Below are 57,671 nucleotides of genomic sequence, written 5' to 3' on the forward strand. Positions count from 1 at the left end.
AAATTCTGATGCTATTTTATCGACAATTATTTGTGCATCTTTGTATGAAGATACATCACTTTTAAACGAAATGACTTTTACCTCGCTGTTGCTTAATTCTTTTTTAATTTCCTCAGCACATTCATCACAACTGTTATAAATAAAAGCAATGTGTGAAAAATTAGAAGTATTTTCAGCAGCAAATTCTTTTACTATTGCTCTGCCTATCCCTCTGCTGCCGCCTGTTACTATTACTTTTTGTTTTTTTTCAATCACTAATTTGATTCTCTAATTGAATTCTGAATTAGTCAAGAATAATTTTGTTAATTATATAGTTAAAAATATACAACTCATGGTATTATTTTTCCACTTGTTTATTTTATTAAGAACTAACAACGAAAACTAAAAACAGAGTATTAATTGTTTAGTCAAAATATTTAAAATTTATAAAAGATTACTGATTTACTTTAAAATTAGTTTTTTCTCCTTCTTGCAGTAATTTCAATCTTGTCATATACTCATTTTTATATTCAACAAGCTCCTCATAGTCTTTTTCGCCAAAGAAATATATTAATTCATCCTTGCAACATTCAAAAACTGTAGACAATTGATTTTCTGCTCTGCTGCAATAATGCATTCTGGCAATATGTTCGTCGTCAACAGTTAATACACCATCACAAATTACAAGTGGGAATAAAATACAATACAAAGGTTTATATTTCCATTTAAACTCACCATCTTTCATTGCGATTTTTTGAAGAGTGCAAAAACCTTCTTTATCTAAAAATACACATTTGCCATTGTGAACTTGAGTGCCTACTGCAACACCGGATTCAAAATCTGCATCTTCTTCTGGTTGCTCAAACCACAGATTAACGTCTTTTGTCTGAGAATCATCCATTTCTTTAATAATTCTATCCTTATGTTGAATTATTTTCTCGTATTCTTTTTTGTCTGTGTAGACACCATAATAGCAGCACTCACCAGAGCAAATACAAACATTGCATGCTCTTACAAATTTAAAGGTAAAAATAATTGGATCTATCCAAATTCCTTTAATTTTTTTTTCGTATTTATCTTTCATTATAAATACCTTTCAACGTCAGCGTATTTATCAATGCCGCTGATTTTTACATCTGGATTAATTCGCTTAACTAAACCTTGTAAAACTTTTCCAGGTCCTATTTCTACAAACTCGTCTATTCCATCATTTATCATATTTTTTATTGTATCCTCCCAAAGCACTGGCGAAGTTAGCTGCTCGGCTAACAATTCTTTTATATTATCCTTAGAAGTAACAGGTGTGGCTGTTACATTAGAATAAACTGGGATTTTTGCATTATAAAAAGGTGTTTGTTCAAGTTTAGCTTTTAATTTTATTTTTGCTGGTTCCATTAGTGGGGAATGAAATGCCCCGCTAACTACTAATTCTCTAACTAACTTAGCTCCAGCTTCCTTGCATAAATCCATAGCAAAGTGAACGCCATCAACTGAGCCAGAAATTACAACTTGTGAAGGCGAATTGAAATTAGCGCATTGTACAATTCCTTTTACGGAAGCCTTGTTGCATATTTCTATTAAAATCTCATTAGAAAGTCCAACAACAGCTGCCATTGTACCTGGCTGTTCAATTCCACATTGCTGCATAGCCTTACCTCGATAATAGACCAGCTTAACTGCTTCATAAAATTGAATTGCATCAGCTGCGACTAAAGCCGAGTATTCACCTAACGAATGCCCAGCAACAGCATGGGGTTCAAGTGTTCGTATTAGACTTGCGAGTACAATGCTGTGAACAAAAATTGCTGGTTGAGTAATTTCTGTTTGTTTCAACTGCTCTTCTGGTCCATTAAACATAAAATGAGATAAAGAAACACCTATTGCTTCTTCTGCAGTTTTAATCATTTCTTGGGCTTCAACTGAGTTGTCATAAATATCTTTAGCCATGCCAACGTATTGTGAGCCTTGTCCCGGAAACAAAAAAGCTCTTTTACCCATCAGTCAATGCTCCAAGTTAAGTAAATAGAACCCCAAGTATAACCAGCACCGAAAGCTGCTAATATTAAATTATCACCTTTTTTAACTTTTCCATTGCGATAGTATTCAGTGAGACACAATGGAATTGTAGCAGCAGTTGTATTTCCATATTTATCAATATTTATCATAACTTTATCGCGTGAAATTCCCATTCTTTCTGCTGTTGCATCGATTATCCTTAAATTAGCTTGATGTGGCACTAAATAAGCCACATCTTCAGGTTTTAATCCATTTTTCTTCATTATTTCGTAAGAAACATCTGCCATTCCTTTTACAGCGGCTTTGAAGACTGTTTTTCCTTCTTGATAAATGTAATGCCATCTTTTTTCAACTGTTTCTTTTGTAGCAGGATACAAACTACCTCCTGCTTTCATGTGAAGAACATCCTTTCCGCTTCCATCGCAAAAAAGTAATGAATCTTTAATTCCGTATCTCAAATCGCTTGTAGGTTCAAGCAAAACGGCTGAAGCTGCATCACCAAAAAGAATACAGTTATTACGGTCTGTATAATCAGTAATAGAGCTCATTTTATCTGAACCAACAACAATTACTTTTTTATAAGCACCACTCTGAATTAAAGCAGCACCAGTTTGAAGTGCAAATAAAAACCCAGAACAAGCAGCAGATAAATCGAAACCCCAAGCATTTTTTGCACCTATTTTTTCTTGAACTAAGCATGCAGTAGCTGGAAAAAACATATCAGGTGTTACTGTAGCAACAATTATTACGTCAATTTCTTCCGGTTTAATATTGGTAGTACTCAACAAATCTTTAATTGCAAAAGCTGCCATGTCACTTGATGCACCATTTTCAATTATTCTTCTCTCTTTTATTCCTGTACGACTTACTATCCATTCATCTGTTGTATCCACAATCGATTCAAAATATTTATTATCTAATATTTTGTCTGGTACATACATTCCAACCGCAGTAATAGTAGCATTTATTTTCTTATTTTCCGCTTGCATAATTTTTTAATGCGTCCTCCATTTTCTGAATAAGATTTTTTTCGTACATCTCTTTAGCTCTAAAAACCATATTTTTAATTGCTAAGGGTGAACTTGAGCCGTGACCAATAATGCTAATTCCGTTTACCCCCAAAAGAGGTACCCCGCCATAAGTTTGATAATCTATATCAGCAAGAGCTGACTTAAAAACATTTTTTACTACCAAAGCTTTTAATTTATTAACTAAATTGGCATTTGCATATTTTCGTATTTTAGTTTTTAAGAATCCAATAAAACTTTCACCAAATTTCAATAGTATATTACCTACAAAACCATCGCAAACAACAATATCAGTTTTACCTTTTAATATATCTCTGCCTTCAACATTTCCAACGAAATTTAAGTTAGATTTTTTAAGAAGTGAGTAAGCAGTCAAACTTACCTCATTTCCTTTCGATTCTTCTTCCCCCACATTTAGTAAACCCACCGAAGGATTTTTTACTCCGTAAATTTCCTTAGAAAAAATGGTGCCCATAACAGCATATTCAAACAAATGTGTTGCTTTACTATCAACACTTGCACCAGCATCGAAGACGAGGCAAACTTTGCCAGTCTCTGTTGGAAAAGATGCACCTATAGTTGGTCTGCCAACTCCTGGAATTCTACCAATAATTAAAGTTGACACTGCAAGCATTGCCCCGGTATTACCTGCACTCACAAAAGCATCCGCTTTACCATCTCTGACGAGTTTAGCACCTACTACCAAAGATGAATTTGGTTTAGATTTAATAGCGTTTATTGGAGATTCATTCATTTCAACTACATCATCGGCATGTACAATCATATTTTCACTTAAGACAATATTGAGCTGTTGCGCAGTTTGAAGTACCTTACTTTTATTACCGACTAACAACAATTCAAAATCAGCAGATTCTTTCAGGGCATCCAACGAGCCCAACAGTTCATTTTGAGGGGCAAAATCACCCCCCATTGCATCAACAGCAACCACACATTTTTTCTTATTAAAAGAATTTACCATTTAAGACTTGTTTATGATTCAGGTACAAACATTGATCTGCCAGCATAATAGCCGCAGTTTGGGCATGCTCTATGACTTAATTTAAGTTCACCACAGTTGGAACACCTACTAAGCGAAGGTACTTGAGCTTTGTAATGGGTTCTTCTTTTATCTCTTCTTGATTTAGACATTTTTCGTTTCGGATTTGGCATTTTATATCCTTTCTTTAGTTTTAATAAATTTTTATGTGTAAAAGATTTATGTAGTTTTAAGCAAATTTTTTAATGGTAGCCAAACTTCATTTTCTATCTGTTGCTCACATTTACATTGCATCTCATTCAAGTTAGCACCACACTTACTACATAAACCCTTGCAATCTTCTTTGCATAGTATTTTCATTGGTACCGAAAGTTTTGTATACTCAACAACATCGTCGGTTAAATCAATTTTATCACTATCTGGCAAAAGAAACTTAATGTTTTCATCATCAGAAATTCTCTTCGATTTTGAAAACAAATATGAAAGAAAATAATGGCTGTGTAATTCTTTATTAAATTCACTATTACATCTATCACAAATGAGCTTAGCATAAGCTGTAACATTACAATCCAAAATAATCTGATGTGATGATTTATCCATCCGGCATTGCAACACCACATTACCAAGAAAAGCAGAACCCAATTTTAATTTTTCTGCTGGTTCGACAAACTCAAGTTCATGAATACCATCAGAAAAATTGGTATATTTTATTATCATCTATGCAATTAATTTAAAATTAATGGCAAAATATAAATATAGAGTGGTTTATAAGCAAGAAAGTTACATTCTGGTGCTTTATAATACAGTTGTTATAAAATAGCTGATAAGTAATAAGTAATTAAGTTCACCTAAAATATTTTTTCGATTATGTCCATCATTGCATCTTTGTTAGCAGCTGCCCTTCCAATGTTGATTTATCTTATTATAATTTGGAAAATGGACAAATACGAACGTGAACCACTAATAAACGTGATAGTTCATTTTTTGTGGGGTGCCTTCGGAGCAATTTTCTTTGCTGTAGCTGGTTCATCTTTTTTTAATTTTCTTTTTGCTACAAAAAACAATACGCCTCCCTTAATTGTTCAGTCAGTAATTTTTGCACCATTTACAGAAGAAATTGCCAAAGGTTCATTCCTTTTAAAAACTGTGACTGATAAAAAATTCGACAATCTAATCGATGGATTAGTTTACGGAGGAGCAATTGGTTTGGGATTTGGTATGACAGAAAATTTTATTTATTACTTATCGTATGGTACAACATTTTATGCATGGCTGCAATTGGTTATAATTCGTTCAGGCTTTTCGGCTGTTATGCACTGTATTTCGACTGCTGCATTAGGCGCATTTTTAGCAATAGCAAAATTTTCCGAAAACTCAATAAAATTTCTTTTGCCAATATTTGGGTTCCTAATTGCGATGGTCATTCATTCAATCTGGAATTTAAGCGTAAGCTTTGTAAACACATATATTTGGGGGACAATATTTATATTTCTTCTGATAATCTTCTTCATATCATTGTTTAAATTTTTCATTGTGAAAGAAAGAAAAATAATTTTGCGAGAATTGACCGAAGAAGCTAACATGAACTTAATACCTTTCAGCCACCTTTCTATTTTAAGCTCTAAATCGAGATTAAAAAAAGGATGGATTGATGAACGAATTAGAAAATTATATGTTAGGACTGCAATTAAACTAGCCTTTAGAAAAGCACAGTTTAAAATTTCAAATGGATATAAAAAGTTATATTACGAAAACGAAATAAAACAGTGTAGAAATTTGATTTCGGATTTACTATCAACAAATATTAAATGAGATGAAACCAATTGGAATATACGGCGGAACTTTCGACCCGATACACATTGGACATTTAATATGTGCACAGGTTGTGCTCGAAAAAAGAAATTTAGAAAAAATTTTTTTTGTACCGTGCAAAATTTCTCCTTTTAAACAGAATGAAAAACCAACTGAAGATAAACATCGCTTAGAGATGATTAAATTGTCTATTACTAACTCTCCTCATTTCGATTTCTCAGATTATGAAATAAATAATGAAAGGGTTTCTTACACAATTGATACTATTAAAGAGTTTAAAAAATATTACCAAAACATTGAACTTATTATTGGGTACGATAACTTAGTTTTATTTGACAAATGGAAAGAACCAGATAAAATTTTGGAACTTGCCAAGCTTATCGTAATGAAAAGAGTAAACGAAATACCCACTAAAGGGAAACACAAATACTTTGATAAAGCTATATTAGTAGATACACCAACAATTGAAATTTCCTCAACTGAGATACGCAATAGGATTAAAAGAAGACTTACAATCAATTATCTTGTACCAGAAGCAGTAAAGGAATATATTTATAATAATAAATTATACATATAAGAATTAATGATTGACCATAACCTAATAGAAAAAATTTATTTGCAAGATAAACTTGCTATTTCGCGAACAATCACAAAAATTGAACAGGCAAATTCAAATTCAATCGAAATTTTAAAAGAACTTCACAAAAAAATTGGAAATGCATATCGAATAGGCATAACAGGTCCGCCTGGTGCTGGCAAATCAACTTTAACTAACCAGCTTACTAAGTTTTATCGTAAAGAAGGCTATACAGTTGGAATAATTGCAGTTGACCCTACAAGTCCATTCACTGGTGGTGCACTCTTGGGCGATAGAATAAGAATGGGTGAAATTGGTAACGACCCTGGAGTATTTATCCGCAGTATGGCAAGTAGAGGCAGCTTAGGCGGTCTAAGTAACAAAACTCAAGATGCAGCTGATGTTTTAGATGCAGCAGGTTACGATTTTATTATTTTCGAAACTGTAGGTGTAGGCCAATCTGAACTTGACATTGTAAAAGTAGCTGACACAACAATTGTTGTGCTAGTTCCAGAATCAGGTGATTCTATTCAAGCTATGAAAGCCGGGTTAATGGAAATTGCAGATATATTTGTGCTCAATAAAGGTGATAGACCCGGTGCAGATTCAGCAATTACTTCACTTAAAACAATGATTGCATTAAAAGACCATAACTCAGAAAGCTGGCTGCCACCAATCATTAAAACTATAGCCCAAGAAAACCATGGCATAAATGATGTTATTGAGGGAATTAATAATCACAGAAAATTCCTTATTAATCATGATTTCTTAAATAAAAAACGCGAAGAAAACATAAAAATTCGAGTTAAAGAAATTGTTGAAGAGTTCATTAAGCAAGAAATTTGGAACACGCAAAGATTAAATGAACTTAATAATGAAATTAAAAAAGCAGTTATAGGAAAATCTTCCCCATACCAAATAGCAGAAAATTTAATTAACAATTACAAAAATTCAATAATGGATTAATCCTATGTCAGCAACATTAACATCAAATCAATTTATTTTAGAATTCGATGAGAACCAAATTGCAATCAGAAACACAATAAGAGATTTTGCCGAAAAGCAAATAAAACCACACGTATTAAAGTGGGATGAAGAACAAAAATTCCCTTTAGAAATTATGAAGCAATTAGGTGAATTAGGTTTTTTGGGAATTTTGGTCCCAGAAAAATATGGAGGCTCTGGTTTAGGTTATATTGAATATGCAATAATAGTTGAAGAAATAGCAAAAGTAGATCCGGCAATCGCTCTTTCAGTTGCTGCTCATAATGGTCTGTGCACAAATCATATTTTAGTTTATGCAAATGAGGAGCTCAAAGAAAAATATTTACCCGATTTAGCAACTGGCAAAAAAATTGGTGCTTGGGGATTAACTGAACCATCTTCAGGCAGTGATGCGGCAGGCATGATGACAACAGCTATTAAACACGAAGAACATTTTATCTTAAATGGCACTAAAAACTTTATTACACATGGAGCTTCTGCCGAAACTGCGGTTGTTATGGCAATTACTGATAAGACAAAAGGTAAAAATGGCATTTCTGCTTTTATCTTAGAAAAAGGTTTTTCTGGATTCGCATCTGGTAAAAAAGAAAATAAATTAGGGATGAGAGCAAGTGAAACTGCTCAGTTAATTTTTGAAAATTGCAGAGTTCCTCTTAAAAATCTTATAGGAAATGAGGGAGAGGGTTTTAAACAAGCAATGAAAATTCTTGAGGGCGGCAGAATTTCAATAGCAGCATTAAGTGTTGGATTAGCAGAAAGCTGTTTGGATGCTGCTACTAAATATGCAAAAGAAAGAAAACAGTTTGGTAAAACTCTCTCTGAATTTCAGGCGATTCAATTTAAGTTAGCAAATATGGCAACTGAATTAGAAGCAGCGAAAATACTTACTTACAAAGCTGCAAAAATGAAAGATGAAGGGAAAGATATTTCTACTTCTGCATCAATGGCAAAATTATATGCAAGCGAAATTGCTGAAAAAGCTGCTAGTCAGGCTGTTCAAATTTTTGGCGGATATGGCTATATAAAAGAATATCCAGTTGAAAAATTTTACCGCGATGTTAAACTCTTGACCATTGGGGAAGGAACATCAGAAGTACAAAGAATAATAATTGCAAAAAATTTATTAAAGGATTAATTAGGAGATTCTAATGATTCTTGAGATAATCGAAAATTCATTTTACCAAAATGCAGCTGAATTTGTAAGAGAACTAAAATTAGAAAATCTCTTCAAAATCTCTTTTAACAAATCTATAGAAGAGTGGAATGATAAAATATTCATTAGTGATTATGAGATAATTACAACATTATTAAAGCTAATACCAGGTAATTATGTTGTAGATTATGATGATAATCTTGATGGTTTTAATATCTTTAGAGTAAAAATATAAATTCCAAGGTAAATTCTATGCCCTTCTCTATAACTCATATAAAGCTAATTTTTAGTGACATAAATTAAAGGTAATCGACATGGAATTATTCGAATCCAACCTTAAGTGGTTGAGTCATTGGTCAAAAAACAATCCATACCAATATCATCGTTGCAGTAAAAAGTATTTAAAAAATATCTTGTCGATGCGTTCCAAATTTTAAAACCTAATTCAAAATATCTGAATAATATGAAAAAAATTGGCAACCCAATTCAACAGAATGAAACTTACCTTAGACGTGAAGATTATCAAAAAAATCTTTACAGAAAAATTTTAGGCATAAAAGAAAAAGTCCAGCTTGGTGGTGGTAAAGAGGCCATACAAAAACAGCATGAAAAAGGAAAGCTAACGGCTCGCGAAAGAATAGAAAAATTAATTGACCCTGGCTCAAAATTTTATGAGTTGAATTCCTTGGCAGCTTATGGAATGTACGAAGAATATGGTGGTGCACCATCGTCGGGTACAATTTTCGGAATTGGTAAAATACACAATCGTGATTGTGTTATTGTTGCAAACGATGCAACGGTAAAAGCGGGTGCATGGTTTCCAATTACTGCTAAAAAAAATCTGCGTGCACAGGAAATTGCTATGGACAATCGATTGCCCGTTATTTATTTGGTCGATAGCGCCGGAGTATTTTTACCATTACAAGAGGATATTTTCCCGGATAAAGAGCATTTTGGAAGAATTTTTCGTAATAATGCTATTATGTCATCGATGGGGATTCCACAAATTTCTGCGATAATGGGTCCATGCGTAGCTGGCGGCGCTTATTTACCAATTATGAGTGATGAAGCGTTAATTGTTGAAGGCGAGGGTTCAGTATTTTTAGCAGGTTCACATCTTGTAAAAGCTGCAATTGGTGAAGAAATTGATAACGAAACTCTTGGTGGTGCAAGAGTACAATCCAATATTTCAGGTGTTACAGACTATATTGTAAAAGACGATGAAGAATGTCTTTTACAAATTAGAAGCTTAGTTAGTAAATTCGGTGAAATGCCCAAAGCTAATTTTAATCGAGTAGAACCAGTCCAACCTCGTTTTAATCCTCAAGAAATCTATGGTATTCTGCCAGAAGATACTATTAAACCTTATGACACTTATGAATTATTAGCAAGAATAGTTGATAATTCGGAAATTGATGAATACAAAGCCGGTTATGGAAAAACCATAATTACTGCCTACGCACGTATTGATGGTTGGGCTGTTGGCATTGTTGCCAACCAGAGAAATATTGTTAGAACTGAAACTCTTAAAGGCACTGGAGAGATGCAAATTGGTGGCGTTATCTATTCCGACAGTGCAGATAAAGCGACAAGATTTATTTTGAATTGCAATCAAAAGAAAATCCCATTGGTTTTTTTTCAAGATGTTACTGGTTTTATGGTTGGCAGCAAAGCTGAACACGGGGGAATAATTAAAGACGGCGCTAAAATGGTGAATGCTGTTGCAAACTCTGTAGTACCTAAAATTACAATTATAGTTGGTAATAGTTTTGGTGCTGGTAATTATGCAATGTGTGGCAAAGCTTACGACCCACGTTTTATTTTTGCTTATCCGAATGCAAAAATCGCCGTTATGGGCGGTTCACAGGCAAGCAGTGTTTTATTAGATATTAAAATGAAACAAATGCAAAAAGAAGGTAAAGCCTTTTCAGATGAACAAAAACAGAAATTGCTTAATGAAATTATTCAATCTTATGAAGAAAAAAGTAATATGCTTTACGCTGCAGCTCACTTGTGGATAGATGAAATAATCTCTCCTGCTGAAACAAGAGAATACATTTCTATGGCAATAAATGCAGCTAACAACAATAGCTATATCCCTAAGTTTAATGTAGGTGTAATTCAAACTTGACCTCAAAAAAATTATTTACTCTCTTTTTATATATCTATATTTTTGGATTATATTTTGCAAATACAGAACTGAATGCCAAACCTACTTTTTTATCCGGCCTCGTTTATATATCAAAATACATAGCATCTAAAGACTTCATAAAATTAAAACAAAGTAATAGCGATATTGAACTAGTCGACTCAATTTATATAACTGCTGTTAGATATTATGAAAGCGATATTTCAGAAGCTCTTTTGTGCTTAACATTTGCTTTATTACCCTTTAATAAAATGTCAATCATTCTACCTATTGTAAATATAAAAATCACCTTTCCCCTCCTTTCTGCAGCAGAAAAAATATTTAGTGAGAAATTAAAGTATCAGCCTAAAAACATTTTTTTTGATTCGCCGACTGATGACTTAGGTGACAAAGATAAGCTCTCGCATTTTTTTGGGAATGCATTTCTTTCATATAATGTTAGGTTCTTCAATTTATCTAAATTTATGGGTATTTTTGTGGAGCTTTTCGAAGCAACATTAAAAATACAAGGCAGTATTGACCACAGAGACATTTTAACTAATTATTTGGGAGAACTATTTGGAAAGGCATTAAAAGAAAACTCAAAACTGCTGCCTTCTGAAGTTCTTAAAATATATTCATTACTATTCTTACGAGCTAATTTATGAAATCAATCTTATTGATAGACGACGAAAGAGAAATTTGCGAAAGCATTAAAATGATTCTTGAATACGAAAATTATCATGTGGATTATACTACTGACTCAAACGAAGGGATAAAAAAACTTAACGAAAACTCATACGATGCACTTCTTCTTGATATTCAAATGCCGAATACAAATGGCTTTGAAATTTTAGATTGGATACAACAAAATGAAATTGACATTAAAACAATTATTATTTCTGCTCACAGCAGTATTGAAAATGCCGTTAAAGCCACAAAATTAGGTGCATTCGACTTTTTAGAAAAACCAATTGACAGAGATAAACTTTTAATTTCGGTAAGAAACGCAATAAGTCAAAATCAGCTACAAAAAGAAAATAAGAAACTCAAAAAGGATTTGGGTTTAAGCGATACTTTTATTGGTAAAAGTCAAGCTGTACTTAAAATATTAGAAACTGTTTCTACTGTTGCCAAAACTGATTCAAGAGTTTTAATTACCGGAGAAAATGGCACTGGAAAAGAAATAATTGCCAGAGAAATCCACAGGCAAAGTAACCGAAGTCACAAAGAATTAGTCGAAGTTAACTGTGCAGCAATTCCCAACGACTTGATTGAATCAGAATTATTTGGACATGAAAAAGGTGCTTTTACAGGGGCTATTCGACAGCGAATAGGTAAATTTGAGCAGGCAGATGGAAGTACATTATTTTTAGACGAAATTGGCGATATGAGTCTTAATGCTCAAGCAAAAGTATTAAGAGCAATAGAAGAAGGTAAAATTGAAAGATTAGGCGGCAGTTCAAAAATCTCCGTTGATGTAAGAATTATTGCAGCAACTAATCAAGATCTTCGGCAGGCTATTAAAGAAGGAAAATTTCGGGAAGATTTGTTTCACAGAATAAATGTAATTCCTATTTTTATACCTCCTTTACGGGAACGCAAAGATGATATTCCGTTATTAGTTGAATATTTTACAAAGCAAATTTGTGAAAAATATAATTTCCCTTTAAAAGAATTTACCGACAATGCAATTAACAGCTTAAAAAATATGCAATGGACAGGCAATGTTAGAGAGTTAAAAAACTTAATAGAGCGAATTATAATTATGATCCCTAAAAATGTTATTTCTGAAAAAGATGTTTACGATTTAATACCAAAGTCATCAAATGATTTCGATGATTTATTCAATATTTCAAATTCATTTCAGGAGTTTAAAGAGAAAGCAGAAAAGATGTTTATATTAAAGCAGTTAGAGGCTAATAATTGGAATATAAGTAAAACTGCAGAAGCTTTAGAAATTCAAAGAAGTCATTTATATGGTAAAATGAAAAAATATAATATAATAAAGGAATAATTATGGGAAAGACAATTTTTTCTAAAATTATTAATCGCGAAATTCCAGCTGATATTGTCTATGAGACAGAGTCAATTCTTGCTTTTAGAGATATCAATCCCCAAGCCCCAGTACACATTCTAATTATTCCTAAGATTGAAATACCATCAGTAAAGGAGCTGTCGGGCAAGGAGCATTCAAAGTTATTAGGTGATATGATTGACGCTGCAAATGAAATAGCAAGGAAAGAAAATATATCACAAAGCGGCTTTAGACTGGTTTTTAATTGTGGAGCAGATGCGGGTCAGGAAGTTTACCATTTGCATTTACATTTGCTTGGCGGAAGAAAGATGAATTGGCCTCCAGGCTAATGCTTAAATGCCTTATCAGATATATCTTTACGATAGTACATCCCATCAAAGTATATTGTTTGAATAACTTCATAACATCTTTTTTTACAGTAAGTTAAGTCATTATTTTTCGACTTAACTATAACATTTAATACTCTGCCGCCATTTGTAATAATTTCACCGTTAGATTCTTTTGTGCCAGCATGAAAAATAATTACATCATTATCAAAATCTTGATCTAAGCCATAAATCTTATAACCCTTTTCATAATGTTCTGGGTAGCCTTTCGATGCCAAAACAACGCCAACACATGCTCCATTGCTAAACTTAACTGAATCTTTGTCAATTTTCCCAGTTGAACTGGAATATAATAACTTAAGAAAATCGCCCTCAATTAAAGGAAGAACAACTTGAGTTTCAGGGTCACCAAAGCGAGAATTAAATTCCACTACTTTTGGACCATCACTTGTTAACATTAGTCCACAATAAAGACAACCCGAAAACTTAGAACCAACTTTTTGCATTGCAAATAAAGTTGGCTCAATAATGCTTCTTTTAATTTGCTCTAAAACGGCATTTGAGACAAATGGTGTTGGAGAATATGCACCCATTCCACCAGTATTTTTACCTGCATCCCCCTCACCTATTTTCTTATGGTCTTGTGCAGTTGGAAGCAGTACATAATCTACTCCGTCAGTAATAGCAAAAACTGAAACTTCTTCACCCTCCATAAATTCTTCAATAATAATTTTTTCGCCAGCTTTGCCAAATAAAGATTTATCAAAGTAGTTTGAAATTTCTTTTTTAGCCTCATTAAAAGAATTAACTATAACCACACCTTTTCCAGCTGCTAAACCATCGGCTTTTATTACAACTGGATATTTTGTGCTTTTCAAGTATTCAACTGCTTGGCTATAATTATCTTTTTGAAAAACGTTAAATGCAGCAGTTGGGATAGAATTTTCAATCATTAGTTGCTTGGCAAAAGATTTTTCGCCTTCTAAGCGAGCAGCATTTTTTGAAGGGCCAAAGGCAACAATACCATTTTTCTTCAATTCATCTATTATACCGTTGACCAAGGGTTGTTCGGGTCCAACTACTACAAAATCTATTGAGTTAGTCTTACAAAAATTTATTACAGAAGAAAAATTGTTTATGTCAATTTGAATATTATGTCCTAATTTTTTTGTACCAGGATTTCCTGGCAAAATAAAAAGCTCAGATAAAGAGGGACTTTCAGAAATTTTTAACGCTAATGCATGTTCTCTACCGCCTGAACCTAAAACAGCTACCTTCAATTCTCCTCCTTTAAATAGAATTGAAATTGTTTTGTTAATTCTTCTGTTAGTTTTTTGCGATTGTGCTTTTCAATAAAATCCTCATTAGGCAATGGTAATTTATTTGATTTATAAAGACTGTATATATCCAAGATTTTGTTTTTGATATCATCAACATCATCTGGCGCAGTAATAAAAGCAGCGCCGTATTCTTTTAATGCTGATTTAGCAGCTCCATCAGGCACACAAGCTAATATTGGTTTGCGCGCTCCAAAATATTCAAATAGCTTTCCTGTTGAAATTGTGTCTGCATTTTTCATATTACCAATCATCATCCATAATATATCAGTAGACTTAATTTTTTTAACAGCTTCTACATGCTCTAAATAACCATAATCAAAAATATATTCAGTTAAACCTAAGTCTGATATTAATTTTTTGTTTTCATTTCTTAGGTAGCCAATAAATTCCAATTGTATATCAGCTGCTATTTCGGGGTTTTCAATTGATAATTTTTTAAACGCTCTTAAAAAATAGACAGGAGTTATTTTCTCATAAAATATGCCTGAATATGTAAGCTTCATTTTGCTGTTGTTCTTTGGCAAAGCTTCAACTTTCTCAAAATCCTCTGGGTCATAGCCATGCGGTATAATAACAATATCATCAAAAGATAAGAATTTATAATTCATTAGTAACTTTTCTTTTATCTTCCTATTGACAGCTATAATTTTATCAGCGTGCTTAAGGGAAAAATATTCAAGTTGTTTATGTTTCCATTTGTGATATGGAGTAGGATAAAATGCGAAATGATTCTCGTACCATAAATCCCTATAATCTACAAATAGCGGGATATTAAATTCGTCTTTCAATTTTGCAGCATAATAAAATGATGAAAATGGCGGAATAGTTACATACAAAATATCAAATTTTTCAGACGAAAGTTTTTTCCTAACTAACTCATATGCTTTTTTCGACCATGATTTTTTATTGTCTGGAATAAAAAAGGCTTTGCTAATCGATGATAAAATTTTACGTAGAAATTCCTTTGGCATATTAACAGTTTGATATTTTAATCCCAAGAGCGAATTAACATCGAAAGCTTCCGTCCTAATTATTTCTATATTCGAATTTTCTATTTCTTTTAGAAGTGACATATCATGTGCAAAGTAAGCAGTATTACCTGCGGTTACCACTACAGGCTGCCAATTAAAATAAGGCATATACTTAACAAATTTTAATGTTCGTTGTACACCACTTAATCCCATTGGCGGGAAATAATAAGCTAATACTAGAACTCTAAACATAGTTATTAAATTTTTTTATAAGATTGATAATTTGGTGCTTCTTCAGTAATTATCACATCATGTGGGTGACTTTCGCGCAAGCCAGCATTTGTTATTTTTACAAATTTAGCTTTTGTCTTTAATTCATTGATATTTTTTACGCCGCAATAACCCATAGCGGCTCTTAGTCCACCGACAAATTGATAAATAGTTTCAGAAAGTGGTCCTTTGTATGGTACTCTGCCCTCTACGCCTTCAGGTACTAATTTTTTTATATCCTCTTCCATATCTTGAAAATACCTATCACTACTGCCGTGCTTCATTGCACCTAACGAACCCATACCTCTATATATTTTAAAGCTCCTTCCCTCGTAAAGAACTTTTTCTCCTGGTGTTTCTTCAACTCCTGCAAGCATGCCCCCCATCATAACTGTATCAGCACCCGCTGCAATAGCTTTTGGTACATCACCGGTCTGTTTAATTCCACCGTCAGCAATAATTGGTATCCCTTTGCCTTTCAAAGCGTTTGCTACATTTATAACAGCAGTAATCTGAGGCACACCAACACCAGCAATCACCCTGGTAGTACATATCGAACCAGCTCCAATTCCTACCTTTACAGCATCTACTCCAATCTTGATAAGTTCCAAAGCTGCTTCTCCTGTAACTATATTTCCAGCAATTAACTGAAGGTACTTATATTTTTTCCTTATTTGACTAATCGTTTTCAGCACACCTTGTGAATGACCATGCGCAGTATCAACTACAATAACATCAACATTAGAACTGACCAAAGCTTCTACTCTTTCCATAGTATCTTTTGATACTCCAACTGCAGCACCAACTCTTAATCTTCCTAAATCATCTTTACTTGCATTTGGAAATTTCTTTTTCTTAGAAATATCCTTGTATGTTATAAGTCCTTTTATTATTCCTTTTTTATCAACAACGGGTAATTTTTCTATTCTGAACTTATGGAGAATTTTCTCTGCATCTTCAAGAGTTGTGCCTAATGGGGCTGTAATTAGGTTTTCTTTTGTCATTAATTTTGATACAGGCAATTTTCTATTAGGCTCGAAACGCAAATCTCTATTAGTTAGAATTCCTATAAGCTTGCCTTGAGAATCAACAATAGGAATACCTGAAATTCTATACTTAGACATTAAGTTTTCAGCTTCTTCGACAGTTTTATCGGGGGTTAGTGTAATAGGATTGTGAATCATTCCGCTTTCAGATCTTTTAACTTTATCTACTTCTTCAGCTTGACGTGCAATAGACATATTTTTATGAATAATACCAATACCACCTTGAGCTGCCATAGCAATTGCCATTTCAGATTCTGTAACAGTGTCCATAGCAGCCGATAAGAAAGGAATATTTAATTTAATTTCAGGTGTTAAGTAAGAGGAAACATCTACCTCACGAGGAAGCACTGCAGATTTTGCTGGGAGCAAAAGAATATCATCAAATGTTAAGCCCTCAAATTCAATTTTATCTTTTCTCATAATAGCCTCTAATGATTACAAAAAAGACCACATTAAGTGGTCTCTAAATTTTCAATCAAAAGCTGAATAGCCAGTAATATCTTCACCAATTATTAAGGTGTGCATTTCATGAGTACCTTCATAAGTTTTAACTGATTCAAGATTAGCAGAATGACGCATAACAGGATATTCATCTAAAATTCCATTAGCACCTAAAATCTCTCTAGACATTCTGGCAATTTCAAGTGCTTTTTCACAATTATTTCTTTTTGCCATTGAAATTTGTGTATGTTTTACCGTTCCTTTGTCTTTCAATCGGCCCAATTGTACATTCAGCAGTTGAGCCTTTGTTATCTCTGTGAGCATATAGACCAGCTTTTCTTGAGTAATTTGATAAGCTGCAATTGGCTTACTAAACTGAATTCTTGATTTTGCATAATTTAATGCAGTATCGTAGCACGCCATCATAGAACCTACAACTCCCCATGCAATTCCGTATCTTGCTTGGTTCAAGCACATTAAAGGTGATTTAAGCCCATCACTTTTTGGCAAAATATTTTTTTCTGGCACAAAAACATCTTGGAATATTAATTCAGAAGTTACCGATGCCCTTAAAGAATGTTTACCTTTCATTTCGGGTGCTGTAAATCCTTCAGCACCTTTTTCAACTAAGAAGCCTCTAATTACCCCATCAAGTTTAGCCCAGACAACAGCTACATCGGCAATACTACCATTTGTAATCCACATTTTAGCACCGTTCAGCAAATATCCCCCTTCTACTTTTTCAGCACGAGTTATCATTCCTGCTGGGTTAGAACCATAATCCGGCTCAGTTAAACCAAAGCAGCCAATTTTTTCTCCTTTAGCAAGCTTAGGCAGCCAATAATCTTTTTGATTCTCATCACCGAAAGTATATATTGGATACATAACCAGTGCGCTTTGCACAGAGACAAAACTTCTAATTCCGCTATCACCCCGCTCAAGTTCTTGCATTACTAAGCCGTAAGCTACATTATTCATTTCGGCACAACCGTATTTGCTTGGCAAATTACTCCCAAAAAGACCTAATTCAGCCATTTTGGGTATTAAATGCATTGGAAATGTGCCCTCACGGTAATGTTTTTCAATGACAGGCAGAACTTCTAATTCAACAAATTCACGTACAGTATTTCTAACAAGAATTTCTTCTTGACTGAACAGTGAATCGATTTCTATATAATCTACACCCTTAAACATTGACATAAAAAATAATATTTACTTATGAAATATAAATAAACTATCGCAGTTCACTCAATCGTCTTCAATATTTATATCTAATTGTCTCAAAGCGCTTTTTATTATTTCGTATTCAAAACCCTTATTTTGAAGATAAGAGAAAACTTTCTGTCGAATTTTATTTTTGTCTGAATAAATTTTTATTAAGTAGTTAATTCTTTTTTGAGCTAATATAACAGCATTATTAATCAGTAAGTCAGTATCTCGATTTTCATCAATCAATTTATCTATTACTTTTCCTTCAATTCCTCGTTTTAATAAATCGGCTTTTAATTTATTTATGCCAATCTTTTTTTTAACAATATTTTGTTTATAATAATTTTCAGCAAATAAAGTGTCGTTTATATAGCCCTTTTCCAAAAATTCATTAATAACGTTTTCAACCAATTGATGATTAAATTTTTTTTGAATGAGTTTTCTTTTAAGTTCGTAGGATGAATGCTCTCTTCGTGATAACAGTTTGAAGATATAATCTTTTATTTTAAGTCTTTCTGAGTCAATTTTAAGTTCTTCTAAATCAGAATCTGATAACACATCATTTTTTCTAAGACCTTTTTTAACAGCAGATTGATAAGCTACAGTTATAGTTTCAGAGTTATCAAAGGTGATAATAACATTATTTCCCTTCTTTTGTATTGATTGAATTATCATTTACTTTTTTGTTTCTTTGTCTCTAATTCTTTCTCTTGTTGAGTTCCCTCTTGAGCTTCTTTTGGAATCATACCTAAGGAAATTTTTACCTCATTTTCTAATTTTGTCATTAGTTCGTTATCTTCCATTAATTTTTGCCTAAATTGTTCTCTCCCTTGATAACGTTCATCGTTGTAAGTAAACCAAGCACCACTTTTCTTTATAATGTTCAATTCAGAAGCGAGGTCAATCAAATCACCTGCTTTACTTATTCCTTCGTTATAAAGAATATCAAATTCAACTTCTTTAAACGGTGGTGCGACCTTACTTTTAACGACTTTAACTTTGGTTCTATTGCCCACAACATTTTGTCCATCTTTAATGGCAGCAATTCTGCGAATGTCTAATCTTACACTTGCATAGAATTTTAATGCATTACCGCCGGTTGTAGTTTCAGGGTTGCCAAACATAATTCCAATTTTGCTTCTGAGTTGATTTGTGAAAATCACACATGTTTTTGATTTACTAATAGCGCCGGTAATTTTTCGTAGAGCTTGAGACATTAATCTTGCTTGCATGGCCATCTGCGGGTCTCCCATATCGCCTTCTATTTCGGCGCGTGGCACGAGTGCAGCAACAGAATCAACTACAATTACATCTAATGCATTACTTCGAATTAAAGTATCAACAATTTCTAATGCTTGTTCTCCAAAATCGGGTTGAGAAAGCAAAAGATTATTAGTATCAACATGCAAACGTTTAGCATAATTAACATCTAGTGCATGTTCAGCATCGATAAATGCAGCAAGTCCACCTTTCTTTTGAGCTTCAGCAATAATATGAAGGCATAGTGTAGTTTTACCAGAAGATTCAGGTCCAAATATTTCTACAATTCTGCCTCGCGGTACCCCGCCAATACCCAAAGCATAATCAAGGGAAATTGAGCCAGTCGAAATTGATTCCAGCTCATTTATAACGCCATCGCCCAATTTCATTATTGTGCCTTTACCGTAGGTTTTCTCGATATTAGAAATCGTGTCTTCGAGTATTTTCATTTTAGCATCTTTATCGTTTGCCATCTGTTCCTCCGTTGTTTAATGTAAGTTAAAGTTTTTTATTTTGTGATATACCGAACCAGTAGATTTAAGCTCACTTTTAAATAAAATTATATTTGAGACGGTAAAAGTTATTTTAGGAAATATATGATTACTAAACTTATAAATTTTTTGAATATCCTCATTACCTCTAATTCTTAATAATGTAACATGTGGTTTAAACTCTCTGTTTTCTTTAGGAAATCCTAATTCATTACAACAATTGTCAATTTCATGTTGGATTATTTTTAACTGTTCTGAATCGTTTGTTTTCACCCAAAGAATTCTTGGCTGTCCAGCTTTCTTGAAAAATCCAAATTTTTCAAAAAAGAGATCAAACTTGGCTTTATCTTTAAGCACATTTGCAATTGTTTCAATCAGCTTTTTGTTTTTTTCTTCTTCTACATCACCTAAGAATTTCAATGTAATATGAAGTTTTTCTTTAGGTTCCCATTTAATTCTCGGATCGTTGTAGATGTTATCTCTTATTTCAATTAATTTATTTAAAGCATCTTCAGGAATTTCAGCTGCAATAAACAATCTATTCATCGTAAGGAATTCCTAACAAATTTCTTCTTAGCATGTCTAATGCAGCTTGAGCTGTCCTGTCTTTATTTAACAATCTATTATCGCCAAATCGGTACTCCCGCGCTGTACAGATTTTCTCATCACAAATGCCGATATAAACTAAGCCCACAGGTTTATTATCTGTGGCTCCAGTGGGTCCCATAATGCCTGTTACTGCAAGACCAATATCAGAGCCGCTAATTGCCCTTACGCCTTCTGCCATTTGTCTGCAAACTTCCATACTAACAGCGCCGTATTTTTGTATTACATCCTCGTTAACCTTTAGCAATTCTACTTTAGCGGCATTACTGTATGCAACTACACCTCTATCGAAATAATTACTACTACCGCTTATATTTGTAAGTCTATTAGAAATTAAGCCGCCCGTGCATGATTCTGCTACAGAAATTCTTAATCCCCTTTCAGTTAATAACTTAGCTACTACTGATTCAAGAGTATCATCTTCTTTACCGTAAATATATCGACCAATAATTGTTCTAATTTTCTGTTCAATTTCTGTTAGTTTGTTATGTGCTTTCTCAATTGATTCTTCTTTTACTGTTAGTCTTAATTTTACTCCAAATTGATTTGGCAAGAAAGCTAGTTTAGCACCTTCTAACAACTTATCCAAGTCACCTAACTTTTCAAATAAAAGTGATTCTGGTATACCTGTAGTAAGCAAATTCACTCTTTGAATAAACTGTTTCTGCGTACCTATTTTTTCTGTTAATTTTGGAATTACAAAACTTTCCATCATACCTTCCATTTCGTAAGGTACTCCCGGCATAGCTACAAAAATTTTTTCTTCTTTTTCAATCCAAATACCTGGTGCAGTTCCTCTTGAATTTCTAATTGCTGTAGCAATTTTAGGCACTAATGCTTGTTCTTGGTTTACTTTTGTTAATGGTCTACCGCGCGTTTCAAAAAATTTTTTAATATCGTTTAACACGTTTTGGTCTGTTACCAGCTCAGTTTTAAAAAAATTGACAACACATTTTCGTGTTACATCATCGTGTGTTGGTCCCAAACCACCAGTAACAATTACAATATTATTATTTTGGTATGCATCTTTAAATTCTTTCAATATTTCTTTTTCTTCGTCAGGAACAACACTTGTTTTTGTCACAGTAATATTTAGTTTAGTTAACTGTTCACCAATAAATGCTGCATTAGTGTTGAGAGTTTGACCAATAATTATTTCGTCACCAATAGTAATAATTTGTGCTTTCATATTATTCGATTAAATGAGTGAATTATAAAATAAATTTAATGTTATCTGAATTATAATGAAAGAATAAAAAGCTGCAACAACATCATCTAAAACCACACCCCATCCACCGCGTAATTTTTCAATTTTTCTTATTGGGAAGGGTTTAATAATATCCATTATACGCCATATCAAAAAAGCTGGTACAATTAAAAAAATGCTTTTAGGTAAAAAGAGAAAAGAAATCCAAGTACCAATGAGTTCGTCAAGTGTAAATTCCTTTGGGTCCTTGCCATAACTTTTCTCAAACTTTTCAGCCAGACCAATACCGAACACAATTAAAACAGAAATAAGGATAAGCAATAAAGTAGGGTTTTCGAAACCGGGTATTAAGTAAAAACAAAGCGCTATAAAGCTAGCAAATGTTCCTGTGGCCCATGGGAAATAGCCTGTAAAAAAAACTGAACCAATAATTTTTTCAATAAAATTAATTTTCAAGACTAAACAACCTTTTAATTAAATATCTGTTAGAATACAAATATGAAACGCCGCTAATCACTGTAATAATAGTTACAAAAAGCATCATGTAATATATAAATATAGCATTTGATAATCTTACCAAAATAAAACTGTAGTAATCGTTTACATAGTCAATAGTTTTAGCAGTATAAATTAACAACAAATAATAAAGAAAAGACATTTGGATAAAAGTTTTCCATTTTGCAAATCTACTTGTTGTAAAAGAAACGTTTTTATATTCAGCATAAGCACGTAATAAAGTAATGAATATATCTCTAACGATAATCAATATAACCATCCAAAATTCTAACACACCCACAAAAACAAACCCAAGAAAAGCAGTAGAAGTTAAAATTTTGTCAGCTAAAGGGTCTAAAAACTTTCCCCAGCTGGTAATGTAATTGAATTTTCTAGCCAACCAGCCATCATACCAGTCACTAATTGCTGCTATTAAAAAAACAATTAAGGAAATTTGCTTAAGCAATGGTTCTTCAGACAAGAATAAAAAAAGAAAAATGGGTGTAAGTATTATTCGTAACGTAGTTAATTGATTAGGAAGTATCATTGCTATGCTTCTGCTGCAATATTGTCAGAAATATTTTTTAGAAAATTGAATTCATAAATACCTGTATTGTGTCCATCTTTCCAAATTATATTCAAGGCGTAATTACCAACTATGTTGATGCTTGTTATTGTAAGTTGTTCGTTAGAGTATATGGGGATATAAGAAAGACTTTGGTTTTCTTTCTCACCAGTACAATTGGCGCAAGGACAATATTTTCTAAGATTAGCAAGTTTAATTTTGCTTTCAGTATTATCATCCCATTTAATATGTAAATATTTTTTTTCAATAACTTTTATTTGAACTGGTAACATTAGTTTAGTGTTATTCCTGTTAGAATTTTCAATGCTTCTAAATATTTTTTACTTGTATTTTCGATCACATAACCAGGCAATTTTGGTGCAGGCGGTTTTTTATTAAAGTTAATTGAGAGCAAGTAATTTCTTACATATTGTTTATCGAAACTATTTTGAGTTTTGCCAATTTCGTATTCATTCTTTGGCCAAAAACGCGATGAATCCGGTGTAAGCAATTCATCGATTAAAATTATAGAATCGTTATAAAAGCCAAATTCCATTTTGGTATCTGCGATAATAATTCCCTTTGAATCGGCATAGTCGGATGCTCTGTTGTATATTGCAATTGCCTTCTCTTTGATAAAGTTATAAACATCACTACCAATCAATGATTTTGCTTTTTGTTCGTCAATATTTTCATCGTGAACACCCAATTGTGCTTTAGTGGAAGGGGTAAAAATAGGTTCAGGCAGTTTCTCAGATTCCCTCAAGCCCTTTGGCAATTTTATTCCACAAATTGAGCCAGTTAATTTATAATCGTTCCAGCCAGAACCAGAAATATAGCCGCGTACAATACATTCCATTTCTATCAATTTGGATTTTTTTACAAGCATAGTCCTATCTTTAAGTATTGAGGAATATTTTTGACATTCCATCGGGAAATCTTCAACATTTGTTGAGATAACATGATTTGGGATTAAATCAGAGACATAATCAAACCAAAATTTTGAAATTTTAGTAAGCACCTTACCTTTGTAAGGAATTCCTTCGTTCATAATTACATCAAAAGCTGAAAGCCTGTCTGTAGATACCATTAAATAATTTTCCCCCAAGTCATAAATATCCCTCACTTTTCCTTTCTTATAGAGTTTTAAATCACTAAAATTTGTTTGAGTTATAACTTGTTCCATTAATTCTCCTAATTAAAACAAATTTGAAAAAAAGTATGTTCATTAAATTTGAAAAGAAATATAAATAGACATTAATTGCTATTCAACTTAATCTTTAGTTTAGACAGTCATAATATTAGTTGTTATGTTTAAAAATGTAATTTAGATTAATACAAAGGGATTAAAAAATGAGAAGACACAAATTAACTGGCTTATGTGGGGCGTTCTTGCTCTTATTTTCTACTATTTTACCACTATCGAAAATGAATGGGACAAACATTACTATACTGCCGTTATTTAACAATTTTGTAATAAACAATGTTTGGGAATGGATTAACATTTCAGCCTTTGCAATAACATATATTATCAGTGTAGTGGTTTGCATTTGGTTGATTATAGAAAAAAAATATGTTGGTATTTTTATATCGGCATCTGCAATAGCATTTGTATCATTAATAATTTTTATGGGGATTCTCATATCTAAGGTAAATGCCAGTCCAGATGCACTTAATAATTTTTCAATCAGCTGGGGATGGATTATAATACTTCTTGGAATCTTATTAGTATATTTTAGCGGTTTTAGAATGCTAAAACAAGTGAGGACTAACGGACAAAAGAAAGTATGAATATGAAAGCTTATTGCTAAACAATATTTACTCCAATCTTTTTGTATTTATCAAAAAATGGATCTTGGTTATCTTTTTCGGTTATAATAATATCTATTTCCTCTATGTCGCATACTTTAAATCTTTGGTGTGTATCAAGTTTTTCAGTTATAACAGGAGCAATTACTTTATCGGAAGATTTAATAATTTCTTTTTTAATTTGGACAATCTCCCAGTCATTATCTGTCAACCCATGTTCAATATCTAACGCATTCACGCCAACGAAACACAAATCAGCTTTAATTTTTCTAATTTGTTCTACAGCGTGAGCGCCCACAGAAATTAAAGATGACTTAGAAATTTTATCACCTATAAAAATTACATCTATTGATTCATGCCTAGTGTATTCTATTGCTACAGGTAAACTTACTGTTATAAATGTAGCATGCAATTCTTCGGGGATTATTTTAGCGAACTCAATTATTGTTGTTCCGCCAGTTGAAAGAACAACCATATCATTTTTCAAAAAGGAAATTGCTTTTCTTGCAATTTCCTGTTTGCCATCTAAAGAATAAACACTGTTAGAGTGAAGGGATAAATAAAAAGATTTAGACAATGCACCGCCATGCACCCTTATTATTTTCTTTTCTTTTTCTAGTTCTAAGAGGTCACGACGAATTGTATCTTCAGATACTTTTAATAATTCACATAGATCTGATGAGAGTACTTTATTGTGAAGATTAACTTCCCTTAGTATTACAGACTTTCTTTCTTCTTTAAGCATAGCAAAATTTCTTGTCCAAAATTACAAAAAAATGATTAACAAAGAAATTGAAACACCGTTCTTTCAAAAGAAATTAAGCCCAAATTTCCCATTAGGAAAATAAGGATCCATCACTTAGCGAATAGTGAGTTAAATAAGTTACATAAATAGTAATAATTTTGTGTAGCGTAAGAAGTATTGCCATTTACTTTCTTGCTTTGTGCAACTTAAGATAAATCGTGCTTTGTAAAAATTTAATTCTAATTCAAGTGCTTATAATTTTGTTATATATCCTATCAAGTAAAAATACTTACCACCCTTCTAATCCAGCATGGTCTGGACTTACAAACTGCAAACCATGCTGACCAGCACATGGATCATTTGATACTTCTTCAATAATAGCAAACTCGTTCCAAATAACAGGGCCTATTTTTGAACCATTTGAATTGTACCAAATGCCATTGGATAAGTAGGCATCAAGTGGAACAGCAACAATTTTTACAAAGTAGGTCCATTGACATTTCTTACCATCAACGATGTAAGTGCCAGACATGTGGTTAGTAAGCCATGCACCAGAACCACGATACGATGAGAATCCAAAATGTCTGTCTAACAGACCATCGCCATCACAATCAGTATTTGAAAGCCATGCATCATTCCATTTCATCTGCAAATTTACATCTTTATAATCCTGACACCATGCTGCATTTCTATAAGCATCACAGTACTTGCCGTTAAAAATGTGTGCTTGATAATTATAGCCCCACTTGTCATAACCTGTGGTAAGTACTGAACCATCAGATGCATGAAGAGTCCCAGATTGAATGGTTGTACAATTTGTACTGTTGAATTTGCTAAGCGACTTTTGAACTTCTGCGGGTTGGGTTACATCTGTTTGCTGGGTGTTACAACTAAATGTAACTAAAATAACTGCAGTTAAAAAAGGAGTTAAAAAAAATTTTTTCATATCATCCTCCATGTAATAAAAATAATTTTAAGAACATTTCCCCTTCTGGAAAGAGTAGACTTGGAATTAGAGTGAATAATTGACAATGTAATTGAAACTTTATTATAATATTGAAAGAAAATAATTAAATGGCAATAAAAATATTCGAAATTAATTTTTGTTAAATTCAGCCTTGCTTAAGGTACTTGAAAAATCACGGCAATTTCTGTAGAATCTTAACATCTAGTTTCTTTACGAACAGAAAATGTAGACTGCTGCCTTATAAAGTAGTTTAATTAAGATCTTCGGTCGATTGAATATAAATCAATGTTTAACTATATTTTTTTAGATACTTTCTTTCGGGTGATAAGTTTATTACCAAAAGGAGGGGTAAGTTATGCCTACTTATGAATTCAAATGCAACAAGTGCAATGAAAAATTTAGCTTAACATTATCGGTCGATGAGTACTTAAAAAGAAAAACATTCCAGTGTCCAAAATGTAAGGGTGAGGATGTTAAAAGAGTATTCTCAAGCTTTACGGCAGTAACATCAAAGAAAAGTTAAAGACATTTAATTTCGCAGCTCGCGCGCAGTTGCATTTTCTGATAAAACAAAAAGAGATTCTTGGTAATAATCCTTTATGGAGGTAAAAACTAAGGCCGATATTTGCTGTTGTTAAAAACCGCCTTATAAAAACTTTCTTTAATAAAAAAGGGATGCGAAATCATCCCTTTCATTGTGGGCAGAGACGGAATCGAACCGCCGACACAAGGATTTTCAGTCCTTTGCTCTACCGACTGAGCTATCTGCCCTTATAGTTTACAGATACTTGTTAATAATTTTGCGGCACTAAACTATAGAAAATGAGAATAATTTCAAAATAGTTTTTTGATGCTCAAGAGAAAACAAAATATTCCTTATTAAATATTTGCGAACCTCTTAAATAGATAAGGAATCCAACACTTAGATTTATTTTAATCTTTATTACTTCTTATAAAATATTCAGTCTGTCCATCAAGTAATGTAAGTTGAGCTTCAATATTCTTTAGTTCATATTTTTTCATGTTCAATCTATATTTTTCATCAATCCTTCCATTTTGTAATCTATCTAAAATCATGTTGTAATATTTTTCATCAATCTCTGCTGAAATAAATTGTCTTTTAAGAACTTTACAAATTTCTATTTCTGCACCGCTGCCTCCAAAAAGAATTAAAACTATATCCTTAGGCATTGTGCAAGATTTGATAAGCATCTCAGAAAGTTTTTGAGGAATCTGGCATGCATGAAATGTTTTTTCTTTACTCACATTTTTAACTAAGTCAAAATAAAACCAATCATAAGGCATTCTTCCCTTTGAACCATTTGCAATATTTTGTAATATCCGTTTATCTGTTGGATTTTTATAAGGGACAGCTACATTGTCTTTATAAAATTTATTATTCTTTGTCTTTCGGCAATGCAATATACTTCTGTGAGCAGTTGTAAAGCGTTTAGGAGTGTGGCCAACATTTGTGTTGTATACCCAAGCATAGTCAGAGACTTCGTAACATGCACTGTCTAAATATTTTACTCGTAAATATGCATTTTGTTTTGGATAATTTATTAAAAACATATTTCCAGTATCTTTTAATACTCTCAGCGATTCCTTGGCTAATTCAATATACCATTCAATATATTCATCAAAATTTTTTGTATAAGATTTATCGCCATATTTGATGCCAACATTATAGTCTGGATCCCCAAAAACCATATCAACACTTTTATCTGGCAATTCTTTGAGAAGCTGCATTATATCCATAAGAAAAACTTTATTCAAATATTTTTCAATTTTACTATTTTGATTACTCATTTAATCACCCCTCTTAATAAGATTATACTGAGCACATTTCAATAATTTGATAGATGCCATATTATCTTCATCTTCAAATGTATAATTATATAACCTAATTATTGAACTGCCCCGTTCTTTTTTTCTTAATATGTAACAACAATTAATCTGCTTAACTTCTAATTTATTCTCATTCTTTAATATAGTATAATGCTTAAATGGGTGGTAAAGTTGATATATAGCAAAATTTTTCGGGAACCCATTTTTACCTTCAATAACTGTTATAATCCCATTCAATTCCATTGTTAAATCGATTTCCATTTGTAAATTTTTTACAAATAATTTTTTATCTAAATGGTATGTTATAATTAATATCAAGAAGAAATGCCACCGCCGCCGCCTTTATTTGTCCTACCTTTTTTCCAACCTGTTTTACCTTCAATAGAAATACTATTAGGTGCATTTAATAATTTTCTCTCTAATTGACAAACCTCGTTAAATATGCAAAATCTATTCTCATTAAAAATAAATCTATCTTGTGGAATTAAGCTCTCTAATTTTTTCTTATCAAACGGTTTCCATGGCTGGCAATAACGTTTATTTTGGCGACAGGCAGTTTTACCAAGTCTATATATTAGATAATCAATAGAAGCAGGGGTAGGCGGCCTATGATTATTAGGGATTTTCCCCCATTCTTCCCAAACTTTTCTCCATGCTTCACGATTTAATCTATCAACCATCGTATATTGAAAACAGTAAACATCTAAATAACTTGCTAGTAAAGGTATACGAAACTGCATAATCCCTGTTCTTAAAGCTACTCTCATAGTATTTTTATCACTCATTACATCAAGCTTATCTATATTACTTTTGTAGTTCCATACACCTAAATCAGCCATATCCCTTAAAAACATATGTGCCTTTTTAGTTGAGAAGCCATACTTTTCTTCAGCTGTGAGTGCTTGAACAATTTCTATTACATTTCCATCATGTATTTCGTTTATATTATAAGCAGAAGAATTGTATTTGTCTATTAATAATTTTGCAGAGTTTTGCATCCAGGGCTTTCTTTTATCTCGCTGCGAATCAGCATTTAGAAAATTGAGAAGTTCATCAATCAGTAAATCATTTTCATAAACTTTTTGAGGATTAAAACAATCCGGGTGTCTTTTGAAAAATTCAAAAGGATTGCTTCTTGCATGAATATCAACGTTAAAATCTTGAATTGCTGTAAAAAATCGGACATTTGCAATTTCTTCTTTAGTTAAATCAAGGGTATCGAGTTGAACTTTAATTGTTGATTTCGAGTATATGTTTTCTAATATTTTAGCGACCTTTAAACACTCATCGTTAGGATTAATTTTAGGATTTAAAACCTTCTCATGATTTTCTTCCCAATATTTATGGAATTCTGAAATATATGGCGGTGGGAGTGTTGTTTTCTTTTGATAGAAATAAATATTTATTTCATTTAAAATATTCGCCGCTAATTGATATTCATCTTCACCATTCATTTTATCATAATCAAATTCAATATTAAAATGCTTTGCTAATTTTTCTAAAAATATTATAAAACTAGACATATTAAGTATCCTTTGTTTTTTCATAAACAATTAGATACTGGTGCTTAATTGTTAAATCATCTGATGTATTTTGAGTAGTATCATGTTCATTCTCTTTTACAACTATTATTATTTCTTTTAGCCACAATTTATCATCACATATTTTCTCAACTACTCTTTTTGCAAGGGGTTCAATATATCCATTAATTCTTGTATCATGCGTTTGTATAACTAAAAATCCACCTGGATTTAAGTTTGGCAACTCTCGGTTTATAATATTTTTTATTCCATCAAGATAATATTCTGCATCTAAAGAAGAATTAAAACTAATTGTAGGTGATTTTATAAACAATAAATGAACCTTATTAGATTTTTTTCTATTGTTCTTTACCTCATTATTATTTTCTGAAAAAAAAGTTATTACAGAATAATTTTTTTTATCTGAATACCTCTCAATTATATTCCGATCTAATAATTTTTCAAACTCATTATTTGGGAATATCCAGACAGTTGTAGTCTCAAGCTTATCTAATCTTCTTATTAATTTTATCTTCTCTTTTACAGGAAATATAGAGTTATAATTTGCTTGAGCTTCTTTTATAATAAGTGATTCTTCAATTTTAGGTTTTTCGAATATTGGAAGGTATTCATGTGCTAAGAGAAGGAAATTATACTTAATACTATTTTCATACCAAAAACCCGTAGTTTTACAATTATGTTGCCTCTTGATTACCAATTCTTTTAATAAAAATCCTGCTTTGAGAAATACATCAATTAGTTTAAATCCGAGAGGTATAACATGCTTTTTTGATCTTGTATCACCAATCAATATCGCACATTTTCTGCCAGGTTTTAGAACTCTATAACTCTCTTTCGCTACAATGAACATTTCTATTAGGAATTCTTCCATATTTAACAACGAGAGGTCGCCCTTTTTCGAATCAGTATAATGAATTATATTTGCATAAGGCGGGTGAGCACAAATTAAGTCTATTGAATCATTATCAATGAACGATAAATCTCTTGCATCTCCAATAATTAATTGTGGTTCATACCCCGACAAATTCGGGGCAATTTTATTTTCTTCATCGAATAGAGATTTCTGAGGTTCTATATCAAAATCTAAGTTCTTTTTTGCTAATTTAATTGCATTTTCATTAATGTCAATAGCAATACATCTTCTTCCTAATAATTTACTTTCTACTGCCGTAGTACCTGCACCGCAAAAATAATCCAGAACGACTTCGCCAGGTTTTGAATATTTGAGTATAACATTGCGTGGAATATAAGGAGACCAGTTCCCTCTGTATTCGCCACTGTGAGTAGCCCAATTACCTCTTTGCTTAAAACTCCATACAGTTGTTCTTTCTTCTTTGAAATCTTTCGGTTGATAACTCTTAATTTTTTTTTGAATATTTATTGCACTTATATTTAATCCATGAACTCTTGTAATTATCTTTTCAAGATATTTAAATGTAACCCCATATTTTCTGCCAATCTCAACATCTGGTGTGCCCATTAATTTTTCATTTAAGATTGCTTCTTCTAATTCTTTTCCCTTAAGAAAATTCCTTTTATTATCCATACCATCCTTCATGTAAAATTATTTAAATTTCTTCTCACATCACCAATGCCATAATAGCTTTTTGAACATGCAATCTATTTTCTGCTTCGTCAAATACAATTGAGTTTGGTGAATCAATTACTTCGTCAACTACTTCTTCTCCTCGATGAGCTGGCAGACAATGCATAAATAAATAATCTTCTTTTGCATGTTTAACTAATTCCAAGTTCACCTGAAATTTCTGAAATATCTTTTTTCTTTCTTCGGCTTCTTTTTCCTGACCCATACTCGCCCATACATCTGTATAAACAATATCTGCATACTTTACTGCTTCAAACGGGTCATTAATAATTTTAACTTTGCTCCCCATATATTTTGCAGTTTCAATAGCATATTCAACGATTTCTTTTTTTGGTTCATAGCCTTTTGGTGATGCAATTGTAATATCGATTCCAACTTTTGAACAGCCATTAAGCAAACTATGAGCTACATTATTTCCATCACCAAAGTAAGCTAACTTTAGCCCCTGTAATTTTCTTTTCTTTTCTAAAATAGTAAATATATCGGTCAATACCTGACATGGATGCAACAAATCTGTTAATCCATTAATTACAGGAATAGTAGCATATTTTGCCAAATCAACTACATCTTGATGAGAAAATGTTCTTATCATTATTCCATTTAAATATCTTGAAAGAACTTTAGCAGTATCGTGAATGTTTTCACTTTTGCCAAGCTGTAAATCGTTTTGATTAAAATACATTCCATGACCACCAAGTTGATAAATACCTGTCTCGAAAGAAATTCTTGTTCTTGTAGATGGCTTAGAAAAAATCATTCCAAGAGTTTTTCCTTTTAGGAGCTGATGTTCTTCTCCCATATAAAGTTTTTCTTTTAATGTTTTTGCAGCATCAAGTATTTCATAAATTTCTTCTAAGGAAAGATCTGCAATTGAAATTAAATCCTTCCCTTTCATGTTAACTGCCATTTTTTCTCCCTTATTTTTTAATTCACATATATTATAAGGACAAAAAATATTGTAACGTTTTTTATCCCTACCAAAAATAATATCAAAAATTATTGAAAAGTAATTCTAGTTCCACAATTTTCCAGTTGTATTTCCTTTTCGTTGGTTATCACTGCTTCATTTTTAGTAAACTCAACAAAATCTATAGCAGCCAATATTTTAGGTCCCATACTGCCATCAGGAAATTCGCCCAACTGATAATATTTCTTTACTTCATCGATAGAAACTCTATCCAATTTTTTTTGATTAGGTTTATTAAAATTAATATAGACTTTGGGGACGTCGGTAATTATATAAAAAATATCAGCTTTAATTTCCCTAGCTAATAATGAAGAAGCAAGATCTTTATCAACTACAGCTTCAATAGCTTCAAGGTAATTATTTTCGTGGCGGTAGACAGGAATTCCGCCACCGCCAGCTGCAATTACAATATTCCCCTTTTTAACCAAGTCAGCTATTATTTTTTTATTTAACATGTCAATTGGTTTAGGCGAGGCAACAACTTTTCTCCAGCCTCGCTTTCGCGGGTCTTCTTTAAATACCCAATTATTTGCTTTAGCAAGTAAATCAGCTTCTTCTTTTAAATAAAATCTTCCGATTGGCTTTGTAGGATTGTTAAAAGCCGGGTCATTAATATCGACAAGAACTTGAGTAATAATAGTAACTACATTTTTTTTCAACTTAGCTTTGCTTAACACGTTTCTCATTTGCCTTTCAATCATGTATCCTATTCCACCTTGTGAGTCAGCCACACAAATATCCAGCGGCATTTTTGGAATTCTATATTCCTTAAAGCCTGCTTCATTTCTTAAAAGTATATTTCCAACTTGAGGACCGTTACCATGAGTAATGACAATATTAAACCCGCGTTGAAGTAGAGGAACTAATTTTTCACAAGTATCATAAGTATTTTTTTCTTGTTGTTCGATTGTTCCAGCTTCATTTCCACGAAGTAAGGCATTGCCACCTAATGCAACAACTGCAATTTTGTTCATAAAATACCTTTAAATTTAAGAACAGTTTCTAAGGTAACATTACCAATTTCTTGCAGTTCATAAGTAACCCTTGTAGAAGGTTTATTAATCTTTAGAATTCTTCCCAAATCGATTGGTGTTCCAATTACCACCGAGTCACAATCAGTATTATTAATAGTCTCTTCTAAATCTTTTATTTGTTGTTCGCCATAACCCATCGCAGGCAGCAGCGTACCAATATTAGGATATTTTTTATATGTATCTGCTATTGATTTAACAGTGTATGGTCTTGGGTCTACAATTTCTTTAGCGCTAAGTTTTTTTGCAGCGACTGTACCAGCACCATATTTCATTTCGCCGTGTGTCAATGTTGGGCCATCTTCTACTACCAAAACTCTTTTCCCGGTAATTAATTCTGGTTGATTTACAAAAATTGGAGAAGCAGCTTCAATAATAAATGCAGTTGGATTAATTTTTTGCACATTATTTCTTACAGCTATAATATTATTATAATCTGCCGAATCAATCTTGTTAATAATAATTGCATCTGCCATTCTAACACAAGTATTACCTGGGTAGTAAGTTAGTTCATTTCCTGGACGATGTGGGTCTACTACTGTAAAAGTAACATCAGCATTATAGAACGAATAATCATTATTGCCGCCATCCCATAAAATTATATCAGCTTCCTTTTCAGCTTCTCTTAAAATTGCTTCATAATCTACACCTGCATAAATAACTCCTCCCCTTACTATGTGAGGTTCATACTCTTCTCTTTCTTCAATAGTGCAATTGTAGAAATCTAAATCTTTGTATTCGGCAAATCTTTGCACCTTCTGTTTAACCAAATCACCGTAAGGCATTGGGTGACGGATTGCAACAACTTTTTTACCGGCTTCTGAAAGAATTTTTACCAGCTTTCTTGATGTTTGTGACTTACCACTGCCTGTCCTTGCAGCTAAAACAGCAATAACAGGTTTAGAACTTTTGATCATTGTTTCTTTTGCACCCATTAATCTAAAAGAAGCTCCTGCAGAATTAACTATTGACGCTTTAGTCATTACATAATTGAAAGGAACATCTGAATATGCAAACACTACTTCGTCGACATTAAATTTTTTTATCAAATCTACAAGTTGGGTTTCTTCGTAAATTTTAATTCCGTTGGGATAAAGTTTACCTGCTAATTCTGCTGGATAAATTCTGCCATCAATGTTTGGTATTTGAGTCGCCGTAAAAGCTACTACATTGTAATCCTCATTATCTCTGAAATAAACATTAAAATTATGGAAGTCTCTACCGGCAGCACCCATAATAATTACGTTTTTACGTTTCATAAAGTTCTCCTATTTTTATTCGACTGTAACGCTTTTTGCTAAATTTCTTGGTTGGTCTACATTTAACCCTTTTTTAACTGCAATATGATAAGCTATTAATTGTAAGGGAATCACAGAGAGAATTGGTGTAAGCATGTCAACTGTTTTTGGAATTTTAATTACGTGGTCAACAAGTTTACCTATTTGATTATCATCTTCGCTTGCTACTGCAATAATTTTTCCTTTTCTTGCCTTAACCTCTTCAATATTACTTATGACTTTATCATATACGGCATCTTTTGTTGCTATAAAAACAACTGGCATATTATCATCAATTAAAGCAATTGGTCCGTGTTTCATCTCAGCAGCAGGATAACCCTCAGCATGTATGTAAGATATTTCTTTTAACTTAAGAGCACCTTCTAAGGCCACAGGGAAATTATATCCCCTTCCCAAATAAAGAAAATTAGTAGCGTTAAAATATTTGTCGGCTATTTTACCAATATCTTTATTTAGCTCTAATATTTTTTTGGCATACTCAGGTAGTTTTTGTATTTCATTAATTAAGCGTTTCCCGTCAATTATACTAAGTTGTTTTTTTCTGGCAATTAGCAAAGTAATTAGAGAAAGCACAACTAACTGAGAAGTAAAAGCTTTAGTAGAAGCAACCCCAATTTCGGGTCCTGCATGAATATAAACACCAGCATCACTTTCTCTTGCAATTGAACTTCCAACAACATTACATATTCCAAGACAAAGTGCACCTTTCCTTTTTGCCTCTCGCAAAGCTGCTAATGTATCTGCAGTCTCTCCGCTTTGAGAAATAAAAATTAAAGTATCGTTCGAATTAATTATTGGATGTCGATAACGAAACTCTGAGGCATATTCGACTTCTACTGGAATTCCAGTGTACTGTTCAAGCATATATTCACCTACCAATCCGGCATGCCATGAAGTGCCACAAGCAGAAATAATAATTCTTTCTGAATTAGCGATTCTATCTTCAAAACCATGCAGCCCGCCAAGTTTAGCAGTGCCTTCATCAATTAGTAACCTTCCTCTCATTGAATTAAAGATTGATTCTGGCTGCTCCATAATTTCTTTAAGCATATAATGAGCGTAACCGCCCTTGGAAATTTCATCAATGGCAATATCAACCTCGTGTATTTCCTTTATAATTTCTTTATCGCTGATATTCTTTGCTACAAATCGATTACTATAAACTTCAGCTATCTCATCATCTTCTAAATAAACTACTTGGGAAGTGTATGTAATTAAAGCATTAACATCAGAGGCTACAAAATTTTCTTTTTCGCCAATGCCTAAAACCAAAGGTGAACCTTTACGTGCGACTACAATTTTATCAGGTTCATTTTTATAAATTACAGCAATACCGTAAGTACCTTCTACTTCGTTTAATGCGTACCTGATTGCTGTACTTAAATTATTTTTCCTTTTTAAGTATCTGTCGATTAAATTAACAAGTACCTCTGTGTCAGTTTCACTTATAAACTTGTAACCTTCTTTTTCTAATATTTTTTTTAGTGTAGAATAATTTTCAATAATACCGTTATGAATTAGAAACAAATTTTTCTCTTTGTTAAAATGCGGATGAGCATTAATCATACTAGGTTCGCCATGAGTTGCCCACCGAGTATGCCCAATACCCAAATTTGCTATTAGATTTTTATTTGAAATCATCTTTTCGAGCTCGTCCACCTTCCCTTTTGTTTTAATAACCTCAGAACTATCATTGTAGATTAAGGCAATCCCAGCTGAATCATATCCTCTATATTCTAACCTCTTTAATCCTTCAATTAAAATCGGTACGCAATTTTTTGGCCCTATATAGCCAACAATACCACACATAGTAGCTCCAATTAAATTTTGTAATTAATTTAATTAATATACTAAACTTAGTGATCTGGGCAATGACGCAATAAAAGTGGATTTAATTTTTGAAAGTAGAACTTATTTTCAGCGGTGAGGCTTTTCATAATAAGTAAGTTCTTTATACAAGTGGGATATTATTTTTATCACTAATTTGATAATTTTTAGTTGAATTATCAATTAGAACTCTGCCTTAATTCATTCTATTTTTTTATTATAAAAACTTGTCGTTATCGGACAAACAATAATTATTATGGCAATTTAGTTTTTACGCTGTCTATATCCTGATTTAGTATGAAAGCAAATAATTATTGTAAAAAAACTTATGTTAAAGTTGTTATAATTTTTGTTTTCTACTAATTTTGTACGCAACTAAAATTAAATGTAATCTATTTTGAATTTTGAAGCCAAGCTTTAGTATTTTATTTGAATAACCACCATAAGCGGATAAGTTGGATAGAGCATCTGAAAAATTTGTTTATTTAGTAATAAATTGAAAGTCAAAGTTCTTACACAATACATTTATATGCCCTTAGTTCAATCCGCCTTTGGCGGACTAGGTTTTACATATTTTGTTTGGTTGTAATTATTATTTTTGCTTACATGAAAATATTTGCGCCCGTAGCTCAATTGGATAGAGCATCTGACTACGGATCAGAAGGTTGAGGGTTCGAATCCTTCCGGGCGTACTAAATCTAAATTTCTTACACCTTCCTTTCTACAGCACTACTAATTTAATTTGCTTTTGTACTAGCAGAGTTATCCTACGACTGACTTGCTCACAATATAAATTAATCAATTTGTATTGAAAACGTGCTTTTCACTCATACTATCCAAAAACTTCTCTCTTGTCAAAATCTTGACATTACAATGCGAGCTAAGTTTATAAGTTCGTTTAAGCAAAAATTAAACACTATGTAAACGAAATAACAAAATGAAAATCCAACTCTCAATTAAATTTACATCGGTACCTGGCTTCTCAGCTGTAATTGCAATTATAAAATTACTCAATTATTTGCTTTATAATGCAATTCTAAGCTGGCTCTATAAATCACAAAACATATCAAACTATATCAATATCATAAGGTGAGCAAAATGAAATTAAATAGTAAACAAAAAGGAGCGCTAATTGTTGCGTTGCTGTTAACACTTTCTGCATTGATAACATGGATAGGCTTTGGAGCAGAGATTTTTACAAAAACACAAGTGTTGGTTGAGAAGAAAGATAAAATCCTCGGACGAACATATAAAGAGTGGAAAGATCAATTCGTTCTTGGACTAGATTATATTCTTGGATTCATTTTTACTGTATGGCTCGTTTGCGGCAGTATTATTTATTATTATAAAAAACATTGATCTATGCTGTGCGAAAGCAAGCGATACTATAGGCAACAGTTTTAATGAACAAAAATGGAAATTATAAATCCTCTACGAGGATTAATAATCATTTTTTAGATTTATGTTACAATAATATGACCTCTACGAGGTCTGTAACAATAAAATCTGTAATTGGGAAAGAACATCGTAGATGTTCAATTATTGTAGAAAAAATAAAATTAACCATTAACCACCATCCTCGTAGAGGATGAATAAAAACAAAATTTTATGGGTATAAAATTCAAAACAAATACCGGAACAATTGTTCCCTCTGTTACAACGGAACAAGTGAAGGAAATTGACAGAATAGCAATTGAACAAACAGGTCCAAACCTTTTCCAGATGATGGAAAACGCCGGAAGAAATTTAGCTGAACTAACGATGAAAGTCTTATCGAAGAATTACAGGGAAGAAATTTTAGCATTAGCTGGTAAAGGCGGAAACAGTGGTGGAATCAAGATTTCACTAGATATACCATCCGATATTAATGTAACAACATAAAACGGCAAAATCCGTTTATGTCAAATTCTTGACAGATGGTTTTCCTACTCAAAATTAATTTCACACCATCAATTTAATTAAATAATGAAACAATAAATCAACAAGGAGTATAAAATGAAAACGAAGCTTAAAACAGCTATTCTGCTCACCCTTTTAATTGGTGCAAATCTATTTGCACAAACATTCACAGCCGATTCTAAAGATTCCCGCAATCAGGCACAATTTATATCAGATGCACCGTTTGAAAAAATAAATGGCTTGGTAAGTGGTCTTGATGCAATTGTAATGCTCAATCCAAATGATATTACACAAAAACCATTGGGAAAAGTAAAAGTCGTAATAAGCAATATAAAAACTGGAATTGAACTTAGGGATGAACATTTAAGAAGTGAAATGTGGTTGAACGCAGCAAAATACCCTTACGCTGAATTTCAATTGACAGGAATTAAAAACCCATCATCAAGGTCTTTGAATGATGGACAAAAAATTAAATGTATTTTCGTTGGTAAGTTTAGCGTTCATGGTGTAACAAGAGATATTGAAGTACCAGGTACTCTAACATACTTTAAGGAAAGTGAAAAGACCAAAGCGAAAATGCCAGGTAACCTGCTGGTAACTGATGCTGAATTTAACATTAAACTTTCCGATTACGGGATTAAAATACCAGATATGGTAGTTGGCAAAGTAAATGATGAAGTTAAAGTAGCTGCAAACTTTGTTGCAAGCGATAAAAATGCTTCGGGCAGTAATCCGTGTGGTACTTGCGGACCTAATAAAACTAACGCACAATGCAATCCTTGCGGTGTTAAAAAGAATATGAAGAAAGATAATCCATGCAACCCCTGTGCACCTAAGAAAAAGTAAGTTATAATTAGAGATATTAAAAGAAGGAGATATCAAAATGGCTGAAACAGTAAAACAATTGGAAAAAGCACAAACAGCATCTGAAATTTCTCCTCTTGAAGCTCGTGATGCTTTGCTCGGCTGCTTTGTTGCAATTCACGGTGAAACATTAAAAAGAGGCGCTCTAATACTGGGCAAAGAATTGAGTCCAGATGAAGTTGAAAATCATGCAACAATACAAATGAAAATGCTAATGGGCGAAAAATTTAATAACCCAACTAAAGAAGCATTAGCTGAGGTCAAACCAAAACTCGACCAAAAAATGAATTTTTCGAAGGTTGACCCAGATTTGAAAAATATGCACGATCAGGTATGTTCAATGATTTTATCTAAGGTAAAATAATGAAACGGAGAGAATTTATTAGGACAAGTTCATTATTTGCTTTTCTCTTATTGCAATCAAAAGTTAAAGCTGCCAAAATAATAGCTGACGTTAATGTTACTGCTAATAAATTCTTAAAACAAATTACCGAAATTATATTGAGCCTTCGCAGAGAAGGCTTAAATATTGTAAAAAAAATTATGAACGGCAGAAAGTATAAATTTGACCCATACACGCATTATCCCACTGATGAGGGTATAAGAGATAATACAACAGGATGTCAATTGTTCTTTCATATCCACAGGCCAAATGAATATGGGCACTTCCATACGTTTAGTTTAGATAATGATGGAGAACTTGTTCACCTTATTTTAATCTCTATGAATAAAGATGGAGAGCCAATTGGACTTGCAACAGTAAATCGCTGGGTAACAGGCGATAAATATGTAAAATCTGATAAATTAAAAGAACTTGCTCAGACTTTTTATGTTAATCCAAATTTGTTTACAGATAAAAGAATAGTGGAATTTGTAAACTATATCTTCAAGGCATACCAAAATGAGATTTTTGATTTATTCGATGAAAGAGACGAATGGATAAAAAATTATGTCAATAAAAATTTTAGAGAGCCATTTGAGGACAGGGATTATGAAATCCTTTCATTTAAAAAAGTAATTATGTGATTTTTGACTATGGTCAAAGCCAAAAAACAATATAGTATGATTTTGTTGAATTTGTTGTTTTTCTTTTTGAACACAAAATTATACTCGCAGGCGTGTTGCTCTGCTGGTACACCTCTGTTGGGTTCACTTGAAATGTCCTTAAATACAGAAAACTTACTACGAATTGGTTTAACTTATGACTATAACTTGCTGCAAAGTGTTTATAATGGGACCAATAGATTAAATGATAATACCCGTGAAAGACTAACTCGTTCACTTCTATTAGAAATCAGTTATGGGTTTTCTAAAAAAATTTCTGTTTCATTATTATCCTCTTTTATAAATCAAAACAGAACCATAAATTTTAGCCAACAATCAACACAGCAAATCTCTGTTAACGGAATTGGTGATTGGCTGTTACTACTAAAATATAATATTAAAAACAGTGACATAATTGATCAAAGTGATATTGCAATTGGATTTGGATTAAAACTTCCGACAGGAAAATCAAATATATTGGATAAAGGGATTTTGCTGCCTGCTGATATGCAACCTGGTTCAGGCTCGTTTGATTATCTTATATGGGGATATTACTCAAAAGGTTTTATTCCCTACTTACCTTTGAATGTTATTGCAAATGTTTCATACAAAATCAATACTACACATAAAAGATTTGCTAATTCAAAACTTGGCTATAAATTCGGAAATGAAACAATAATAACGGCTGGCATTGGTTACAGAACTGACACGTTTTTAGATTTTTCTCTCTTCTTCCGTCTGCGTAATACTAATAACGATGTTTTCGATGATGAAAAAATTCCCAATACTGGTGGAACTTGGTTCTATTTAATACCGGGGTTAAACTTCAAGATTTCTGAAAATTTAACCTCTCGCGTTACGAGTCAATTGCCAATCTACAGAAATCTAATAGGTACTCAACTAACAACTACTTACACAGTGACCATTTCTCTTTTTCATACGATTACATTGTAAATTAAAGTGAGGTGAAAGTTATGCTGAACAAATTAATCTACTCAGTTATGTTCATTTTATATTTTACGAGCTGCGATAAATTAACAGATTTTCGGTCGAGTGGTAACGATGTACCTTCAGGAAATTGGCTTATCCCAACAAATGAAATCTATGACGGCGGACCTGGCAAAGATGGCATTCCTGCGCTTGTAAACCCTGAACTTATATCAGATAAAAGTGCTACTTATCTTAACGATGAAGATTTAGTAATAGCTATTAAAATAAATAATGAATTAAGAGTCTACCCTCATAAAATACTTGACTGGCATGAAATAATTAATGATGGAATTAATTCTGTAAAATATGCAATTACTTATTGTCCATTAACCGGTTCAGGAATTGCATACAATCGTGAAATTAATAATCTAGAAACAACTTTTGGCGTTAGCGGGCTTCTGTATAATACAAATCTAATTGCTTATGATAGAGCAACAAACAGTAACTGGTCACAAATGAAGCTGGAATGTGTAAATGGCAAATTAATTGGTAAACTTGTACAAACTTTTCCAATAATTGAGACTTATTGGAAAACCATTAAAAATTACTTCACGGACTCTAAGGTTGTTTCTCTTAATACAGGATACTCAAGAAATTATGGAGTTTATCCATACGGCGATTATAAAACTAATAACAGCCTGCTGCTTTTTCCAGTCTCACATGAGGATTCGAGACTACCTAGAAAAGAACGTGTTTTAGGTGTTCTAATTAATAATAAAGCAAAAGCTTTTAAGTTTACAGACAATACTGAAAATTCAATATCTATAAAACAAAGCACACTAAATAATGTTAACTTTGTAGTAGTAGATAGTAAAAAAAATAATTTTATCGTTGCATATCAGCCTGTACTTAATAACGGCAAATCAGTGACATTAAAATCTACCAATTCTAATTTACCCGTAATTATGGAAGACCAATTTAATAATAAGTACGATTTATTTGGCTATGTCATAGAAGGTCTAGATGAGGGCGCAAAATTAAAAACTGTAACTCAATATATTGCATACTGGTTTGCTTGGGCAGCTTTTTATCCCGACACTGAGCTTGAATAAAAATGTTTTAACAAAATCATGAATTAGAGAATAAAATAGTGGTTAAACAAACTATTTGAATAAAGAGATTATAATTTTTTTGGGCATAGAATTCAGAATAAAAACAAAATAAAGGAATTAAGATGAACATAAAATATTTTGCATCGATAACATGCTTGATAATAAGCGGGATTATTATGGCTCAGGGTAATAACAACGTTGCAAACAGTGCAGAGGAAGTTTGTCCAATTAAAATTAGCAGCGAAATTCCAGATGTAACTGTTCACAATTTATCGGGAGAGGAAATTCCAATAAAAGAAATCACAAAAAACAAAAAGTCAATAATAATATTCTACCGCGGTGGCTGGTGCCCATTTTGCAATATGCATTTAAGTGATTTACAAACAATTGAAGATGACCTCGTAAAAATTGGTTATAAACTAATTGCAATAAGCATGGATAAACCGGAAAATCTCAAAGCTTCAATTGAAAAGCATAATTTAAAGTATGAATTATACTCCGACAGCAAAGCCGCTGCATGCAAAGCTTTCGGTATTGCTTTTAAAGCAAGCGATGAATATGTGAATAAGCTAAAAAATTTTAATATGGACCTTGAAGCCAGTTCCGGCGAAAAGCATCATATTTTGCCCGTGCCAAGTGTTTTTCTTGTCGACGAAAATGGCATTATTAAGTTCGAGTATGTTAATCCAAATTATAAAGAACGAATAAAAGCAAAGATGCTCTTAGAAATAGCAAAAAATTATTTATGAAACTCTGGCTAAAACTTACAATTATATTAACGATATTAATTAATCTAATAATTCAAGTTGGATTATTAATACTAAAGCCCAAGATTGAAAAGTTTTCAGAAGAACTTTTGGGAGATAAATTAAAAAGCATTGCTGCCTCAATAGCAGCAAGTATCGATGGAAATGAATTTTCTCAAATTAATATTTACGATTCATCTTCATTAACAACTCCAATTTATAAGCACATCCACCAAACAATTAAATTAGCAGAAAAAAATTTACAACTGCATAACAATCAATATTTAATTTCAATTCTTGATAAAAATAGCCTTGCCTTTGGAGTAGTACTTACAAAAATTCAAGATGGAAAAGATTCATTGATGCAATTAAATAAAGAAGGCACAGTTGCTGCTTTATCAGTTTATGACACCAAAAAATGTGTTCGCACTAAGCCTTATTATGACAAATACGGCAGTTGGCTTTCTGGACTTGCACCAATTATGGATAAAAATAATAATGTCGTGGGAGTTGTAAAAGTAGACCAAAAATATGAACAGATACAATCAATTATTGATAACATTAACGAAAAGATATTTGCTGGAAGAATTGCGTTAATCCCCATTACAATATTGATTAGTATAATATTGTCTAACGTATTTTTACTTCCAATAACCAAAGTTAAAAATCAAATTCAGAGGATTGCTTCAGGAAATTATTCGGAGAACAAGAGAATAAAATCTGGCGGCGAAATAAAAGAATTAGTAGATGCTGCAGAAATGTTAAGAAAAACATTATTTGAACAGCAACAGAAAATCTTTAACACAATTAGTGAACTGAAAAATGCCAAAGAAAAGGCCGAATCTTCTGATAAAATGAAAAGTGAATTTTTAGCTTTAATCTCACATGAAATTAGAACACCACTCAATGTTATCTTAGGCAATATCGAACTATTAAAAATGGAAGTGCAAGATGGACAGCTAGAATCATTTATTGATATTGCTGAAAGCGTTAAAATTGGGAGTCAGAGACTTATAAGGACAATTGAAATGATGGTATTATACAGTGAATTAGCTTCGGGGAGTTATAATACCAAGTTGCAGTATGTCAACTTATTTACCGTAATAAATAACGTTGCAAATGAAATTGAAATTGAAGCTGCTAAAAAAGGTATTCGGTTAAAAACCGATTGTGCTTCAACTACTAATGTTGTACTAGCCGACAAATTATTATTGGAAGAAGCCGTAAAACAGATTGCTGATAATGCAGTTAAGTTTTCTGATTCAGGTGAAATAATTTTCTGCTTGATGGAAGAAGCAGACTATGGAGTTAAAGTTATTGTAAAAGATGGAGGGAAGGGAATTTCAAAAGAGTTTATGGCGGAATTATTTAAACCATTCAGACAGGAAGACATGAGCACAACACGAGGTTACGAGGGTAATGGACTTGGGTTAGCAATTGCAAAAAAATGCTGCGATTTATGCGAGTTTGAATTAAGAATTGAGAGTGAAAAAGGCAAAGGAACTACTGTCGAAATAAATATTCCTAAGAGTAAATTTTTTCGAACATTATAAAAATTAAACCATACAACAAATATTTAGACTAATCAATACTTATAGCCTTTTACTTCATCTTCAGTAAATTCAACCCCTAACCCAAGCGCTACGCGATTAACAAAGTTAAAATAGCCAATTATTAAATTTGCCATAAGTATATCTTCGTCATTCCAATCAAACTTTTTAAGATTGTCAATGGTTTCTTGAGTAATTGAATTTGGATTTGCCGTAAGATTAAAAGCATAATCGAGCAAAATTTTAATTTTGGGAGAAAAATCTATACTTCGAAAATCATTTATAAACTGCAGTAATTTATTGCTATCCTTCCAATAAAAATTAAGAGCCTCAGCATGATGATTAATACAATAATCACATTTGTTAGCCACAGAAACAACTACAGCCATCATTTCTCTCAGTTCACGAGATAAATTCGACTTACTAAACATAATAGATTTATAAAATTCCATGTGTTTAATCATTGTATCGGGTAATAAACTATGAATTTTCATTATGTTGGAAAGTTTACCGCGAGAAGATTTTATTTCTTCATAGGCAGTTTTTAGTTTGCCTTCTGCTTCAGCTTCATCGATTATCCTTATAAAGGGCACTTTAAACCTTGTTTATTTTTTTTAACAATCTATTTTTATCTATATCGCCGTATGAAAATAATTTATCGTCAATTAACAACGCTGGCGTTATAAAAATCTTTTTATTACGCAAGGAATTAATGTGAACCGTTTCAATATTCAGAAATGGGTAATTGGCTTTAATTAGTTCGAGTAAACTTTGAGCTCGTTTGCACGCTTCACAATTATCCGAAATGATTAGTCGTAATGTCATATATTTTTTTACAGCAAAAATCACAAAAGCCCACAATTATTTCTGTCAAATTATTGACAATTACTTGTAAATATATTTTTTCAGCTCAGAAATGTTATTAATTATAAGCTTATTTCTATCAAAATCGATAACTTTTTTCTCTCTTAATTCTGTAAGAAAATAGTTAACAGTTTGACGAGAACAAGCCGTCAATTCACCAATTGTTGAATGTTTCAAGAAAGGCTTAATAAATATTTGATCACCTATTTTTTTGCCATACTTTTCAGCATATCTTATAATAAACGAAACTATTCTTTGTTTGGAATCTTTAAATATTAGGTCTTCTATTCTTTCCGAAAAACTCCTCAGTTTAAGTCCAATTATCTTAGTTAATCTAAGATTCAATTCGGGATTTTTTTCAATGAATGACGCAAGGTCATTTTTATCAATTGCACATATAAGAGATGGCTCCAACGTAACAGCGTAGTCGGTTCTTTGTCCCTCATCCAAATACGCCATTTCTCCAAAAATCTCACCAGGATTGATTATAGTTAATATTTTTTCGCTGCCATCATTGAGATATTTTGTAATTTTTACTCTGCCTGTCTTAAGAAAGTAAATATTTTGGGACGGCTCCTCAGCAAAATAAATTGGCTCATTAGCCTTAGTTTCTTTATCAGTAATCATTTTGTTTAATTCAATCATCTTATTCTTATCTAAATTGCTAAACAGATTAAAATTTTCTAAATACCATAATCTTGACTTTTCAGGCATATTACTAACCAATTATTTTGGAATTTTACAATTCAATATAACTAAAAGCATTAAAAAGATTAACAATATTTTCTTCATTTCTGTCCAAAATAATTTATATCAATGGACTTATCGATACTTAGCACCATATCTGTCTATAGATATTTTAGTGTGGTCTAGAAAGTAAGATTTTCCGCCAGAATACGGCGGACAAGTTGAAAAATAGAACACCGACAACACAAACCTGTCTGCGCAGTCAGGTTTTAACGTACCCGCCTGCCAAAGTACTTTGTACGGCGGGCAGGCCTGTCTACCGATAGGAAGATTTTCATAGCCTGCCTGCTGAACGAATTCATCGGAAAGCAGGATTATATAATTAAAAAATTACTTCCTGCAAGGTGGTGAATTCTCATTAGACAGCCCCTAACAAAATCTATAGGATTTGAAGGATAATAATTAACATAAAACTACGAAGGAGTGAAATTATTGTAGAGGTAAAAAATAAAAACATCACCAAAACCCCAAAGGGGTGGCATCATTATAGGAAATATAAATCCATATATGCCAACAAAACCCCGAAGGGGCAATGCTGTTAGGTTAAGGAGGAGAAAAAAATCATAAATCAATAACATCACTAAACTCTGAATTTGTAATACCAATATTTGGAAATAATTGTGTTTATGTTATAATAATGTCATCCCTTCGGGATTTTACTTGTCTGCGACAAGCCATGATAAATATCTTAACTCATCTCCCAACCGTCATCAGAATTCGACGAAGTCTGTCGACCTTCTTTTTCAATGAAAAGATACGATTTCTCTTTATTTTCAAAATCCTTCTCTTTTTAGAACCTGACTGTCGACAAAGGTAGCAAGAGATTTAGTGTGAATTTTGTAACATGTGTTGACATTTTTACACAGCCCCATAAAGCTTCTGAGAATTGTTATTTTAACATTATCATAATTCCGTTAGGGATTGAATATTTTTAGAATTTTTATAACCTCATGAATTCAAAGTCCCTTAGAGGGACGCAATAGGTTTTATCAAAATAAACTTGTTCGATGCGGCAATAGTAATAGTAAAGATATTCATCTTCTTTAATTTGAATCGAAGTTAGTGTATATTAGTGTAGTTCTTATATCAATTTTGCGACCGTTGTTCAATCCGCCTTCGGCGGACGAGTTCTTACGTTTTTTGCTTGATTGCTATTATTGTCTTTGTTTACATGAAAATTTTTGTGACTGTAGTTCAACTGGGCAAAGCATGTTGACGGAGTTCATCCCGCTAAAAGCGGAAGATCACATTCTAAGTTCTTCACATATTGTTATGCGCCCGTAGCTCAATTGGATAGAGCATGTGACTTCGGATCACAGGGTTGAGGGTTCGAATCCTTCCGGGCGTACAAATGTTACTTTTACACTTAGACTAACAAATAAACCTGTTCTACTCTCCCCTTTCTAAAATTAAATATATCTATTTACTTTATTTATCATTGCTGTCAGAAATAATTTTGAAATCAAATTCCGAAGGGATGAATTACAAATAAATTTAGAAAACTTCATGATTTTGGACTATTCTACTTGTCTTGTAAATCAATCCCTATCTCGTCCCTACGGGACTTTTAACTTCAGTTTGATATTTATTTATTCTATAACTATATAATCCCTAAAGGGATTACATTGGTTTATGCATAATCAAAGCTTTATTGTCCCCTCAGGACAAAATATTTATAGGATAAAGAACAAAGAAATAGATTAAGTCCATTTAGGGACGAAATAAAAAATGTATTGGACAGATATGTTATTTATATTAGTCAAATAATAAAATTATGATTGTCCATTATTCTTCAAACTTTCTTCAGATTTTTAATTTAGCTTAAGGTATGAAGATTTTATTAATCGAAGACGAAAAGGACCTTGCCAAATCAATTGTAGATTTTTTATGCAGAGAAGAATTTGTTATTGACGCTGTACATAATTATGCAGACGCTTACGAAAAAATTAACCTTTACGAATACGACTGTGCATTGATTGATATTATGTTACCTGGTGGCTCTGGCTTAAATTTGGTTACAAAGTTTAAGGAAATCCAGCCTAAGTGCGGCATAATAATTATTACTGCCAAAAATACCATTGACGATAAACTAACAGGACTAGAACTTGGTGCGGATGATTATATTACTAAGCCATTTCATCTTGCAGAATTAAATGCAAGAATAAAATCAGTTTTAAGAAGAAGATTTTTTGATGGAAACAACAAAGTAGTTATAAATGAAATTTCAATTGATACTGAAACAAGAACAGTTTCTGTAAACAATAAAAATGTTGAGTTAACTAAAAGAGAGTACGATATTCTTTTGTTTTTTGTTAGCAATAAGGAAAGGGTTCTAACAAAAGAATCAATCGTTGAACACATCTGGGGAGATGATGCAAATGCTTTTGATAATTTTGATTTTGTTTACACACACATTAAAAACCTTCGCAAAAAGCTTATAGAGCAAGGTGCGAATGATTACATCAAATCTGTTTATGGAATCGGATATAAGTTTACATTAAAATGAAATTGATAAATAAAATAAGTGTTTATTTTCTTGCTAGTTCTCTTATGATTTTTGTAGTTATCTCTTTAGGAATTTATTTACTATTGGGGAAAGCAGTAGAAAAAGAAATTGACGAGCAATTATCTAAGATATATGACGAAGTAGTTCGCGAAATAAAAAACGGCAAACAAACCAGCTTCTATCCTTTTGTTCAGGTTGATTCAATTAATACTTCTGAAGATGCAATGGGTTTTAGCGATGTCCAAATTTTTAATAAAGAGGAAAATGAAACTGAGCCATTCAGACAATTAACTTCATTCGCAAGCATCAATGGGAAGAATTATAAAATAATTGTACGCACCTCTTTAATTGAAAAAGAAGATATTCTTACTTCCATTTTAACTATTACCCTTTTAGCCTTTTCGTTATTTGTAATAATCTTGTTTTTTATGAACAAGACTTTATCCCAGAAAATCTTTAAAGATTTTTACGATTCTCTCAAAAGGATTGAAACTTTTTCAGTAAAAGAAAATTCACCTATTGTACTAAAAAAATCTGACATTGAAGAATTTAAAAAACTAAACGAATCAATTTCTTTTCTCTCTGAAAAAGCAATCAACGAATATCGCAGTTTAAAAGAATTTTCTGAGGAAACAAATCACGAGCTGCAAACACCAGTGTCTGTAATAAAATCCAAACTTGAGCTTTTAATTCAAAACAGTTTACTAAGCGAAAATGATTATCACTTACTTGAGACAATATTAAAGAACTTAAATAAGCTGGAAAAAATTAGTAAGTCACTCTTATTGTTAAATAAACTCGAGCACAAAGAATTATTTGAAGAAAATTGTCTTAATCTTTCCGATGAAATAAATTCAGCATTAAAGGACAATACTGATTTTATTGAATCGAAAGAACTAATGCTTGATGTAACATTAGACAAAAATACAAACTTAATTGCTGACCAATCTTTAATAAATATTTTACTAAGCAATCTGATATCAAATGCGATTAAACACAATCACCATAAAGGTAAATTAATTATTCAATTAAGCAATAATAAATTGACAGTTTCAAATACAACTGAAATCAAAGATAAAATTCCAGCAAAATTTTTTGATAGATTTTACAAAAGCAACAATTCAGATTCTGTGGGACTAGGATTGACAATCGCAAAAAAGATTTGCGATTTGTATGGATTTGTGATCACGAACCAATTTTCTGATAACTTTTATAGCGTGATGGTTGAGTTCAATAAGACAAAATTTTCATTGCAAGAACGATAATCTGATGTAATCTAAAACAATACAAAAGATTCATAAATAATTCTATTGGTAAAACAAATGAAAGTCAGAACAATTCTATTAATATTTTTATCATCAATGAATCTCTTTGCACAACATAATTTAGAATCTTATATCAACTCAGCTTACCGGAACAATCCAGCAATTAAAGAACAAAAGGCTCAACTAAATATTAACAACTTGCAGAGGGAACTGGATTACGCACAAAATTCCGGATTCCAAATGTATATGTCAGCCAATTATCTCTTCGTTCCCTACTTTAACAACAAAGGTGGAATTTTATCAACAAACCCTGATGTAAATGCAATTGGCTATGATATAGGAATAACTAACGGCGGATTGTATTCAGCTCAATTTAATATCGAGAAAAATATTTTTAACGGTGCTTTGCTCAATGCTCTTGAAAGACAAAGAATGATTTCAGCAATAACTGCAGAAAATAATATTGAGTTATTAAAAAGAGATTTGCGTAAACAAGTTACTGACCAGTACCTTCAAACATATTCATCCTTCCAGCTATATAAAATGTCAAATGAATTAATCACTTATTTAACCAACCAATTAAAGATTCTTGGCGAACTTGTTGAAAGTGGAATGGCAAAGCAATCAGATTACCTACTGTTATCTGTAGAACTTGAGAATCAAAAAATTTCCATAAATGATTATTACTCACAATTCCTTTCTAATTTGTTTGAATTAAATTCATTATGTGGAATTAAAGACAGCAGTGTTGTCGAATTGGAGCCGGTTTCACTCATGCTTCAAAGTAAAAAATTAAGTTCTGCTGTCCTTAAAAAATTTGAATTAGATAGCCTTGCAGTTGAAAATCAGCAAAGAGTTTTCGAAACAAGATATCAGCCACAAGTTTCATTGTTTTTCAATACTGGGCTAAATGCAGTTGAGTTAACTAATATTCAAAGAAAATTTGGATTGAGTGCGGGAATAAATTTTTCACTTCCGATTTATGACGGCAATCAACGATCGATTACTCGGCAGCAAGTAAGAGTTTCTATAGAAACGATAAATAATTACAAATCGAATTTCGCAATTCTTCTTGACAATCAGAAAAGCTCAGCGTTAAAGAAAATTGAGAGCCTAAAGAACAACTTGGAAAACCTTTCCAAACAAATCGAAAGTTATAATACGATTATAAAAATATCAGAACAGGAATTAAGACAGGGACAACTTTCTATGATTGAATATCTGACAATACTTAAAAACTTTACAGACCTTAAGAAAAACAAGATAGTTGCAGAAATAAATTATCAACTTGAAATCAACAATTATAATTACTGGAATTATTGAAATGAGAAAATCAATTTTAAGAAGCAGATTATTTCGCTTCGCCAGCCTTACCTTTTGGCAGGCTCATAATAATAATACAGGACTGTCATTGCAAAGGCGAAACCCGAAGCAATCTCAAAACTTTTTGTTGTTAATTACATTGCTCATCCTTTTAATATTTATTGTTTCCTGTTCAAGCGATACAAAAACAACACAGACAGAGATATTAGGCACACCAGTAAAAGTTGCAAATCCATCTAAAGCATCCCTAACTGAATATATGAGTTTTAATGCAAATACTGTTTTTCTGAAAAAAGAAATTGTGCGTTCAACATTTCAAGGTTTCATTCAGAAAGTATACAAGAATATTGGTGATTATATAAAAGCTGGTGATGTAGTTTTTCAAATAATCACCAAAGAAGCTTATGCAACAGATAGTCTAAGAGTGAAATTAAGTGACGAAGTCTTTAGCGGCATAGTAAATATCAAATCAAAAACAAGCGGAATTTTAACAGAACTAAATTACAATGTTGGTGATTTTGTTTCCGATGGTGAACAGCTGGCTGTAATTTCAAATCCAAATTCTCTTGCTGTGTTATTAAATGTCCCATATCAGCATATTTCTAAAATTAAGCTTAAGTCAAGTTGCATTTTAATTTTTCCAAATGGCAAGAAAGTAGAAGGAATTATTGCCAAGTCATTGCCAAGTGTTGATCCTGTATCACAAACTCAAACCTTTTTGATTGATTTTAACGATGGAAATATTATCCCAGAAAATCTTAATCTCGAAGTAAAGATTTCTATTAATGTTATAAAAAATGCAGTTGTGTTGCCAAAATCAGCAATCCAAACCAATGAAACCCTTACAAATTTTTGGATAATGAAAATGATAAACGATTCAACTGCAGTTAGGACAAAAATTATAAAAGGGATTGAGAATGATAGTCTGGTACAAATTATTAATCCCAAATTATCATTAACAGATAAAATTATAATTGATGGTGCTTATGGACTGCCGGATACCGCAAAGGTGATTGTGAAATAGTTATTGCGAGGGCGATAGCCCGAAGCAATCCATAAAGAAGAACAGATTGCTTCGCTTCATTTCATTTCGCTCGCAATGACTGCGCTGAACTGTAGTTGCGAGGAGCGAAGCGACGAAGCAATCTAAAATAAACAAACATTGTTTATGGACAAGAAATATTTTGTATACATAATGACAAACAAAAACAACACAGTATTATACACTGGAGTTACAAATAATCTTGTTCGTAGAGTTTATGAACACAAAGAAAAATTAATTGAAGGATTTACTAAAAAGTATAACTGTACAAAATTAGTTTGGTATGAAATATATACCGATGCTTACAGCGCAATTTCGCGTGAGAAACAAATTAAAGCAGGATCAAGAAAAAAGAAATTAGAACTAATTAATTCTTTGAATCCTGAGTGGAAAGATTTATACTATGAAATATTATGAGATTGCTTCGTCCCGACAAGTCGGGACTCGCAATGACCAAGTGTGTGGAATCGTCATTGCGAGGGCGATAGCCCGAAGCAATCCATAAAGAAGAACAGATTGCTTCGCTTCATATCATTTCGCTCGCAATGACTGCACTGAACTGTCATTGCGAGGAGCAGAGCGACGAAGCAATCTAAAAAGTGAAAGGGATTGCTTCACTTCGTTCGTAATGACTACATTGAACTGTCATTGCAAGGAGTGAAACGACGAAGCAATCTAAAATAAAATTTATTAAGGTAAAGAACTATGAACACCTTCTACACAAAATTTAAAAGCCCAATAATTGTCATACTTTTTATTATTCTCATTGGTGGATTTTTTTCACTATCAAATATTAAGTCTGGACTGTTCCCCGATATTACTTTCCCCAAAATCAAAATTATTGCAGATAATGGGCAGCAGCCAGTTGATAAAATGATGGTTACAGTCACAATCCCTCTTGAAAATGCAATAAAAAAAGTTCAGGACCTAAATTTAATTCGCAGTACAACAAGTCGTGGCAGCTGTGAAATTTCCGCTTTCCTGAATTGGAATACAAACATTGATTTGGGTAAACAGCGTATTGAAGCTCAGATTAACGCAATCAAACAACAGCTTCCCCCGGATGTAAATATTACGATTGAAAAAATGAATCCTTCAATTCTGCCTGTAATGGGTTTTTCGCTTGAAGGCGATGGCAAAAGCCAAATTGAATTAAGACAAATAGCCGAGTATACAGTTAAACCTTTCTTGTCGCGTGTAAAAGGTGTATCAGAAATTGCGGTAATTGGAGGGAAAATAAAAGAGTATCATATAATTTTTGATCCAGTAAAACTTAGTCAGCTTGGCATTACACCAAAAACCATTTCAGAGGTATTAGCTCAGTCAAATATTATTTCATCGACTGGATATATTAAAGATTATAACCGCTTATATCTAACAATAACTAATGCAGCTATAAATACAAAAAGCGAATTGGAAAACACGATTATAACCAACTCGCCTAAACGAGTCATAAAGTTAAGTGACATTGCAAAAATTGAGATTGGTGAATTGAAAGAATATATAAAAATAAATGCAAATGGTAAAAATGTTCCATTAGTAGCTGTTTTAAAACAACCGAATTCAAATTTAATTGAAGTTGTTGATAGTGTGAAATCGCAAATAAAACAGTTAAGTAAAATATTGCCCAAAGGAGTTATACTAAAACCGTTTTATAATCAAGCTGATTTTGTCAATGATTCAATCAAAAGTTTAAAGGACGTCCTTTGGGTTGGGCTTTTACTAGCAATAATTGTTACAATAATTTTTCTTCGTTCGTTAAAGGGAAGCACTGTAATTTTAATTACTATCCCAATTACACTAAGCTTAACTCTCACAATTTTATATGCGATGGGTTACACATTTAACATTATGACTATCGGTGCAATTGCAGCAGCTATTGGATTGATTATAGATGATGCTATAGTAGTTGTGGAACAGATTCATCGTATGCACGAAGAAAATCAAAATTTAAGCTCAAATGAACTTGTCACAATGGCAATAAAATTTCTTCTTCCCGCGATGGTTGGTTCATCTTTAAGTACAATTGTAATTTTTCTTCCCTTTGCTTTGATGAGTGGTGTTGCCGGTGCATACTTTAAAGTTCTTACAGATACAATGATTATCACATTAATATCATCATTCTTTGTTACCTGGATTGGATTGCCGGTAGTTTATCTTTTACTTTCTCGAAAAGGGCATTCAATTAAACCTAAACCGAAGGATAAAAATAAAACCGGTTGGGTTTACTTTTTTATTAAGCGTCCGTATATCGCAATAAGCATAATTGTGATATTAATTTTTCTTGCATACTTTTTACTGCCAAAGCTGCCTTCCGGTTTTTTACCTGAGATGGATGAGGGTTCAATTGTTCTTGATTATTCAAGTCCGCCGGGAACATCACTCGAAGACACCGACAAGATGTTGCAATATGTTGATAATGTGCTAAATACAATTCCGGAAGTTGAATCTTTCTCAAGAAGAACAGGAACACAAATGGGTTTTTTTATCACCGAACCAAATCGTGGTGATTATCTTATTCAATTAAAGAAAAAAAGAAATAAAACCACCGCACAGGTTTCAGATGAGATAAGAAGTAAAATTGAAACCGCACTCCCTTCGCTTCGTGTTGATTTTGGTCAGGTAATTACTGATATGCTTGGTGACTTAATGAGTTCAGTGCAGCCAATTGAAATAAAAATTTTTGGTGATGACAAAACGACTCTTTATAAATTGGCAAATGATGTTGCTAATGTTGTTCAAAACACTAACGGCACAGCAGATGTATTTAATGGAATTACAATCGCTGGTCCAGAGTTAACTTTTGACCCTAATATTGCTAAGCTAAGTCAATATCAATTAACTCCGCAAGATTTTCAATTTCAAATGCAAACTAAAATTAAAGGTAGTGTTGTTGGTTCAATATTGGAAAAAAACCGTATGGTTGATATCAGAATGATTGAACAGAAAAAAGACAGAACAATAAATGAGCTGAAAAATACTACAATATTTATTCCCGATGGAAGATTAAAACCTATTGATGAGTTTGCTAATTTCAGATTAACAAGCGGAGTTGCAGAAATTGAGCGAGAAAATCTAAAACAAATGGTTGCAGTTACAGCAAGATTGAACAATCGTGATTTGGGCAGTACACTTGCCGATATTCAAAAAAATATTTCATCAAAAATAAATTTGCCTCAAGGTTACCAAATTGTTTATGGCGGCTCTTACGCTGAGCAGCAACAAGCCTTCAAAGAATTGATAATTATTCTTCTTTTGGCAGTATTATTGGTATTTACAGTAATACTTTTTTTGTTTAGAAAAATTCGTGCTGGTCTTGCAATAATATTTCTTTCTGTTCTTGGTATAAGCGGAAGTGTGCTTGCACTTTTTTTAACCGGTACACCGTTAAACGTAGGAAGTTATATTGGACTGATTATGATTGTTGGAATTATAGGAGAAAATTCTATTTTTACTTACAAGCAGTTTTCAGAAGCAAAACAAATTGGAATGGAAAAAAACGATGCAATTGCATATTCAATATCTATCAGACTTCGTCCAAATTTAATGACTGCGCTTGGGGCAATAACAGCGTTGTTCCCGCTTGCACTTGGCATCGGAAGCGGAGCGCAGCTTCATCAGCCATTAGCAATTGCAATTATAGGCGGATTTATAGCCGCTGTACCGCTATTAATAATTGTGTTGCCAACTATTCTAGTATTGATTGAAAGAGAATAAATATGAAATATTGTTTTATATTCTTTATAATTTTCTCGTTAGAAGTTTCTGCTCAAATCAATTTTAAAATTTCAATAAGAGATTCTGTTACTAATGAACCGCTTGTGGGTGCAAATATATTTGTAAAGAATTCTAATACTGGAGCAACAACTAATTTAAATGGGATTGCACTTTTAAAGTTACCTAAAGGCAAAAGTGACTTATTGATTTCATATATCGGCTATAAAGCTAAAGAAATTGAAGTGCAAATTGGGACAAGCGATTCAATAAAAAATGTAATTGTTCTACTTTCGCCGACGAGCATTAATTTACAGCAAGTAACAGTTACAACGTCAAGAATTAATTCTTTCATTAATGATAGTCCGCAACGAATAGAAATTCTGGGAACGGAAGAATTACACGAAAAGACAATAGAAAATCCGCCGAATATTTCTGAAATGTTATCAGAATTATCGGCGGTACAGGTTGTGCAGACATCATCATTAAGCGGAGCAACAAATTTCAGAATACTTGGTTTAAGTGGTCAGTATACTCAAATTCTTAAAGATGGTTACCCGCTGTTTGGTGGTCTATCGCAGGATTTTGCACTAATTCAAATCCCACCTTTAGACCTTGCTCAAATAGAAATTATTAAAGGGGCTTCTTCTACTTTTTATGGTAATGGAGCTTTAACAGGTATCTTAAATTTAATTTCAAAAGTACCTGAGGAAAAGTCCAATACTAAATTTCTATTTAATATTACCAGTTTCAGCGGTATTGATGCGGGTGCATTTTACTCAAGTCCAAAAGCAAAAACTGCTTTTACTCTACTTACTCAATACGATTACACGCCTCCAAAGGATTTAAACAGAGACGGCTTCACAGAAATTTCCAGGCTGCACAAATTTAATATTGAACCAAAAATATTTTATCAATTCAACGAAAAAAGTAACTTAAAAATAACCGCTTCGTTTCTTTATGACGAACGACTTGGCGGCGATATAGCAGCAATAAATTCTTCACCTTCTCCAACTCATAGTTTTATTTTGAAATCGGCATCTAATCGTTTCTCTTCAGGAATTGACTATCAATATTTACTAGATAAGGAAAACACAATTAAAATTAAAAGTGGAATATCTTTGTTTGATTTATCAATTAACTCTATGAAAACACTTTTCAAAGGAAAACAAACCCTTAGTTTTTCAGAAATTTCTTATTCTAATAACTCACCAAAAAATAAATTCACTGCAGGTTTAAGCTTGGCAACCGATAATTTAACAGAGGACAAATATTCTACCTTTAGTATAAACAACCAATCCCAATCACAAATCGGTCTTTTTTTTATTGATAATATAAAATTAAACGATGCAATTAATCTGGAAGCAGGATTACGTTATGAACATATTAATACAATGAATGATTTTCTTCTTCCTACCGCAGCTGCAATATACAAACCTATTAAAAATTTTTATGTACGGTTTAAC

59 protein-coding genes, 3 tRNA genes and 1 pseudogene (2 of these 63 cut by a window edge) are annotated in these 57,671 nt (G+C 32.3%); 29 read left to right on the forward strand and 34 right to left on the reverse strand.

The features are described 5' to 3' along the window. The 7 genes from fabG to ABRY23_02780 form a co-directional block, all read right to left on the reverse strand. Positions 1-252, reverse strand: partial view of a 3-oxoacyl-[acyl-carrier-protein] reductase gene (gene fabG / locus ABRY23_02750; GenBank protein MFA3781969.1) — the 5' portion only. The gene continues 501 nt to the left of window position 1, outside the view; only the first 252 of its 753 coding nucleotides appear in the window; its start codon is at positions 250-252; its stop codon lies off the left edge, out of view. Positions 253-433: 181 nt separating this feature from the next. Then, positions 434-1,063, reverse strand: a complete 630-nt coding sequence (locus ABRY23_02755; protein ID MFA3781970.1) for a DUF3109 family protein — start codon at positions 1,061-1,063, stop codon at positions 434-436. Further along, positions 1,063-1,977, reverse strand: coding sequence for an ACP S-malonyltransferase (gene fabD, locus ABRY23_02760; GenBank protein ID MFA3781971.1), 915 nt, complete (start codon positions 1,975-1,977; stop codon positions 1,063-1,065). Before fabD ends, ABRY23_02755 begins: the two co-directional genes overlap by 1 nt. Next, positions 1,977-2,984 carry a beta-ketoacyl-ACP synthase III gene (locus ABRY23_02765; protein ID MFA3781972.1) on the reverse strand — a complete coding sequence of 336 codons (1,008 nt, stop codon included), beginning with the start codon at positions 2,982-2,984 and terminating at the stop codon, positions 1,977-1,979. The genes fabD and ABRY23_02765 overlap by 1 nt, the downstream gene beginning before the upstream one ends. Continuing rightward, positions 2,968-4,002 carry a phosphate acyltransferase PlsX gene (gene plsX, locus ABRY23_02770; protein ID MFA3781973.1) on the reverse strand — a complete coding sequence of 345 codons (1,035 nt, stop codon included), beginning with the start codon at positions 4,000-4,002 and terminating at the stop codon, positions 2,968-2,970. The genes ABRY23_02765 and plsX overlap by 17 nt, the downstream gene beginning before the upstream one ends. Positions 4,003-4,013: 11 nt before the next feature. Then, on the reverse strand, positions 4,014-4,193 hold the full coding sequence (gene rpmF, locus ABRY23_02775) for a 50S ribosomal protein L32 (protein MFA3781974.1): 180 nt from the start codon (positions 4,191-4,193) through the stop codon (positions 4,014-4,016). 46 nt (positions 4,194-4,239) lie between these two features. Then, entirely contained in the window at positions 4,240-4,737 is a 498-nt protein-coding gene (locus tag ABRY23_02780; GenBank protein ID MFA3781975.1) for a DUF177 domain-containing protein, read from the reverse strand. Positions 4,738-4,926: 189 nt separating this feature from the next. Here ABRY23_02780 and ABRY23_02785 point away from each other — a divergent pair, with 189 nt between their 5' ends. The 9 genes from ABRY23_02785 (at position 4,927) to ABRY23_02825 (ending at position 13,062) form a co-directional block, all read left to right on the forward strand. Continuing rightward, positions 4,927-5,832 carry a PrsW family intramembrane metalloprotease gene (locus ABRY23_02785; protein MFA3781976.1) on the forward strand — a complete coding sequence of 302 codons (906 nt, stop codon included), beginning with the start codon at positions 4,927-4,929 and terminating at the stop codon, positions 5,830-5,832. Between the two features lies 1 nt (position 5,833). Beyond that, entirely contained in the window at positions 5,834-6,409 is a 576-nt protein-coding gene (gene nadD / locus ABRY23_02790) for a nicotinate-nucleotide adenylyltransferase (protein ID MFA3781977.1), read from the forward strand. A 6-nt stretch (positions 6,410-6,415) separates the two neighbouring features. Further along, entirely contained in the window at positions 6,416-7,375 is a 960-nt protein-coding gene (meaB, locus tag ABRY23_02795; protein MFA3781978.1) for a methylmalonyl Co-A mutase-associated GTPase MeaB, read from the forward strand. A gap of 4 nt (positions 7,376-7,379) precedes the next feature. Further along, positions 7,380-8,549 carry an acyl-CoA dehydrogenase family protein gene (locus tag ABRY23_02800; GenBank protein ID MFA3781979.1) on the forward strand — a complete coding sequence of 390 codons (1,170 nt, stop codon included), beginning with the start codon at positions 7,380-7,382 and terminating at the stop codon, positions 8,547-8,549. A 13-nt stretch (positions 8,550-8,562) separates the two neighbouring features. Continuing rightward, positions 8,563-8,802, forward strand: coding sequence for a hypothetical protein (locus ABRY23_02805; protein MFA3781980.1), 240 nt, complete (start codon positions 8,563-8,565; stop codon positions 8,800-8,802). Between the two features lie 228 nt (positions 8,803-9,030). Next, a complete protein-coding gene (locus tag ABRY23_02810) occupies positions 9,031-10,698 on the forward strand; it encodes an acyl-CoA carboxylase subunit beta (protein MFA3781981.1) in 1,668 nt (555 codons plus the stop codon). Further along, positions 10,695-11,363, forward strand: coding sequence for a hypothetical protein (locus ABRY23_02815; GenBank protein ID MFA3781982.1), 669 nt, complete (start codon positions 10,695-10,697; stop codon positions 11,361-11,363). Before ABRY23_02810 ends, ABRY23_02815 begins: the two co-directional genes overlap by 4 nt. Beyond that, complete coding sequence (locus tag ABRY23_02820; GenBank protein MFA3781983.1) at positions 11,360-12,712, forward strand: sigma-54-dependent transcriptional regulator; 1,353 nt, start codon at positions 11,360-11,362, stop codon at positions 12,710-12,712. Before ABRY23_02815 ends, ABRY23_02820 begins: the two co-directional genes overlap by 4 nt. A gap of 2 nt (positions 12,713-12,714) precedes the next feature. Continuing rightward, complete coding sequence (locus tag ABRY23_02825; GenBank protein MFA3781984.1) at positions 12,715-13,062, forward strand: histidine triad nucleotide-binding protein; 348 nt, start codon at positions 12,715-12,717, stop codon at positions 13,060-13,062. Here ABRY23_02825 and purD read toward each other — a convergent pair. From purD to ABRY23_02885, 12 genes are read right to left on the reverse strand one after another with little or no spacing between them, the layout of a single operon-like run. Continuing rightward, a complete protein-coding gene (gene purD / locus ABRY23_02830; GenBank protein MFA3781985.1) occupies positions 13,059-14,339 on the reverse strand; it encodes a phosphoribosylamine--glycine ligase in 1,281 nt (426 codons plus the stop codon). The genes ABRY23_02825 and purD overlap by 4 nt on opposite strands. Beyond that, on the reverse strand, positions 14,336-15,622 hold the full coding sequence (locus ABRY23_02835) for a glycosyltransferase (protein MFA3781986.1): 1,287 nt from the start codon (positions 15,620-15,622) through the stop codon (positions 14,336-14,338). Before ABRY23_02835 ends, purD begins: the two co-directional genes overlap by 4 nt. Positions 15,623-15,627: 5 nt before the next feature. Then, positions 15,628-17,106, reverse strand: a complete 1,479-nt coding sequence (gene guaB, locus ABRY23_02840; GenBank protein ID MFA3781987.1) for an IMP dehydrogenase — start codon at positions 17,104-17,106, stop codon at positions 15,628-15,630. Between the two features lie 51 nt (positions 17,107-17,157). Next, complete coding sequence (locus tag ABRY23_02845) at positions 17,158-18,327, reverse strand: acyl-CoA dehydrogenase family protein (protein ID MFA3781988.1); 1,170 nt, start codon at positions 18,325-18,327, stop codon at positions 17,158-17,160. A gap of 48 nt (positions 18,328-18,375) precedes the next feature. Then, entirely contained in the window at positions 18,376-19,011 is a 636-nt protein-coding gene (locus ABRY23_02850; protein ID MFA3781989.1) for a regulatory protein RecX, read from the reverse strand. Then, positions 19,008-20,069 carry a recombinase RecA gene (gene recA, locus ABRY23_02855; protein ID MFA3781990.1) on the reverse strand — a complete coding sequence of 354 codons (1,062 nt, stop codon included), beginning with the start codon at positions 20,067-20,069 and terminating at the stop codon, positions 19,008-19,010. Before recA ends, ABRY23_02850 begins: the two co-directional genes overlap by 4 nt. A gap of 15 nt (positions 20,070-20,084) precedes the next feature. Then, entirely contained in the window at positions 20,085-20,633 is a 549-nt protein-coding gene (gene thpR / locus ABRY23_02860; GenBank protein ID MFA3781991.1) for an RNA 2',3'-cyclic phosphodiesterase, read from the reverse strand. Next, positions 20,626-21,882 (reverse strand): competence/damage-inducible protein A, encoded by a 1,257-nt coding sequence (locus ABRY23_02865; protein ID MFA3781992.1) that lies wholly within the window; start codon positions 21,880-21,882, stop codon positions 20,626-20,628. The genes thpR and ABRY23_02865 overlap by 8 nt, the downstream gene beginning before the upstream one ends. A gap of 9 nt (positions 21,883-21,891) precedes the next feature. Next, positions 21,892-22,356 (reverse strand): phosphatidylglycerophosphatase A, encoded by a 465-nt coding sequence (locus tag ABRY23_02870; GenBank protein MFA3781993.1) that lies wholly within the window; start codon positions 22,354-22,356, stop codon positions 21,892-21,894. Next, positions 22,346-22,942 (reverse strand): CDP-diacylglycerol--glycerol-3-phosphate 3-phosphatidyltransferase, encoded by a 597-nt coding sequence (pgsA, locus tag ABRY23_02875; protein MFA3781994.1) that lies wholly within the window; start codon positions 22,940-22,942, stop codon positions 22,346-22,348. Before pgsA ends, ABRY23_02870 begins: the two co-directional genes overlap by 11 nt. Positions 22,943-22,944: 2 nt before the next feature. Further along, complete coding sequence (locus ABRY23_02880) at positions 22,945-23,253, reverse strand: DUF971 domain-containing protein (protein MFA3781995.1); 309 nt, start codon at positions 23,251-23,253, stop codon at positions 22,945-22,947. Next, positions 23,253-24,146, reverse strand: a complete 894-nt coding sequence (locus ABRY23_02885; protein ID MFA3781996.1) for a phosphoribosylaminoimidazolesuccinocarboxamide synthase — start codon at positions 24,144-24,146, stop codon at positions 23,253-23,255. The genes ABRY23_02880 and ABRY23_02885 overlap by 1 nt, the downstream gene beginning before the upstream one ends. Positions 24,147-24,313: 167 nt before the next feature. Here ABRY23_02885 and ABRY23_02890 point away from each other — a divergent pair, with 167 nt between their 5' ends. Beyond that, positions 24,314-24,751, forward strand: coding sequence for a hypothetical protein (locus ABRY23_02890; protein ID MFA3781997.1), 438 nt, complete (start codon positions 24,314-24,316; stop codon positions 24,749-24,751). Between the two features lie 16 nt (positions 24,752-24,767). Here the strand turns inward: ABRY23_02890 and ABRY23_02895 are convergent, their stop codons facing one another. After that, the gene (locus ABRY23_02895; protein ID MFA3781998.1) at positions 24,768-25,514 is read right to left on the reverse strand and encodes a DeoR/GlpR family DNA-binding transcription regulator; all 747 of its coding nucleotides are present in this window, start codon (positions 25,512-25,514) and stop codon (positions 24,768-24,770) included. 289 nt (positions 25,515-25,803) lie between these two features. After that, positions 25,804-26,460, reverse strand: a complete 657-nt coding sequence (locus ABRY23_02900; GenBank protein ID MFA3781999.1) for a hypothetical protein — start codon at positions 26,458-26,460, stop codon at positions 25,804-25,806. Between the two features lie 376 nt (positions 26,461-26,836). On the opposite strand from ABRY23_02900, the gene ABRY23_02905 reads away from it, so the two are divergent. Beyond that, positions 26,837-27,004 (forward strand): FmdB family zinc ribbon protein, encoded by a 168-nt coding sequence (locus ABRY23_02905; GenBank protein MFA3782000.1) that lies wholly within the window; start codon positions 26,837-26,839, stop codon positions 27,002-27,004. 175 nt (positions 27,005-27,179) lie between these two features. Here ABRY23_02905 and ABRY23_02910 read toward each other — a convergent pair. From ABRY23_02910 to glmS, 10 genes and pseudogenes are all read right to left on the reverse strand, one after another. After that, positions 27,180-27,252 (reverse strand) — tRNA-Phe (locus tag ABRY23_02910). Between the two features lie 162 nt (positions 27,253-27,414). Continuing rightward, positions 27,415-28,290 carry a site-specific DNA-methyltransferase gene (locus ABRY23_02915; GenBank protein MFA3782001.1) on the reverse strand — a complete coding sequence of 292 codons (876 nt, stop codon included), beginning with the start codon at positions 28,288-28,290 and terminating at the stop codon, positions 27,415-27,417. Continuing rightward, on the reverse strand, positions 28,291-28,647 hold the full coding sequence (locus tag ABRY23_02920) for a hypothetical protein (GenBank protein ID MFA3782002.1): 357 nt from the start codon (positions 28,645-28,647) through the stop codon (positions 28,291-28,293). It abuts the gene before it with no gap. Then, entirely contained in the window at positions 28,644-29,852 is a 1,209-nt protein-coding gene (locus ABRY23_02925; GenBank protein ID MFA3782003.1) for a hypothetical protein, read from the reverse strand. The genes ABRY23_02920 and ABRY23_02925 overlap by 4 nt, the downstream gene beginning before the upstream one ends. Before the next feature lies 1 nt (position 29,853). Continuing rightward, positions 29,854-30,183 carry a DNA methyltransferase gene (locus ABRY23_02930; GenBank protein MFA3782004.1) on the reverse strand — a complete coding sequence of 110 codons (330 nt, stop codon included), beginning with the start codon at positions 30,181-30,183 and terminating at the stop codon, positions 29,854-29,856. A 90-nt stretch (positions 30,184-30,273) separates the two neighbouring features. After that, a pseudogene (locus ABRY23_02935) lies at positions 30,274-31,245 on the reverse strand (TRM11 family methyltransferase). A 205-nt stretch (positions 31,246-31,450) separates the two neighbouring features. Further along, a complete protein-coding gene (gene argF, locus ABRY23_02940) occupies positions 31,451-32,383 on the reverse strand; it encodes an ornithine carbamoyltransferase (GenBank protein ID MFA3782005.1) in 933 nt (310 codons plus the stop codon). Positions 32,384-32,472: 89 nt separating this feature from the next. Then, positions 32,473-33,417 (reverse strand): carbamate kinase, encoded by a 945-nt coding sequence (gene arcC / locus ABRY23_02945; GenBank protein ID MFA3782006.1) that lies wholly within the window; start codon positions 33,415-33,417, stop codon positions 32,473-32,475. Then, the gene (locus ABRY23_02950; GenBank protein MFA3782007.1) at positions 33,414-34,733 is read right to left on the reverse strand and encodes a cyclic 2,3-diphosphoglycerate synthase; all 1,320 of its coding nucleotides are present in this window, start codon (positions 34,731-34,733) and stop codon (positions 33,414-33,416) included. Before ABRY23_02950 ends, arcC begins: the two co-directional genes overlap by 4 nt. 15 nt (positions 34,734-34,748) lie before the next feature. Next, positions 34,749-36,581 (reverse strand): glutamine--fructose-6-phosphate transaminase (isomerizing), encoded by a 1,833-nt coding sequence (gene glmS, locus ABRY23_02955; protein MFA3782008.1) that lies wholly within the window; start codon positions 36,579-36,581, stop codon positions 34,749-34,751. Between the two features lie 636 nt (positions 36,582-37,217). On the opposite strand from glmS, the gene ABRY23_02960 reads away from it, so the two are divergent. The 10 genes from ABRY23_02960 to ABRY23_03005 all read left to right on the forward strand — a co-directional run bounded on the left by ABRY23_02960 (position 37,218) and on the right by ABRY23_03005 (position 44,747). Next, positions 37,218-37,291, forward strand: a tRNA-Arg gene (locus ABRY23_02960). 406 nt (positions 37,292-37,697) lie between these two features. Further along, complete coding sequence (locus ABRY23_02965) at positions 37,698-37,958, forward strand: hypothetical protein (protein MFA3782009.1); 261 nt, start codon at positions 37,698-37,700, stop codon at positions 37,956-37,958. Between the two features lie 249 nt (positions 37,959-38,207). Further along, on the forward strand, positions 38,208-38,480 hold the full coding sequence (locus ABRY23_02970; protein MFA3782010.1) for a hypothetical protein: 273 nt from the start codon (positions 38,208-38,210) through the stop codon (positions 38,478-38,480). Between the two features lie 114 nt (positions 38,481-38,594). Then, positions 38,595-39,344, forward strand: a complete 750-nt coding sequence (locus ABRY23_02975; protein MFA3782011.1) for a YceI family protein — start codon at positions 38,595-38,597, stop codon at positions 39,342-39,344. Between the two features lie 37 nt (positions 39,345-39,381). Continuing rightward, positions 39,382-39,726, forward strand: coding sequence for a hypothetical protein (locus ABRY23_02980; GenBank protein ID MFA3782012.1), 345 nt, complete (start codon positions 39,382-39,384; stop codon positions 39,724-39,726). Next, positions 39,726-40,388: a hypothetical protein gene (locus tag ABRY23_02985; protein ID MFA3782013.1), complete on the forward strand. Its 663-nt coding sequence runs from the start codon at positions 39,726-39,728 to the stop codon at positions 40,386-40,388. Before ABRY23_02980 ends, ABRY23_02985 begins: the two co-directional genes overlap by 1 nt. Before the next feature lie 66 nt (positions 40,389-40,454). After that, entirely contained in the window at positions 40,455-41,360 is a 906-nt protein-coding gene (locus tag ABRY23_02990; protein ID MFA3782014.1) for a hypothetical protein, read from the forward strand. A 20-nt stretch (positions 41,361-41,380) separates the two neighbouring features. Next, on the forward strand, positions 41,381-42,448 hold the full coding sequence (locus ABRY23_02995; protein MFA3782015.1) for a DUF3179 domain-containing protein: 1,068 nt from the start codon (positions 41,381-41,383) through the stop codon (positions 42,446-42,448). A gap of 122 nt (positions 42,449-42,570) precedes the next feature. Then, positions 42,571-43,197, forward strand: coding sequence for a peroxiredoxin-like family protein (locus ABRY23_03000; protein ID MFA3782016.1), 627 nt, complete (start codon positions 42,571-42,573; stop codon positions 43,195-43,197). Beyond that, positions 43,194-44,747 (forward strand): ATP-binding protein, encoded by a 1,554-nt coding sequence (locus ABRY23_03005; protein MFA3782017.1) that lies wholly within the window; start codon positions 43,194-43,196, stop codon positions 44,745-44,747. The genes ABRY23_03000 and ABRY23_03005 overlap by 4 nt, the downstream gene beginning before the upstream one ends. 32 nt (positions 44,748-44,779) lie before the next feature. On the opposite strand, the gene ABRY23_03010 is transcribed toward ABRY23_03005, so the two are convergent. Genes ABRY23_03010 through ABRY23_03020 form a run of 3 tightly spaced genes read right to left on the reverse strand, consistent with a single transcriptional unit; the run spans position 44,780 to position 46,322 of the window. After that, positions 44,780-45,337, reverse strand: coding sequence for a peroxidase-related enzyme (locus tag ABRY23_03010; protein MFA3782018.1), 558 nt, complete (start codon positions 45,335-45,337; stop codon positions 44,780-44,782). A 1-nt stretch (position 45,338) separates the two neighbouring features. Further along, positions 45,339-45,569 (reverse strand): thioredoxin family protein, encoded by a 231-nt coding sequence (locus ABRY23_03015; GenBank protein MFA3782019.1) that lies wholly within the window; start codon positions 45,567-45,569, stop codon positions 45,339-45,341. Positions 45,570-45,629: 60 nt separating this feature from the next. Then, entirely contained in the window at positions 45,630-46,322 is a 693-nt protein-coding gene (locus tag ABRY23_03020; protein ID MFA3782020.1) for a Crp/Fnr family transcriptional regulator, read from the reverse strand. Positions 46,323-47,629: 1,307 nt separating this feature from the next. Between ABRY23_03020 and ABRY23_03025 the strand changes: the two genes are divergently transcribed. The 8 genes from ABRY23_03025 to ABRY23_03060 all read left to right on the forward strand — a co-directional run. Next, positions 47,630-47,703, forward strand: a tRNA-Arg gene (locus ABRY23_03025). Positions 47,704-48,183: 480 nt separating this feature from the next. Next, entirely contained in the window at positions 48,184-48,861 is a 678-nt protein-coding gene (locus ABRY23_03030; protein ID MFA3782021.1) for a response regulator transcription factor, read from the forward strand. After that, on the forward strand, positions 48,858-50,126 hold the full coding sequence (locus ABRY23_03035) for a sensor histidine kinase (protein MFA3782022.1): 1,269 nt from the start codon (positions 48,858-48,860) through the stop codon (positions 50,124-50,126). The genes ABRY23_03030 and ABRY23_03035 overlap by 4 nt, the downstream gene beginning before the upstream one ends. Positions 50,127-50,183: 57 nt before the next feature. Continuing rightward, positions 50,184-51,449: a TolC family protein gene (locus ABRY23_03040; protein MFA3782023.1), complete on the forward strand. Its 1,266-nt coding sequence runs from the start codon at positions 50,184-50,186 to the stop codon at positions 51,447-51,449. Position 51,450: 1 nt separating this feature from the next. Further along, positions 51,451-52,473, forward strand: a complete 1,023-nt coding sequence (locus tag ABRY23_03045; protein ID MFA3782024.1) for an efflux RND transporter periplasmic adaptor subunit — start codon at positions 51,451-51,453, stop codon at positions 52,471-52,473. A gap of 144 nt (positions 52,474-52,617) precedes the next feature. After that, entirely contained in the window at positions 52,618-52,908 is a 291-nt protein-coding gene (locus tag ABRY23_03050) for a GIY-YIG nuclease family protein (protein ID MFA3782025.1), read from the forward strand. Between the two features lie 288 nt (positions 52,909-53,196). Continuing rightward, positions 53,197-56,208, forward strand: coding sequence for an efflux RND transporter permease subunit (locus ABRY23_03055; protein MFA3782026.1), 3,012 nt, complete (start codon positions 53,197-53,199; stop codon positions 56,206-56,208). Positions 56,209-56,210: 2 nt separating this feature from the next. Beyond that, positions 56,211-57,671: the 5' portion of a TonB-dependent receptor domain-containing protein gene (locus tag ABRY23_03060; GenBank protein MFA3782027.1), read on the forward strand. The gene runs 702 nt beyond the window's last position; 1,461 of the gene's 2,163 nt are visible here — the first part of the coding sequence; it begins with the start codon at positions 56,211-56,213; the stop codon falls past the right edge of the window.

The sequence above is a fragment of the Melioribacteraceae bacterium 4301-Me genome (genome assembly GCA_041538185.1).
Lineage (GTDB): Bacteria > Bacteroidota > Ignavibacteria > Ignavibacteriales > Melioribacteraceae > Pyranulibacter > Pyranulibacter aquaticus.

What these genes read in the sequence shown, in the direction of transcription:
- ABRY23_02810 (MFA3781981.1), top strand. Translation starts at nt 9,031, where the DNA reads ATGAAAAAAATTGGCAACCCAATTCAACAGAATGAAACTTACCTTAGA.
- recA (MFA3781990.1), bottom strand. Translation starts at nt 20,069, where the DNA reads ATGGCAAACGATAAAGATGCTAAAATGAAAATACTCGAAGACACGATT.
- ABRY23_02885 (MFA3781996.1), bottom strand. Translation starts at nt 24,146, where the DNA reads ATGGAACAAGTTATAACTCAAACAAATTTTAGTGATTTAAAACTCTAT.
- ABRY23_02765 (MFA3781972.1), bottom strand. Translation starts at nt 2,984, where the DNA reads ATGCAAGCGGAAAATAAGAAAATAAATGCTACTATTACTGCGGTTGGA.
- ABRY23_03035 (MFA3782022.1), top strand. Translation starts at nt 48,858, where the DNA reads ATGAAATTGATAAATAAAATAAGTGTTTATTTTCTTGCTAGTTCTCTT.
- ABRY23_02915 (MFA3782001.1), bottom strand. Translation starts at nt 28,290, where the DNA reads ATGAGTAATCAAAATAGTAAAATTGAAAAATATTTGAATAAAGTTTTT.
- ABRY23_02845 (MFA3781988.1), bottom strand. Translation starts at nt 18,327, where the DNA reads ATGTCAATGTTTAAGGGTGTAGATTATATAGAAATCGATTCACTGTTC.
- fabD (MFA3781971.1), bottom strand. Translation starts at nt 1,977, where the DNA reads ATGGGTAAAAGAGCTTTTTTGTTTCCGGGACAAGGCTCACAATACGTT.
- meaB (MFA3781978.1), top strand. Translation starts at nt 6,416, where the DNA reads ATGATTGACCATAACCTAATAGAAAAAATTTATTTGCAAGATAAACTT.
- ABRY23_02865 (MFA3781992.1), bottom strand. Translation starts at nt 21,882, where the DNA reads ATGAAAGCACAAATTATTACTATTGGTGACGAAATAATTATTGGTCAA.
- ABRY23_02900 (MFA3781999.1), bottom strand. Translation starts at nt 26,460, where the DNA reads ATGAAAAAATTTTTTTTAACTCCTTTTTTAACTGCAGTTATTTTAGTT.
- ABRY23_03045 (MFA3782024.1), top strand. Translation starts at nt 51,451, where the DNA reads ATGAGAAAATCAATTTTAAGAAGCAGATTATTTCGCTTCGCCAGCCTT.
- ABRY23_02925 (MFA3782003.1), bottom strand. Translation starts at nt 29,852, where the DNA reads ATGTCTAGTTTTATAATATTTTTAGAAAAATTAGCAAAGCATTTTAAT.
- ABRY23_02800 (MFA3781979.1), top strand. Translation starts at nt 7,380, where the DNA reads ATGTCAGCAACATTAACATCAAATCAATTTATTTTAGAATTCGATGAG.
- ABRY23_02995 (MFA3782015.1), top strand. Translation starts at nt 41,381, where the DNA reads ATGCTGAACAAATTAATCTACTCAGTTATGTTCATTTTATATTTTACG.
- ABRY23_02835 (MFA3781986.1), bottom strand. Translation starts at nt 15,622, where the DNA reads ATGTTTAGAGTTCTAGTATTAGCTTATTATTTCCCGCCAATGGGATTA.
- pgsA (MFA3781994.1), bottom strand. Translation starts at nt 22,942, where the DNA reads ATGATACTTCCTAATCAATTAACTACGTTACGAATAATACTTACACCC.
- ABRY23_02965 (MFA3782009.1), top strand. Translation starts at nt 37,698, where the DNA reads ATGAAATTAAATAGTAAACAAAAAGGAGCGCTAATTGTTGCGTTGCTG.
- argF (MFA3782005.1), bottom strand. Translation starts at nt 32,383, where the DNA reads ATGGCAGTTAACATGAAAGGGAAGGATTTAATTTCAATTGCAGATCTT.
- ABRY23_03050 (MFA3782025.1), top strand. Translation starts at nt 52,618, where the DNA reads ATGGACAAGAAATATTTTGTATACATAATGACAAACAAAAACAACACA.
- ABRY23_02780 (MFA3781975.1), bottom strand. Translation starts at nt 4,737, where the DNA reads ATGATAATAAAATATACCAATTTTTCTGATGGTATTCATGAACTTGAG.
- arcC (MFA3782006.1), bottom strand. Translation starts at nt 33,417, where the DNA reads ATGAACAAAATTGCAGTTGTTGCATTAGGTGGCAATGCCTTACTTCGT.
- plsX (MFA3781973.1), bottom strand. Translation starts at nt 4,002, where the DNA reads ATGGTAAATTCTTTTAATAAGAAAAAATGTGTGGTTGCTGTTGATGCA.
- ABRY23_03000 (MFA3782016.1), top strand. Translation starts at nt 42,571, where the DNA reads ATGAACATAAAATATTTTGCATCGATAACATGCTTGATAATAAGCGGG.
- ABRY23_02755 (MFA3781970.1), bottom strand. Translation starts at nt 1,063, where the DNA reads ATGAAAGATAAATACGAAAAAAAAATTAAAGGAATTTGGATAGATCCA.
- ABRY23_03020 (MFA3782020.1), bottom strand. Translation starts at nt 46,322, where the DNA reads ATGCCTGAAAAGTCAAGATTATGGTATTTAGAAAATTTTAATCTGTTT.
- ABRY23_03055 (MFA3782026.1), top strand. Translation starts at nt 53,197, where the DNA reads ATGAACACCTTCTACACAAAATTTAAAAGCCCAATAATTGTCATACTT.
- ABRY23_02850 (MFA3781989.1), bottom strand. Translation starts at nt 19,011, where the DNA reads ATGATAATTCAATCAATACAAAAGAAGGGAAATAATGTTATTATCACC.
- ABRY23_02975 (MFA3782011.1), top strand. Translation starts at nt 38,595, where the DNA reads ATGAAAACGAAGCTTAAAACAGCTATTCTGCTCACCCTTTTAATTGGT.
- ABRY23_02880 (MFA3781995.1), bottom strand. Translation starts at nt 23,253, where the DNA reads ATGTTACCAGTTCAAATAAAAGTTATTGAAAAAAAATATTTACATATT.
- ABRY23_02970 (MFA3782010.1), top strand. Translation starts at nt 38,208, where the DNA reads ATGGGTATAAAATTCAAAACAAATACCGGAACAATTGTTCCCTCTGTT.
- ABRY23_03015 (MFA3782019.1), bottom strand. Translation starts at nt 45,569, where the DNA reads ATGACATTACGACTAATCATTTCGGATAATTGTGAAGCGTGCAAACGA.
- nadD (MFA3781977.1), top strand. Translation starts at nt 5,834, where the DNA reads ATGAAACCAATTGGAATATACGGCGGAACTTTCGACCCGATACACATT.
- ABRY23_02895 (MFA3781998.1), bottom strand. Translation starts at nt 25,514, where the DNA reads ATGCTTAAAGAAGAAAGAAAGTCTGTAATACTAAGGGAAGTTAATCTT.
- ABRY23_02950 (MFA3782007.1), bottom strand. Translation starts at nt 34,733, where the DNA reads ATGAAACGTAAAAACGTAATTATTATGGGTGCTGCCGGTAGAGACTTC.
- ABRY23_02890 (MFA3781997.1), top strand. Translation starts at nt 24,314, where the DNA reads ATGAGAAGACACAAATTAACTGGCTTATGTGGGGCGTTCTTGCTCTTA.
- ABRY23_02825 (MFA3781984.1), top strand. Translation starts at nt 12,715, where the DNA reads ATGGGAAAGACAATTTTTTCTAAAATTATTAATCGCGAAATTCCAGCT.
- ABRY23_02980 (MFA3782012.1), top strand. Translation starts at nt 39,382, where the DNA reads ATGGCTGAAACAGTAAAACAATTGGAAAAAGCACAAACAGCATCTGAA.
- ABRY23_02820 (MFA3781983.1), top strand. Translation starts at nt 11,360, where the DNA reads ATGAAATCAATCTTATTGATAGACGACGAAAGAGAAATTTGCGAAAGC.
- ABRY23_02905 (MFA3782000.1), top strand. Translation starts at nt 26,837, where the DNA reads ATGCCTACTTATGAATTCAAATGCAACAAGTGCAATGAAAAATTTAGC.
- ABRY23_02805 (MFA3781980.1), top strand. Translation starts at nt 8,563, where the DNA reads ATGATTCTTGAGATAATCGAAAATTCATTTTACCAAAATGCAGCTGAA.
- guaB (MFA3781987.1), bottom strand. Translation starts at nt 17,106, where the DNA reads ATGAGAAAAGATAAAATTGAATTTGAGGGCTTAACATTTGATGATATT.
- ABRY23_03040 (MFA3782023.1), top strand. Translation starts at nt 50,184, where the DNA reads ATGAAAGTCAGAACAATTCTATTAATATTTTTATCATCAATGAATCTC.
- rpmF (MFA3781974.1), bottom strand. Translation starts at nt 4,193, where the DNA reads ATGCCAAATCCGAAACGAAAAATGTCTAAATCAAGAAGAGATAAAAGA.
- thpR (MFA3781991.1), bottom strand. Translation starts at nt 20,633, where the DNA reads ATGAATAGATTGTTTATTGCAGCTGAAATTCCTGAAGATGCTTTAAAT.
- ABRY23_02985 (MFA3782013.1), top strand. Translation starts at nt 39,726, where the DNA reads ATGAAACGGAGAGAATTTATTAGGACAAGTTCATTATTTGCTTTTCTC.
- ABRY23_03030 (MFA3782021.1), top strand. Translation starts at nt 48,184, where the DNA reads ATGAAGATTTTATTAATCGAAGACGAAAAGGACCTTGCCAAATCAATT.
- glmS (MFA3782008.1), bottom strand. Translation starts at nt 36,581, where the DNA reads ATGTGTGGTATTGTTGGCTATATAGGGCCAAAAAATTGCGTACCGATT.
- ABRY23_03005 (MFA3782017.1), top strand. Translation starts at nt 43,194, where the DNA reads ATGAAACTCTGGCTAAAACTTACAATTATATTAACGATATTAATTAAT.
- ABRY23_02785 (MFA3781976.1), top strand. Translation starts at nt 4,927, where the DNA reads ATGTTGATTTATCTTATTATAATTTGGAAAATGGACAAATACGAACGT.